This is a genomic window from Gracilibacillus sp. YIM 98692 (assembly GCF_010993965.1).
GTDB lineage: Bacteria > Bacillota > Bacilli > Bacillales > Amphibacillaceae > Gracilibacillus.
The window spans coordinates 403,699-461,369 of sequence record NZ_WIXM01000002.1; the positions used below are offsets into that span (position 1 = coordinate 403,699).

A 57,671-nucleotide genomic window follows, 5' to 3' on the forward strand; every position below is an offset into this window, starting at 1 on the left:
GATCATTGCTACACAACGTCCATCTGTTGATGTTATTACTGGTGTGATTAAAGCCAATATTCCATCTCGAATAGCATTTAGTGTTTCATCACAGACCGATTCTCGTACCATATTAGATTCTGGCGGTGCAGAGAAGCTGCTAGGCCGTGGTGATATGCTATTTATTCCAGTTGGATTATCTAAGCCAGTGCGTATACAAGGTGCGTTTTTGTCTGATGATGAGGTGGAAGGTGTAGTGGATCATTGTATCGAGCAACAAAAAGCTCAGTATCAAGATGAAATGATTCCTGAAGAAGAGTCCGAGGTTGTTGAAGAAGTCGATGATGATTTATATGATGAAGCCGTACAGCTTATACTAGAAATGCAAAGTGCTAGTGTATCTATGTTGCAACGCCGATTTCGAATTGGTTACACACGAGCTGCAAGGTTAATCGATGCAATGGAATCAAGAGGTATAGTCGGTCCATATGAAGGTTCCAAGCCGCGAACGGTCTTACAAAGTAAATCAGATGAGAATGCAACAGTTCACAGCAGTAGTTCATCCTAGTCAGCTAATCTACTTTGAAATCAAAGTTCTTCTTTATTAATGACCGTAAAAGTGTTATATTTGTTTGTAATAGTAAAAAAATCATTAGATATAGATTGGTTGGGGGAAGCTATGATATCTAATATAAATAATCATGCTACAATTACGGCAGTCGATCATCTTAAATCATTAATAGAAGAAGGGTATTACAAAGAGAAAGAAAAATTACCCACCGATTATGAGCTAGCCAAAGATTTTGGTGTGACTCGACAAGAAATAAAAGAAGCGATCGATTTATTAGAAGAAGAGAATATTTTGGTTCGAAGACCAGGTGTTGGAGTATTTGTCCATACTAAGCCTATTCTTTCATCTGGAATCGAACAGCTTGGCAGTGTGACCGAAATGATTGAACGATCAGGTAAAAAGCCAGGGGCTCAATATATTTCGGCTGAAATTACAAAGCCGACAGACGATGACAGAAAAAGATTTTCACCACTTAAAATTGATGATTTTGCACAATTAGAACGAGTGAGGACGGCAGATGGTGAACCAGTAGTTTATTGCATTGATAAATTTGATCAACGTTTATTACCATTAGATATAATTCACACCCAGTCCTCCATTTTCAATGCGTTGAAAACTTATGCGAATAAACATATTGACTATGGTGTTGCCTACATTGAACCAATAGGTTATCATGAAAAAATTTCGCCTATTTTAAACTGTGAACCAGATCAAGCTCTATTACTTTTAAAACAAATGCACTATACGAAAGATAATGAGCCTGTGTTATACTCTGCTAACTTTTTTCGAGCAGATGTTTTTAGCTTCTATGTATTAAGAAAACGACTTTAAAAAGATCTGGTGTTTCACCAGATCTTTTACTTAAGCATAAAATTTCAATTTATTTGATAAAATAATGATAAATGTTAAAAAAGGAGATTTGGCATGGAGCATATTACACGTGAAGATGGATATCATTTACATTTGTTACATACAAAGAAATTTAAAACGTTGCATATTTGTTTGAAGTTTGTGGCACCACTTGAGCGCAATTCGATTACAAAGCGAGCCTTGATTCCTTACATTTTACAGCAAGGAACAGCTGAATATCCAAATGCAATAGAACTGCGACAACAATTAGACCTTTTATATGGTGCAGTACTACATATTGATGGGAGTAAAAAAGGTGAGCACCATATCACGACTGTTCGATTAGAAATTGCTAATGAACAATATATTGCCAACCAATCTCATATTATTGATGATGCAGTTCAGTTATTAAAGGAAATTATTTATCATCCAAAAGTAGAGAATGGTGCATTTGATTCGAATGTTGTTGAAAGAGAAAAGCAAACGCTATTACAAAAAATTAGAGCATTAAAAGAAGATAAAATAAGTTTAGCCAATACAAGGTTGATTGAAGAGATGTGCGAAGGTGAGCCATACCATTTAAGAGTCCATGGTTATGAAGAAGATTTGGCGGATTTGAGTGCGGGAGAATTATATAATTACTATCAGCAAATGCTCGCAGAAGACCAACTAGATGTTTATGTTGTTGGAGATATAGAAAACATGAATATGAAAAACAAAATAGCTCAATTGATTTCAAAGGAAAGGCAATCTTCCATAGTGAAAACGGACCCAACCGTACCAGAGCGTCCGTCCGATACAATTGTTGAAAAAGACCAAGTGCAACAAGCAAAACTTCATTTTGGTTATCGTACAGGGATTACTTATGATGACCCAAATTATGCTGCATTACACGTTTTTAATGGAATTTTTGGTGGCTTTCCTAGCTCTAAACTTTTTACCAATGTGAGGGAAAAGCATAGTTTAGCGTACTATGCAGCTTCCAGGTTAGAAAGTCATAAAGGTTTATTATTTGTTTTTAGTGGTATTGCACCAGATCAATATGATCGTGCAAGAGATATTATTTTAGAGCAGATGGAGCAAATGCGAAAAGGAGAATTCAGCGAGGACGATATTGCGGAAACAAAAGAAATGGCAATTAATCAGTTGAAAGAAACACTTGATAACCCGCAAGGAATGATTGAGCTTCATTATCAAAAAGTGATAGGCCAGTCTGATAAAAATGTAGAACAGTTAATAAAAGAAATTCAACAGGTGACGAAGCAACATATCATCCAAGTAGCGGAAGCCATACAACTTGATAAGGTATATCTACTAACGAGCGAGGAGGCTGAATAATATGGAAGAGAAGCATTATGAACAAATAAAAGAAACAGTCTATTCCGATACATTAGAAAATGGCTTGCAAGTCTATATATTACCCAAACAAGATATGGCAAAATCATATGCTATTTTCACAACGAATTATGGGTCTATAGATCAATCGTTTGTACCAATTAATAAAGAGGAAGTCGTTACTGTTCCAGATGGGATTGCACACTTCTTAGAGCATAAATTATTTGAAAAAGAGGACCGTGATGTTTTCCAAGACTTCTCTAAAGCAGGAGCTTCAGCAAACGCATTTACATCTTTTACAAAAACAGCATATTTATTTTCAGCTACTTCTCGCATTAAAGATAATTTGATGACACTTTTAGATTTTGTACAGGATCCTTATTTTTCAGATCAATCCGTTGAAAAAGAAAAGGGAATAATTGCTCAAGAAATTCGAATGTATGATGACCAACCAGATTGGAGAGCTTTTTTTGGTACAATTAAGAGCCTTTATCATCATCATCCTGTTCAAATTGATATAGCAGGTACGGTAGATTCTATTAATAAAATTACAAAAGAAGATTTATATACGTGCTATCACACTTTTTACCATCCATCAAACATGGTTCTTTTTGTTGCAGGAAATGTTGATCCGCAGGAGACCATGCAGTGGATCAAAGATAACCAGCTAAAAAAGAGTTTTGAACCAGCTAATGCCATCAAGCGAGAATTTCCAGATGAACCAAACGATGTAGCCCAAACAAAGGTAGATATTAATATGCCAGTTAGTGTACCGAAAGCATTGGTTGGTATAAAAGAGCCCCAAATACCTGATGCGCCTGAGGAATTTGTAAAAAAAGAATGGATGCTCGATATCACACTGGATTACCTTTTTTCTAAAAGTGGTGTGGGATATGAACGATTATATCGTGAAGGTCTGATTGATCAATCGTTTGGTTATGAAGCACACTTGGAACGTAATTTTGGGTTTACAATTATTGGCGGTAATTCGCAAGAGCCTGAGAAATTAGCAGAAGTTTTGAAAGATGAATTAATGAATTTAAAGCAACATCAATTTGATCAAGATACATTTGAGAGAATTAAACGTAAAAAGTTAGGTCAAACGATTCGTTCGCTGAACTCACTCGAATTTATTGCTAGTCAATATAGTCATTACCAACTATTGGGTATAGATTTTTTTGAAAGCATTCATTCATTGGAGCTGTTAAGTTACGAAGAGTTGGATTCCTTCTTACGTACATGGATCGATGAAAATCATATATCTACATGTTTTGTGAAATCGGAGTAAGCCGATCAAATGTCCCGGAAAAGCTTAATCATTGGAGCAAGTGGAGATATTGGGTTTGCCATTTCAAAAAAACTTGGATGGATGGGTAACCAACTGATACTACATTATAATAAAAACAAACAAATGATTCGATCACTAGAAGAGGAGTTACCCAATGAGCAAATCATTCATGTGGTACAAGGGGATTTAACTTATAAAGAAGGACTTCAATCTTTCCTTGAGAAGTTACCCCATGATGTGGATCACGTTATTTTTGCTAGTGGAATAACCCATTTTGGATTATTTCAAGAAATGACGGATCAAGATATGGATGAAATGTTGTCTTTACATGTCAAATCGCCATGGAAAATCACACAAAAACTTTTGCCAAATATGATACGAAAAAAATATGGCAAAATTATTCTGATCACTTCGATTTGGGGAGATATCGGTGCCAGTTGCGAGGTTGCGTACTCCACAGTTAAAGGTGGCCAGAATACCTTTGTTCAAGCGCTAGCAAAAGAACTTGGTCCAAGTGGTATTATGGTGAATGGTGTTAGTCCAGGTTTTATTGAAACGAAAATGAATCAACATTTAAGTGAGGAAGAACAACAAATGATTATAGAGGAGATTCCCATGCAGCGAAAGGGAAAACCGGAAGAAGTAGCAAATGCCGTTGGCTTTTTATTAAGCGATCAATCCAGCTATATTAACGGAGAGATTATTCGAATAAACGGTGCTTGGTAATCGTTAAGAAGTAGAAACTCCTTTTGTCGTGCATATTTTTCACTCATATTCAAATGATATAAATGTATGCTGACAAAGGAGGAATGAAAATGTCTGTTATTGACAATTTTGAGTCATGGAAAGATTTCTTAGGTGATCGTTTGCATGATGCCCAAAATAACGGAATAAGTAACAAAGCGATTTCTGAACTTGCCTATGATATTGGGAATTATTTGTCTACAGAGGTGCAGGCAAAAAACGATCAAGAACAAATGCTGCGTGATTTATGGAATGCAGCAGATGAAAACGAACAGCATGCTATTGCCAACATTATGGTGAAGCTTGTACAAAATGAAGGAACAAAGTAAAATAAACAGCTAAATAAGATCCATACCCTATAAACACCATTAGTGTTTATAGGGTTTTTTAGCGCGTAGGAAAGTATAAAATTTTAACATAGATAGGCTTTCGCCATTAGGACTTAGCGATAAGCCAAGTTTTTCTTTATCAAAGGGACTTTTGAATTATTATCTTTATTTCCCATTTTTCTATTATTAAATCTCTTTTCATCTAAGATATTTTAAGATATGATAAATATAAGATAAATTGGGCTCATAAAATAAATTATAATTAATGATTATATTGCGTTTTACATATATGACATTTTGATATTAAGATTAATGGATGGTGTTATGAATGGGAATTGGAGAAAGGCTAAAAACTGAACGGGAAGAACAAAATATGTCCTTAGAAGAAATCCAAAGGCATACAAAGATACAAAAGCGTTATTTATATGCCATTGAAACAGAAAACTTTGATATTATGCCTGGTTCTTTTTATGTACGGGCATTTATTAAGGAATATGCAAATGCTGTTGGTTTAAATGCGGATGATTTGATGGAAGAATATCAAGCCGATTTACCGTTAGAACCAGAAGAAAAAGTAATGCCTTCTCGTGTGAATAGTAGTCGAAAAAATAAAGCATCACTGAAGACACCAGCTATATTTTCATTTTTACCAACCATTATTGTTATTTTGTTGATTACTGGTATCGTGCTTGTTGTTTGGCTATTTAAACAGGGAGGATTAAGCGATACTGAAACGGATCCAGCAAATAATGTAGTGGAGGAAGAGGAAGGCTCGACAGATGAGGTTGAATTACCGCCAACTGAAGAAGAAACGAATTCAAGTAATAGTGAAGGTAATCAAAATGGCACGGATGATGGACAGCAAGGAATGGTGGACAGCAATGAAGTTACCAATGAAGGTCCTGAAGAAAATATGGAAATACAATTAGATCGTTATGAAAATAATCAATCATATTACACTGTGGAAAATGCTCCAGAGACCATTCCATTAAGTGTGAGTTCAGAAAACAAAAATTGGTTGGAGATTGAGAACAGTGATGGTGAGAGATTGCATTACGCTAACCTTACAGCTGATCAGAGTCCTTTTGAAGTAGAACTAACAGAAGCAGAACAATTATATTTTCGTTTTGCAGAGCCACAAAACCTTACTATTTACTTGAACGATCAACTTATTGAATTATCAGAAGAGGTAGAACCAAACACTACACAAGAAGTATGGATAAAAATGAACCAATCATAGTATTGGTCTTTCTTTTTACATTGGAAAGGGAGTTGCAATAATGAACGCACCAAATAAGATTACTTTGTCCAGAATTATGCTTATCCCCTTGTTTATTATATTATTGTCTTACCCTTTTCATTGGGGAGATATAGAATTACTAGGCCAATCGCTGCCTTATGCTCATTTTATTGCGGTAATTATTTTTGCAATTGCTTCGGCAACCGATTGGTTAGATGGTTATTATGCAAGAAAATATAATTTAGTGACAAATCTAGGGAAATTTTTAGATCCGATGGCAGACAAACTGCTTGTGTCTGCTGCATTTATTTTGCTTGTAACACTAGATATGGTTCCTGCTTGGGTAGTTATTATAATTATTAGTAGAGAATTCGCTGTAACCGGTTTGCGATTAGTGGCAGCAGGTGAGGGTATTGTTTTAGCTGCAGGGCAAATGGGTAAATTAAAAACTGTTTTGCAAATTTTGGCGATCATTATCCTTTTGTTACATAACATTCCATTTCATGTTGCCAATATTCCTGTCGATACAATTTTATTGTATTCCGCTTTACTTGTAACCGTCCTATCTGGTGTAGAGTATTTCGTGAAAAATTGGCATGTAATGGAGGATTCGAAATGAAACATACCATCCGTTCAGAAATTATCTCCGTAGGCACGGAGTTATTACTAGGACAAATCGTCAATTCTAATGCTGCTTGGATGTCAGAAAAACTGGCAAACAAAGGGATTTCCGTTTTCTATCATACGGCAGTTGGTGATAACTTATCACGATTAGAAAATATTTTTGAGCAAGCATCTAAAAGGTCGGACATTATTTTTGTAACAGGTGGATTGGGGCCTACAGAGGATGACTTAACGAGAGAAGCGTTTCGATCCTTTTCTGGCTTAGAAATAACAGAGGATACTGGAACTATAGCTAAAATTCAACAATTATTCGAACGCATGAACAAGACAATGACACCTAATAATCGGAAACAAGCAGTAGTATTCGAAGGTTCCACTGTTTACCAAAATTCAGTGGGAATAGCGCCAGGAATTTTGGTAGAGCATCAAGGCTGTTATTGGGTGTTTATGCCAGGTGTTCCAAATGAAATGAAGGCTATTATGCAGGAGTCTATACTTCCATTTTTTGAAGATAAATATCAATTAAATCAAGTGATTGAGTCTAGAATGCTCCGATTTATTGGAATTGGGGAATCACAGTTAGAGCATGAGATTAAAGATCTTATAGCTAAACAGACTAATCCGACCATTGCCCCGTTAGCAACCGAAGGAGAAGTTGCTTTAAGAATAACTGCGATGGCTGACTCAAAAGAATTAGCAAATAAGTGGATTGATGAGACTGAAAAAAAGATTAGTCGAAAAGTAGGCTCTTTTATATACGGTTATGATGAGGAATCTATTGAAGACCGTGTGTTTCAGCTGCTACAGAAAGCCAAACTAACGATTTCAAGCGCAGAAAGTCTGACAGGAGGTGCTTTTTCATCTAGGGTTGTTGAGAGAAATGGCTCATCAGATATCCTGCAAGGAAGTGCTGTTGTTTATCAACCATCCATGAAAGTTAAGGTATTGGGTATCTCCAAAAAAATACTTGATCAATATGGCACCGTAAGTGAAGAATGTGCTGAAGCAATGTCTAATGGGGTTAAAACCTTGTATCATTCGGATATAGGCATTAGCTTTACAGGTGTAGCTGGTCCTAGTAAAACAGAAGGTAAAGAAGTAGGCACTGTTTATATTTCCATCTGTGATGGAAAAAATCAAGTCATAACAAAGAAGTTTCATTTTCATGGTGATCGTCTGGCAATCCGTAATCGTACAGTGAAAAAAGGTTTCGAGTTATTATATCAATTGCTAAGAAAAGATAAATAATCTAAAATGATGCATTTTTAACCCGTTTATGGTTTGAAAATGCATTTTTCTTTATGAGAAAATATATTTTTGCTGATTGAAAATTTGGAAATGGAGGGAACGTTTATTCGTTTTTTTCTTGTAGATATAGAAAAAACATTGTAAGATAGTATTAGTATGTTAAAGGAGGAATAAAATTGAGTGATAGAAAACAAGCATTAGATATGGCTTTAAAACAAATTGAAAAACAATTTGGTAAAGGCTCTATTATGAAACTAGGTGAACAAGCAGAACAAAAGGTAGCTACTGTATCAAGTGGCTCGATTGCAGTAGATACAGCTCTTGGTGTTGGTGGATATCCAAGAGGAAGAGTCGTTGAAATATATGGACCAGAATCTTCTGGTAAAACAACTGTTTCTTTGCATGCAATTGCAGAAGCGCAAAGGGCTGGGGGACAAGCTGCATTTATTGACGCTGAACATGGTATGACTTGTTGCTAGACAAGTAAAGTGGAAACACTTTATGAAAACTAGCGGATCGGTTTCTTTGCCGTTCTAACTACATTCCTGAATTGGCTGGGGAAGTTCCAGCCCTGTAACAAAGTTGGGTTACAAGCCATAATCCCCCGACGTGCGGTAATAGGACACCCTTATTACGGTGCGAAGTTCGGAGAGGACGGCGAAAAGCAGACCTGAGAAGCGGTTAGTGAAGTAGTCGGTGGTCCAAAAGGTTGCTAAGACTAATGGATGCAAAAAGCATTAGAGTGAATCCACGGAAGTACAACTCGTAAAGCGTGGCGGAGACGAATAAAGGAAGTGCCGCACCTCAATAGGAGAGGTTCAACCTTGGATAAAGTATTCGTGTTTACTTTATCTGAATTACACCTGTAACGGTGTCTTGTCCTGAGCTATCCAACTGTTTGCGAAAGGATGGTTGACGGGTTAGAGTGGGAGTCTAAGGCAACTGCTATAAAGGATAAGGAATGTGGTACAAGTGAACCTCGCTAGAGATTGACAAGGATGGTGTCATCCCATAATCTCTAAAAGGTAGGAAATGACCTTTGAAAGCGAGGGGCAGCAGCCCGTATTAGCTAAAATGAGTAGCCGTTAGTCACTATACACAGCAATGTGTAAAGGAGGATAAAACTACTCTATGCGAAGGGGCATAGTCGGTTTTGTTGCATAATAGAATGTGTTGATTGCTCTTATACATACTTTATCACGGTGAACAATCGTCCGTAAGACCCGCACTTAGAATAATGAAAAAAGTCTAAGTGGAGGGTAACGGACGCTAGCACCCTGATAAGTTTCGCTAACCATCATTAGAGATGAAGAACCTCCCCAATGATGGAAGTTTCTCTTTATGTTTTCTATTGTGCGGCCGATGGAACGCCGTGTGCGAGGAAACTTGCACGCACGGTGTGAAGTGGGGGAAAACAGCTCCTAACTGGTAATGCAGAGGATGACTGTTACCTATCACTATCATTAGACCCAGTCTATGCAAGAAAATTAGGTGTTGATGTGGATGAATTGCTTCTATCTCAGCCAGATACAGGTGAACAGGCGCTTGAAATTGCTGAAGCACTTGTAAGAAGTGGTGCAGTAGATATGCTAGTTATTGACTCTGTTGCAGCACTAGTACCAAAGGCAGAAATAGAAGGCGAAATGGGCGATTCCCATGTAGGTTTACAAGCTCGACTTATGTCTCAAGCCTTAAGGAAATTGTCTGGTGCGATTAATAAATCCAAAACAACTGCTATTTTTATTAACCAAATCCGTGAAAAAGTTGGAGTTATGTTTGGAAACCCTGAGACAACACCTGGCGGTAGAGCATTAAAGTTTTATTCTTCTGTTCGTTTAGAAGTTCGCCGAGCGGAAACGTTGAAGGTCGGTAATGATATGGTTGGTAATAAAACACGTATCAAAATCGTGAAGAATAAGGTAGCCCCACCGTTTAAGCAAGCAGAAGTAGACATCATGTATGGTGAAGGTATTTCAAAAGAAGGGGAATTGCTTGATATTGGATCTAACTTAGACATTGTTACAAAAAGCGGTGCCTGGTATTCATATAATGATGAAAGGTTAGGGCAAGGAAGGGAAAACGCGAAGCAGTTCCTAAAAGAAAATGAAGATGTTGCACATGAAATTCATCAGGCCATTCGAGCATATTACGGTTTGGATGAAGAAGATGGAACCGAAGAAAGTGAAGATCAACAAGAAGCATTAGATATAAAATAAAAATGAGAGAGCTCCTGTTTGAAAGAATACAGGAGCTCTTTTATCACGGTGAACAATTGTCCGTAAGACCCCTCTCTCATTATATCGATTTTTACAATCCTTGACATACGTGCTTTGGAGGATTAAAATTAAACTGTATAATTTTCCTTCTATTATACATTACCATTAATTAGAGTATTATGTTTTACATGCCGACTTAAAAAAGTTGCACAAGTTTATAGCAAGAGGAGGTGAAACTATGGAATTCATTTTAAACATTGTCATCTCCATTTTGCTTACATTTGTCGGTATTGTTGTTGGTTATCTGATTCGCAAGAAAATTGCTGAAAAAGAAATTTCCAGTGCAGAGGAATTAGCTAAACAAATTGTGGAAGAGGGCCATAGAAATGCAGAAGTGGCTAAAAAAGAAGCATTATTAGAAGCGAAAGATGAGAACCATAAAATTCGTCAAGAAGCAGAACAGGAACTTCGTGAGCGACGATTAGAGATTCAAAAGCTTGAAACTCGTCTCATGCAAAAGGAAGAGAATCTAAATCGTAAAGACGAAACTTTAGACAAACGTGAGCTATCGTTAGAGAAGAAAGAAGGTTCGCTTACAGACAAACAACAACAAATTGAGGAAATGGAAAGCAAAGTTGGAGCAATGTTAAGCGAGCAACAGGCAGAATTAGAACGGATATCAGGATATACTACCGAGCAGGCAAAACAAATTATTTTGCAACGTGTGGAGGAAGAAGTAACACATGATACAGCACTCATTATAAAGGAAGCTGAAAACCGTGCAAAGGAAGAAGCTGACAAAAAAGCAAAAAATATTTTGTCATTAGCTCTACAGCGTTGTGCTGCAGATCATGTGGCTGAAACGACTGTGTCCGTTGTTAATCTTCCAAACGATGAGATGAAAGGTCGAATCATAGGTCGAGAGGGTCGAAATATTCGTACATTAGAAACGTTAACAGGAATTGATCTGATTATTGATGATACACCGGAAGCTGTCATATTATCAGGATTTGATCCGATTAGGCGAGAAATAGCTAGAATTGCGTTAGAAAAGCTTGTACAAGATGGTCGTATTCACCCTGCTAGAATTGAAGAAATGGTGGATAAGTCCAGACGTGAAGTAGATGAATATATACGCGATTATGGAGAGCAGACAACCTTTGAAGTAGGTGTTCATGGCCTTCATCCAGATTTAGTGAAAATCTTAGGTCGATTAAAATATCGGACAAGTTATGGACAAAATGTGTTAAATCACTCTATGGAAGTAGCCTATTTATCCGGACTATTAGCTGCTGAGCTTGGAGAAGATCAGACACTTGCTAAAAGAGCAGGGCTACTACACGATATTGGAAAAGCAATTGACCATGAGGTAGAAGGTAGCCATGTGGAAATTGGGAAAGAATTAGCAAGTAAATATAAAGAAAATGATGTCGTTGTCAATGCAATTGCTTCCCACCATGGAGATGAGGAAGCAACATCAGTTATTGCAGTTATTGTAGCTGCTGCAGATGCATTATCTGCAGCTAGACCAGGCGCAAGAAGTGAAACACTTGAAAATTATATTAAACGATTAGAGAAATTAGAAGAGATTTCTGAATCCTTTACAGGTGTTGAAAAATCCTTTGCTATTCAAGCAGGTAGAGAAATTCGAATTATTGTAAAGCCTGATGAGATTGATGATGCTGAAGCTACAAAAATTGCGAGAGATATTCGAAAACAAATTGAGGATGAACTAGATTACCCAGGTCATATTAAAGTGACTGTCATTAGAGAGACTCGATCAGTTGAATATGCAAAATAAAGTGGCCATTTATGGTCGCTTTATTTTTTTTGCCTCTAAAAGTATAAAAAGACTCTATAAAGCAAATCATCAGTCATAGGAATTTGCAAGGTTTCTGTGATATGCAAGGACTGACTGTCTTTTCTAGTTCACTGCACCATTTGACATAGAATCCATTTTACCGATGGCTATTTTGACTTTTTGTTACGATTATGCAAAACTAGGATTACTATAAAAGAAAGGTAGAAGGACATGAAGATTTTATTTATTGGAGATATCGTTGGTTCACCAGGACGTGACATGGTACAAACTTATTTATCGAAACTTAAGAAAAAATATCAACCGCATGTAACGATTATAAATGGAGAAAACGCTGCGGCTGGTAAAGGCATAACGGAAAAAATTTATAAAAATTTATTAGACTGGGGAGCCCAAGCAATTACAATGGGAAACCATACTTGGGACAAAAAGGAAATTTTTCATTTTATTGATGATGCTACTTACATAGTTCGACCTGGGAATTTACCTCCTGATACACCTGGAAATGAAATCATCTATGTGAAATCAAATGGAAAAGAAATAGCAGTATTGAATCTATTAGGACGCACCTTTATGCAGCCTGTTGATGATCCATTCAGAAAAGTAGATCAACTTATACAAGAAGCTAAAAAGCGTACTAACATCATTTTTGTCGATTTCCATGCAGAAGCAACTAGTGAAAAACAGGCGTTTGGCTGGTACCTGGATGGGAAAGTAAGTGCTGTGGTAGGTACTCATACACATGTTCAAACAGCAGATAATCGAATTTTACCAAAAGGAACATCTTATATTAGTGATGTTGGCATGACAGGACCATATGATGGCATTCTTGGAATGGAGAGAGAATCCGTTATCAAAAAGTTTTTAACAGGGTTACCGGTACGATTTGAGGTTCCTAAACAAGGAAGGACACAGCTTAGTGGCGTGTTAATAGATATTGATCCAGCAAATGGAATGTCAAAATCAATCGAAAAAATTCAAATAAATGATGATCACCCATTTTTTTCATAAAAATGATAAACGGCTGAAACCCTGCTAAATACCGTTTAGTTTGAATTTTTAAGACATATGCTTCATAATAAAAAGGAATATCTTTCATATAGATGAATATAGTAAAAGTGGAATAACAATAGGAATTGAAGGAGGTACCAGGAATGGATATATTAAAAGTTTCAGCAAAATCAAATCCAAATTCTGTAGCAGGCGCACTTGCGAATGTATTACGTGAACGTGGTTCAGCGGAAATTCAAGCTATCGGTGCTGGTGCACTGAATCAAGCGGTTAAGGCAGTGGCTATTGCACGTGGTTTTGTGGCTCCAAGTGGTGTAGATCTCATTTGTATTCCAGCTTTTACTGATATTTTGATTGATAACGAAGAACGTACAGCGATTAAATTGATTGTAGAACCGAGATAAAAAAGAATAGAAGAAACTAACCTGTTTGTTAATGGCAAGCAGGTTTTTATTGTATTTTCAACATGGGGAATAGGAGGCGTTTCCACTGATTGATTGTCATTGTGACGCTCTGTATAAAATGTGGTCGCAACAAGCAGATTTTGACTCTGATTCTAGGTTAGCTGTTAATATGCAGCGATGGATACATAGTGATGTGAAAGTTCAGTGTTTTGCCATTTTTATACCTCCTGAAGTGCCCATTGAATCGAAATTTTCAGTCGGGCTGGAAATGATCGATTTGTTTTATGAGAAAATTATAGCTCCATATCCAAAAGTCCAATTAATTCAAAACGCTAATGATATCCGTCGTTTAAATGATGGTGAAAAGGGAGCTATGTTAACTTTAGAGGGGTTAGATTTGATCGGTAATGATTTATTTAAACTACGAACATTAATACGTTTAGGTGTACGCATGATAGGATTGTCATGGAATGATGCTAACTTTGTAACAGATGGTATATTGGAAAAACGAGGTGCAGGATTAACTTCATTTGGTGAACAAGTAATAGCACTTGCAAATCAGGAGAGAATTTGGATTGATCTTTCTCATATTTCTTATCAGGGTTTTTTTGATGCGGTTGCTCATGCCGAGTACCCGGTGGCCTCTCATTCGAATGTAAAGGCAATAATGAATCATCCAAGAAATTTAGACGATAAACAGATAAAAGCTATTGTTGATAAAAAAGGCCTTATTGGTATTAATTTTGTTCGCTATTTTTTAACAACAAAGGCTACTGCAACAACAGAGGATATTATCTATCATATCCAATATTTAATTCAGATAGGTGCTGAGAATTGCGTTGTATTTGGTTCAGATTTTGATGGCAGTGACGACCTTGTAGATATGCCTCGCACTATTGATCAATACAACAAGTTGATCACACGTTTAAGATATTATTTTTCTGATTCTATGGTTAACAAAATAGCTTTTGGTAATTTTTTTACCAATTTTTCTAGATTGTCAGATTAAATAAATATTTGACTTTGTAATTCGTGTCCATATGTCCTATAATAGATGAAGTAGTTTTGGCTAACACGTTCTGACCAAGCATGATAGACGCTTATCATCATGTGTAGAAAGGAGATTTAAAATGAATGAAAAACAACGACTTGAAAGCCAACAAATAAAGCAATCCAATTCGACGGACGTAAAATCCGATACGAATGATAATTTAGATCGTTTAAAAAATTTATCGAGCGATGATTTAATATCAAAATATTTCCAAACAACTTATGAGCCTCCTAATATGCGCAAAGCTAAAAAACGTTTAAAAAAAGATGTAGATATTCATTATGATTTTGATATCCCTCTTGAAATGCGTGAAATTGGAAAAGGTAAAAAGTTTATGATTCGCACTTATGGTTGTCAGATGAACGAACATGATACTGAAGTAATGGCAGGGATTCTGACGCAAATGGGATATATGTCAACAGACGATACAAATGAAGCGGATATCATTCTATTAAATACTTGTGCAATCCGTGAAAATGCGGAAAACAAAGTATTTGGTGAAATCGGCCACTTAAAATCATTAAAAACAGAAAACCCTGATTTGATATTAGGAGTTTGTGGCTGTATGTCACAAGAAGAATCAGTCGTCAATAGAATCTTGAAAAAACATCCATTCGTAGATTTGATTTTCGGTACACATAATATCCATCGTTTACCACAATTAATTCAAGAAGCGATGTTTGGTAAAGAAATGGTAGTCGAAGTGTGGTCTAAAGAAGGAGACATTATTGAAAATTTACCAAAAGCTCGTAAAGGAAAAATTAAAGCATGGGTCAATATTATGTATGGATGTGACAAATTCTGTACGTATTGTATAGTGCCGTACACTCGAGGTAAAGAGAGAAGTAGAATGCCTGAAGATATTATTCAAGAAGTGCGTCATTTAGCGGCTCAAGGTTATCAAGAAATTACTTTACTCGGTCAAAATGTGAATGCTTATGGGAAAGATTTAGAATTTGAATATGGTCTAGGCGATTTAATGGAAGAAATAAGCAAAATTGATATTCCAAGAGTACGCTTTACAACATCACACCCTAGAGACTTTGATGACAGGCTTATTGAAGTACTTGCAAAAGGCGGTAATCTACTGGACCATATTCACTTACCAGTTCAATCGGGAAGCTCTGACGTTTTACGTGTTATGGCTCGTAGATACACTAGGGAAAGTTATTTAGAGTTGGTTCGTAAAATAAGAGAAGCAATGCCAAATGCTACACTTACAACGGACATTATTGTTGGTTTCCCAAATGAAACAGATGAACAATTTGAAGAAACCATGTCGTTGGTTGAAGAAGTAGGGTTTGAAAGTGCATATACGTTTATTTACTCACCAAGAGAAGGTACCCCTTCAGCGAGATGGGAAGATAATATCCCTATGGAAGTGAAGAAAGAAAGATTACAGCGATTGAATGCATTAGTAAATAAACAATCTGCTGAAGCGATGAAAAAGTATCAAGGGGAAACTGTTAAAGTATTAGTAGAAGGGGAAAGTAAAAAGGATCCTGATGTGCTATCCGGTTACACAGAACGAAACAAATTAGTGAACTTTAAAGGGCCTAAATCTGTAATTGGTAAAATTGTAGAAGTGAAGATTACAAATACAAAGACATGGACTTTAGATGGCGAGATGGTCGAGTCTGCAGTTGAGGTGAACTAGATGGGGAAGTATACAAAAGCGGATGTAATAGAAGAAGCTCATAAATTAGCGGAAAAAATGGCTAATGTAGAAGAAATAGATCGATTTAAACAATTGGAAGCAAAATTAAATGACAATAATAAAATTCAAAGTTCTATAAAGAAAATAAAAGCTTTACAGAAGCAAGCTGTTAATTTTCAAGCTTATGGAAAACACGAAGCCTTAAAAAAAGTAGAAGCTGAAATTGATCGTTTACAAGCAGAAATTGATGAAATTCCAGTAGTTCAGGAATTTAAAGAATCGCAAGTTGTGATTAATGATTTATTACAACTTGTAACCAATACACTTGCCAGAGAAATTACTAATGAAGTAATCCGATCCACAGGTGGAGATATACTAGCTGGAGAAACAGGTTCCAGCAAAAACAATCATCACTGTTCTTAATATAAAAGCATTTTGGTTCGAGTTTGAACCAAAATGCTTTTTTAAACGTTTGAAAAGTATAAAACCCGCTCGTTACTCGTTTAACGATGAGTGCTTAATCATCGCTTCGGAAAGCGAAGTATATTTCTGGAGCGGTCTTTAGAGCTTTTTAAAGGCATCTGTCGCAGTTTTGTTCTACTACGAATATATGCTTATCAGAAAATTCTTTTAGGGGAGTTCAGGAGTTTTGACCGTTTTTTCTTATAAAATTTTTACTAATAAGTACAAATTCCTGGGCAAGTGCATAGGATGAAGTAGAATCTATAGGTGAAAAATCCAAAATAAAAAGCACTATAGGTGAATATCTCGCATATGATGAATTGAAATAAGAGGGAGGTATAAATGCTATGTCTTTTCTTGACCAAGAATACCGTGAGATTATAACCAAAGCGGTTATAGGAAAAGGTAGAAAATTCAAGCAAGACACCGATACGATAACGCCTGCACATCGACCGTCTAGTATTTTAGGATGTTGGATCATTAATCATCATTATCATGCAAAATTAGTAAAAAAAGATGTTGTGGAGATTAGGGGCAGCTATGATGTGAATGTTTGGTATGCATATAATGATAATACAAAAACAGAAGTCGTTACGGAACGGGTAGAATACACAGATCACATTAAATTAACGATTCGCGATAAACATCATTTTGGTGAGGATTGTGAAGTGTTAGCAAAAGTAATTCAACAACCAAACTGCTTAGAATGTAATATCGAAAAACATGGCCAAAAAATAAAAGTAGATGCTGAACGAGAATTTCTTGTAGAAGTACTTGGCGAAACAAAAGTAATTGTAAAAGTGGATCCTAGCGGCAAAGTGTATAATGATGATGATTGGGATCTAGAAATTACCGATGATGAATTAGACTCCATTGATCCGGACTTTTTAGCCGATGAAAAAGAAGAATAACCTTTACAGTGTGGGCTTACCTCACACTGTATTTTTTTGTTTATTTTATCTTTACTCAAAACTGCTTAAAATCAGCTTGTCATTTGGTATGTTTTCTTTATTATCCATTTGTTACTGTGCTATAATGAAGGTTGAATTTAAAAGAACGTTGGGGGATATAGAATGGGTTATACACCGATGATACAGCAATATTTGAATATAAAAGCTGAATATAAAGATTGCTTTTTATTTTTTCGTTTAGGAGATTTCTATGAAATGTTCTTTGATGATGCGAAAAAAGCAGCAATTGAGTTGGAAATAACATTAACCAGCCGTGATGGCGGTGGTGACGAAAGGATACCAATGTGCGGTGTGCCCTTTCATTCTTCAGAAAGCTACATTAAAGCATTGATTGATAAAGGTTATAAAGTAGCTATTTGTGAGCAAGTAGAAGACCCAAAAGCAGCAAAAGGTGTTGTAAGACGTGAAGTAGTTCAACTGATAACACCAGGTACCGTGATGGAAGGGAACATGTTAGATGATAAAGAAAATAATTATTTGGCGGTCATTGATCAAATAGATGAAACACACTTTTCCTTTGCTTATACTGATATGTCAACAGGGGAAACTTTTGTCATGGAGATATCACAAGGCTGGAATGCTGTGCTTAGTGAATTAATTAACCGACCAATTAAAGAGATTATTGTAGACGAGCATTTAAAAGAATCATTTGTAGTAGATTTGAAAAGTAAGATGCAAGTCACGGTTACATATAATAAAGGTTGGCAGTTACCAGACCATATGTATCATCTCTCAGAGAATATAACAGATAAGGCCCTTCAAAATAGCTGTATTAAATTGTACAGCTATTTATATCAAACACAAAAGCGAGCATTTGAACATTTGAAAAAAGCACAGCTTATTGAGTTGAAAGAATATATGTCTCTTGACATGTATTCTAAGAAGAATTTAGAAATTACTTCTTCTATGATGAGGAATGAAAAATTCGGAAGCTTATTATGGGTGATCGATAGAACTGTAACAGCAATGGGGGCTAGGAAGCTTAAAAAATGGTTAGAACGGCCGTTATTAACTAGATCCATTATTGAAACAAGATTAAATCTTGTAGAAGGTTTTTATGATCAGTTCATGGAGCGAGAAGAAATTCGTGAGGCTCTTCAATCTATCTATGATATTGAGCGTTTATCTGGAAGGGTTTCTTTTGGTAATGTTAATGCTCGGGATCTCATGCAGCTCAAAAGATCTTTAATGAAAGTGCCTGACATTATTACCTTATTAAAACAATTCGATAATGAAGCCTTACAATCTTTAGCTGACAAAATTAACCCATTACCTGAGTTGTATCACTTACTTGATAACAGTATTGCTGGAGACCCTCCTTTTTCTATTACAGAAGGTAATATTTTAAAAGACGGTTATAATCAACAATTGGATCAATATCGCGATGCATCACGAAACGGGAAACACTGGATCGCTGCACTAGAACAAAAAGAAAAAGAAGAAACCCATATAAAATCTCTGAAAATTGGTTTTAATAAAGTATTTGGCTATTATATAGAAGTAACACGGGCTAATTTACATCTTATCCCCGATGGCAGGTATGAACGGAAACAAACCTTAGCAAATGCTGAAAGATTTATCACGAATGAACTTAAAGAAAAAGAAAGTATGATTTTAGAAGCAGAAGAAAAAAGTGTCGAACTTGAATATCAATTATTTTTAGAAATTCGTGACCAAGTAAAAGCTTTTATTCCAGCATTGCAGAAACTAGCTGAGATAATTAGTGAATTAGATGTTTTACAAAGCTTTGCTTCTATTAGTGAAGAAAATGATTATGTCCGACCGCATTTCTCAGAAAAACAACAAATTAGTTTACTAGAAAGCCGTCATCCTGTTGTGGAAAAAGTGATGAAAACAGAATCATTTGTTCCAAATGATATAAATCTGGAAGAAGAAAAACATTTACTACTGATTACTGGTCCTAATATGTCTGGTAAAAGTACTTATATGCGTCAATTAGCTCTTACCATATTAATGGCACAAGTAGGCTGTTTTGTTCCTGCAAAATCTGCCCATTTGCCAATCTTTGATCAGATTTTCACGCGAATTGGAGCTGCCGATGATTTAGTTTCGGGTCAGAGTACTTTCATGGTGGAAATGTTAGAAGCGAACCATGCGATACAGCATGCAACCAATAAAAGTCTTATTCTTTTAGATGAGATTGGCAGAGGTACAAGTACTTACGATGGAATGGCCTTGGCACAAGCTATTATTGAATATCTTCATGATCATGTTCAGGCTAAGACTTTATTCTCTACTCATTATCATGAATTGACGAGTCTGGAAACTTCATTGCAAGCGATGAAAAACATTCATGTGAAGGCGGAAGAGATTGATGGGCGTGTTGTCTTTCTTCATCAAATTCATGAAGGTGCAGCAGATGAAAGCTACGGGATTCACGTTGCAAAATTAGCTGGTTTACCTGATCCCCTCATTAATAGAGCACAAGTTATCTTGGATAAGCTTGAGGAAAAAGGAGAAGAAAACACAGAAAAAGTTCAAGAAAGTGAAAAAGCCGATGTAATGGAGCAAATGACATTTTTTACAGAAAGAAAAGAGAAGAAACAAGAGCTGAATTCAAATGATACGGCAGCATTAAAATCTTTAAAAGGTTTGAATTTATTGGAAATGACACCAATGGAAGCGATGAATCAATTATATGATTTACAGAAAAAAGTGAAACGAGTAAAAGGATGAGTCAGATGAAAATCATCGAACTACCTGATTACTTAGCCAATAAGATAGCAGCAGGTGAAGTAGTAGAAAGACCTGCCTCCGTTGTAAAGGAATTGGTCGAGAATAGTGTAGATGCAAAGAGTAGTACTATTAAAATTGAAGTGGTTGAGGCTGGGCTGCAATCTATAAAGATAACAGATGACGGTATTGGAATACCAAGAGATCAATGTAAAAAGGCCTTTTTACGACATGCAACAAGTAAAATTTCAAATGAAAGTGATTTGTTTCATGTTCATACTCTAGGCTTCAGGGGAGAAGCTCTGGCGAGTATTGCTGCGGTAAGCCGGTTACAAGTCAAAACTTCAACAGGCGAGGAAGCTGGAACAATTCTAGAGTTAGAAGGTGGTACGATTATAGAAGAGTCTCGCGGTGATGCTAGGAAAGGAACTGAAATCATCGTGAATGACTTATTTTATAATACACCTGCTCGTTTAAAATATATGAAAACCGTCCATACTGAATTAGGACATATCACGGATATTGTCAATAGAATGGCATTCTCTCATCCGAATATTCGATTTGAGCTCTGGCATAATGAAAAAAGGATCTTTAAAACTTCTGGCAAAGGCGATTTATTGCAAATAGCAGCTTCTGTCTACGGTATGTCTGCAGCCAAAAAAATGATACCAGTTAAGACGCAAACACTTGATTATAAGATCGAAGGATATATTGCAAAACCTGAAATAAATCGAGCTACTAGAAATTATATGACTACGATTGTGAATGGTCGTTTTATTAAGAGTATCGCGTTAGCAAAAGCAATCACTAATGGTTTTCATACGTTACTTCCAATTGGACGTCAGCCAATTGTCGTTTTAAGGGTTGAGATGGATCCTATTTTAATTGATGTGAATGTTCATCCAACGAAACTAGAGGTACGGTTTAGTAAGGAGAGAGAGTTATATCAAGCAGTAGAGGAAATGATAAAAAAGGCATTGCAACAGGAAACACTCATTCCGTCTGGATCTCAAACAAATAAGAAAAAAGAAACAACTGTACAAAACGAGTTAGATTTAACACAAACAAGTATTGATATTTCTAGGTCTACCATTCCAAGAGAAATAGATCAAAACAAATCGGCATTAAAAGAATTAAAATTACCTGAATCAAATTATATAAAAGAAACAGAACCACAACATATTAAGAATAATCAAGAGAAAAAGCAAATGGAACAACAGCTTGATCACGAAGAGGGATTAGTTCCAACAGATGAGGAAACGACAACTGATATTCCACATCATAATCGTGTTCCGCCATTATACCCAATTGGTCAGCATCATGGTACTTATATCTTAGCGCAAAACGATGAAGGTTTATTTATTATTGATCAACATGCAGCACAAGAAAGAGTTAAATATGAATTTTTTCGAGAAAAGATAGGGAAAGTGGAAAGTCAAGTACAAGATTTACTTGTACCGCTCACCTTTGACTTTACTCATCAGGAAGCATTGATCATCGAGGAATACAAGGAAGAGTTACAGAAGGTAGGTCTTTTCTTAGAACCATTTGGAGCAAGTACGTATGTGGTTCGTTCCCATCCAAATTGGTTTCCAAAAGGAGAAGAAGAAGATGTTCTTCGTGATATCGTAAATCAATTAATTAAAGATAAACAGATTAATATTCATAAACTGCGTGAAGAAGTAGCGATTTTAATGTCTTGTAAGAGATCTATTAAAGCCAATCATTATTTAAATATAAAGGATATGGAAAAATTATTAACGGATTTAAGAGAGTGTGCAGATCCATTTACATGTCCGCACGGAAGACCGATTATTATACAATTCACAAAGTACGAGATGGAAAAGATGTTTAAACGTGTTATGTAGGGATGGAATAAAAAGGAATCAATGCGGATAGAAGGGATGTACATGAAAAATAAAGTTGTAGCTGTAGTAGGACCGACAGCAGTAGGAAAAACCGCGTTAAGTATTGAAATTGCGAAGAGGTTTAACGGTGAAGTAATTAGTGGAGACTCTATGCAAGTATTCAAAGGGTTGGATATTGGAACAGCTAAAGTTACAGAAACGGAAAAACAAGGGGTTCCTCATCATATGATCGATTTATTAGAACCTCATGAGTCATTTTCAGTAGCAGAATTCCAAAATATTGTCCGTCAAATTATGAAAGATATTCAACTAAGAGGAAAATTACCAGTTATAGCAGGTGGAACCGGACTATATATACAAGCCATTCTGTTTGATTATCAGTTTGCGGATGAAGGTAGCAGTGAAGTTTATCGGTCAAAAATTGAAGAAGAAATAGAACGAGCCGGCATTGAATCCGTTTATCAAAGATTGAAATCAATTGATCCAAACCAAGCAGAAAAAGTGCATCCTAACAATAAAAGAAGGCTGATTCGAGCTTTAGAAGTATATGAACGAACAGGAAAAACAATGACTGAGCATCAAGCACAGCAAAGTACAGCGTTGTATGATTCCTATATTGTTGGTCTAGAAATGGACAGAACGATTCTATATAGACGCATTAACGAACGTGTAGATCAGATGATAAATGAAGGGCTTATAGAGGAAGTAGAAAGGCTATTCCAACAAGGCTTAGCTAATCATCAATCGATGAGAGGAATTGGATACAAAGAGGTAATCGAGTATCTTCAAGGTAATCAAAGCTTAGCAGATTCAATTGAGTTACTTAAGCGTAATTCACGTCGTTTTGCCAAGAGACAGTATACATGGTTTCGAAACAAAATGCCGGTACACTGGTATCCCATTTTACCTGAAACGAAAGATAAGACTTTTAAAAATATTTTGACTGATTTAGAAGGATTCTTACAATAAAAATAGAATATTACTCTTATAGAGAAAAAAGAGGAGGATACACGATGTCTCAAAATGTCAATATTCAAGATCAGTATTTGAATCAATTAAGAAAAGAACGCATTCCTTCTACCATTTTTTTAACAAATGGTTTTCAATTAAGAGGTGTGGTAAAAGCATTTGATAATTTTACCGTTTTATTAGATTCGGACGGAAAACAACAATTAATTTTTAAACATGCCATTTCCACATTTGTACCATCTAAAAATGTTACATTGGATAAAGAATAGATGAGTTGGCGCTATTGATATAGCGCCATTTTTATGTGAATATAAAGTGAGACTTCCATCAGTGAGGGGTTTCTTAACACCCCACTGATGGTTAGCGAAACTTATCAGGGTGCTAGCGTCCGTTATCCCCCACTTATACTTTTGTCATTATTCTAAGTCTTGAAGTTGGGGTACGGAAGATTGTTCACTGTGATAAATTTGATACATGAAATGTTGCTGTCAGTTCATGCTATGAGAAGAAAACAAGAAAAGTAGGTGGGCACAATCGAGAATGTATTACTAATAGCAGTTCATACAAATACCGCTGATAAAAATAGGTTTAAGTATTCATTAGAGGAATTGCAAGCATTAGTAGAGACAGCAAATGGCCGAGTAGTGAAAACTGTCATTCAAAATAGGTCAAATCCCCATCAAGCATATTATTTAGGAGAGGGAAAGTTAAGTGAAATTGCAGAAATGATAAGAAAGGCAAATGTAGAATTAATTATTGCAAATGAAGAATTAACGGGAGGTCAAATTCGCAACCTGCAAGAATTTCTTGATATCCGTGTAATAGATAGAAGTCAGCTGATATTAGACATTTTTGCTGCTCGCGCCAGAACGAAAGAAGGTAAGCTGCAAGTAGAATTAGCACAATATGCTTATATGCTGCCTCGCTTGCATGGACAAGGCTCTGAATTATCCCGGTTAGGGGGAGGTATTGGAACTAGAGGTCCTGGTGAAACGAAACTGGAAACGGACCGGCGTCATATTCAACGACGGATGGATGACATTAAAAAAAGATTAACACAAGTGGTTAATCAACGAGAGCAATATCGAGAAAAAAGGCGCAGAAATACAATGTTTCAAATTGCCCTTGTCGGTTATACAAATGCAGGCAAATCAACCATTTTCAACAGCTTGGCTAAAAGCAATACATTAAATGAAGATAAATTGTTTGCAACATTAGATCCACTTACAAGGAAATTATATTTACCCTCAGGTTTAGAAGTTATTATTACAGACACTGTAGGGTTTATTCAAGATTTACCAACCGAATTAATTGCCGCATTTAGATCTACATTAGAAGAGGTGAAGGATGCTGATATCATTTTGCATGTCACAGATGTATCAGCACCGAATATGGAGGATCACGAACGAACCGTAAAAAACTTATTAAACGATTTAAATGCAAATCAAATTCCTGCGTTATTTTTATATAATAAAAAAGATTTAATTAATCAGGAACAGTTTGTACCAGATTCACACCCTTATCTATTGATGAGTGCAAAAAATGACCTGGACATCAATATAGTAAAAGAAAAGATAGAAAGCTTGATTAAAGAAATTTGGCAACCTTATCAATGCTTTTTACCTGAGTCATTAAGTCATGAATTGGTTTTTATGAAGCAGCATTCCTTAGTAACGCATTATACTTATAATGAATCACAGTTAGGATATAAGGTAGAAGGCTATGTGGATCCTGAGCATCCAGTAATGAAGCAAGTAAAGGAGTATAGTATGTAATGGAAATGACAGATATCATCGAAGAACAACTGAAACCAATTTTTAAACAGATTGATGAAATAGAATTCATGAACCAACAGAAAGTATTACATGCTTTTCAAAAGCATCAAGTAGCAGATAGTGATTTTCATCCGACAACTGGATACGGATACGATGATTTTGGTCGGGATAAACTAGAATCTGTGTATGCTGCTGTTTTTGGAACAGAAGATGCATTAGTTCGGCCACAATTAGTATCCGGTACTCATGCGATTTCCACAGCTTTGTTTGGTGTACTTAGGCCGAACGATGAATTGCTGTATATCACAGGGAAACCATACGATACATTGGAGCAAGTAATTGGAGCAAACAAAAATGTTCCAGGGTCATTAACAGACCTAGGTATTACATATCAACATGTTCCCTTAAAAGAAGGAAATGTGGACATGTCTGCTGTTAAACATATGCTTTCCAGTAAAACCAAGGTAATAGCTATTCAGCGCTCAAAAGGATATGATGATAGACCTTCTATCGATGTGATGTCAATAAAAGAAATCATTGAACGAATACGGTCTTGGGGTTATAACGGTATTATTTTTATTGATAATTGTTACGGAGAGTTTGTTGAAACAATAGAACCTACTGATATCGGGGCAGATCTCATGGCCGGTTCTTTGATTAAAAATCCTGGTGGTGGAATTGTAAGAATAGGTGGCTATATTGTAGGGAATGCTAATTTAATAAAGAAAGCTTCTTATCGCTTAACAGCACCTGGTATCGGAAAGGAAGTTGGGGCAAGTATAGGAATGCTGCAAGAAATGTATCAAGGGTTTTTTATGGCACCGCACATTGTAAGCCAAGCTTTGAAGGGGGCCATATTCACATCTGCTTATCTAACCAAACTTGGTTTTCAAACTACCCCTCACTATCAAAGTAAAAGAACAGATTTAATTCAGTCAGTTACTTTTGATACAGCAGAACAAATGGTGAGGTTCTGTCAAACCATTCAAAAGCAGTCACCAATTAATTCACATGTGACACCCTATCCTGCTCCAATGCCAGGATATACGAGTGATGTAATTATGGCTGCAGGCACCTTTATTCAAGGAGCTAGTTTAGAGTTAACAGCAGATGGGCCAATAAGAGAACCTTATACAGCATTTGTTCAAGGTGGGTTAACCTATTCACATGTCAAAAATGCAGTAATCGAGGCATCAAAGCAGTTAAAAGAACCTTCAAAACTCTAGAAATCTTTATGTGAGGAATTCTTACACAAGTTGACAACTAATATACTTCGTGTATAATGTATGTATGGAATGTAAGAGAGGGGTGAGTAGATGAGCGATTTTGAAAGACGTTCAATGCCCTTGTTTTCCATTGGAATCGTTAAATCTCTAACTGGTTTGACAGCAAGACAAATACGATACTATGAACAGCATGATCTTGTACACCCATCAAGAACAGAAGGCAACCAGCGCTTATTTTCTTTCAATGATGTGGACAGGCTTTTGGAAATCAAAGATTTGATTGAAAAAGGGCTTAACCTTGCAGGGATTAAACAAGTATTACATATGCAAGAATTGCCGAAGACAAATCAATCAAATGATGAACAGAAAAAGCCAGAGTTGACGGAGAAAGAATTGCGTAAAATCCTTCATAAGGAGCTTCTCGACGCAGGTAGGTTAGGCAAAACTTCGTTAAGGCAGGGAGAATTATCACGATTCTTCCATTAATAAAAAAAGGAGAGTTGATAATGGGATTAACAAAAGAAGAAATCAAACAGAGAATTCAAGAAGAGGACGTAAAATTCATCCGCTTACAATTCACAGATTTACTTGGTACAATTAAAAACGTAGAAATTCCATTAAGTCAGTTAGACAAAGCTTTAGACAATCAGATGGTATTTGATGGTTCTTCTATCGAAGGTTTTGTACGTATCGAAGAATCTGACATGAAGCTTTACCCAGACTTAGACACTTTTGTTGTATTCCCTTGGACTTCTGAAAAAGGTAAAGTAGCTCGTTTTATTTGTGATATATACAATACAGATGGCACACCGTTTGAAGGTTGCCCTCGTTATAACTTAAAACGCAATTTAAAAAGGGCTGAAGAGCTTGGTTTTACAGCGTTTAATATTGGTACAGAGCCTGAATTTTTCTTATTTAAACTAGACGAAAAAGGCGAGCCATCCTTAGAATTAAATGATAAAGGTGGTTATTTTGACCTTGCACCAACCGATTTAGGTGAGAATTGCCGCCGAGACATTGTGTTAGAATTAGAAGAGATGGGCTTTGAAATTGAAGCTTCTCACCACGAAGTTGCTCCAGGTCAGCATGAAATTGACTTTAAATACTCTGATGCTGTAAAACATGCAGATGATATTCAAACATTTAAATTAGTGGTTAAAACAATTGCACGTAAGCACGGTCTGCATGCAACATTTATGCCAAAACCATTATTTGGTGTAAACGGTTCTGGTATGCACTGTAATATGTCATTATTCAAAGGGAAAACAAATACTTTCCTAGATGAAAATGGCCCACTACAGTTAAGTGAAACTGCATATCAATTTATTGCAGGTACTATTAAACATGCGCTTTCATTTACTGCAGTAACAAATCCAACAGTTAATTCATTTAAACGTTTAGTTCCTGGTTATGAGGCACCTTGCTATGTGGCATGGTCTGGATCTAACCGTAGTCCATTGATCCGTGTACCCGCTTCCCGTGGATTAAGTACCCGTGTTGAAGTACGTAGTGTAGACCCAGCTGCAAACCCTTATCTAGCACTATCTGTACTATTAGCATCTGGATTAGATGGTATTGAAAACCAATTAGAGGCTCCAAAAGCAGTAGATCGTAACATCTACATTATGGACAAAGAAGAAAGAGAAGCTAATGGTGTCAAAGATTTACCAGCAACTCTTTCAGATGCATTAGAATACTTAAAAAATGATGAAGTAATTGTGGAAGCTTTAGGTGAGCACTTGTTCGAACATTTCATTGAATCAAAAGAAATTGAATGGGATATGTTCCGTACACAAGTTCATCCTTGGGAAAGAGAACAGTATATTCAAGCATATTAATAAAGAAAAGTCCCTTGATTGTTATGATCAAGGGACTTTTCTTTATATGAACCGATCAAAAAAAGTTTTTACTATGCTATGTTTAGGAGTTCCATAGAGTTATGTAGGATAGCTTATACCAAAAGTAAACTTAAACGTTTCGGTATAAACCGACAACTTTTCCTAAAATGCTGACATTATCATATATTAATGCATCCATTGTCGCATTTTCAGGTTGCAATCGAATATGGTCTTTTTCTTTAAAAAATCTTTTTACTGTTGCTTCATCATCCTCCGTCATAGCAACAACAATATCTCCATTTTGAGCCGTATTTTGTTGTTTTACAATGACTTTGTCTCCATGCAGAATTCCTGCTTCAATCATACTATCTCCATCAATAACTAAAACAAATAGCTGTTCATCAGAATGTACATCAGTGCTAGGAATTGGAATATATTCCTCAATATTCTCTACAGCCGTAATAGGTAAACCAGCTGTTACCTTACCTATCACAGGGGCATAGGCGGCTTCTGTTTTAGGAATTTCAATTTCACCATCTTGTGGAAGTACTTCAATTGCTCTTGGTTTTGTTGGATCTCGGCGAATATATCCTTTTTTTTCGAGCCTTGCTAAGTGTCCGTGCACAGTTGAACTTGATGCTAATCCAACTGCTTGTCCAATTTCTCTTACGGATGGCGGGTATCCTTTTAGCTCTACCTGTTCCTTAATATACTCCAAAATTTCTACTTGCCTTTTTGATAGATTTGTCATGATTTTATCTCCTTCAGCGTATGTTTTATTACAGGCATTATAGCACATATGGAAAGAATCTACAAACATTCGTTCGAATATAAGGTTGACAAGAACGAATGTTCGAGTATAATAAACAATAGAAATGGGAACAAAAGTTCTGTGGAGGTTTTAACATGTTGAAAAATCTATCAAAAGTAGATCTTTTTTATTTGTTTTCTTTTATTTCTGCTATTATATTTGTATATGTTTCAATGATTAGTATCATGTAGAAAGAGAGAAGGAATACGATGAAAGACGTGGTTATATATTGCCGAGTTAGTACCGAAAAAGAAGAACAAGAGACTTCTTTAAGCAGGCAACAGCAAGAACTTGAAAGTTTTGCGGCTCTTTACGACTTTAATGTAATAGAGGTAATTCAAGAAAAGCAAAGCGGATATGATATTGAGCGTAACGGTGTTTTCCAAATGCTAGAGGCTTTTGAAACACAGAAAGCAAACATTTTATTAATACAAGATGAAACACGACTAGGTCGCGGTAACACCAAAATTGCTTTGCTGCATCAATTATCTAAATTAGATGTTCAAATATATACTTTATCGCAAAATGGCCAGTTACAATTATCTGAAGGAGACTCTATGGTCTTACAAATTGTATCGATTGTAGAAGAGTATCAAAGAAAACTGCATAATGCCAAAATAAAAAGAGGAATGAAAAAAGCTGTAAAAGATGGGTATAATCCAGCGAATAATTTATCAAACCAGCATTTAGCAAGAGGAAGAGAAAGAAAAGATTTCCCTATTGAAGAAGTGAAAAGGTTACGAGATAATAAATTAACGTTTAAAGAAATTGCGTCCATTTTAAGAGGGATGGGCTATCAAGTATCAAAAGCAACGGTACATCGTCGATATAAAGAGAGCGAATCACTTGAATTGAATCAAAATGATGAGATAAAATAAAGTGAGGTATACAAATAGAATGTATGCCTCTTTTTTATTGATCTTAAAATAGAGGGGAGCGTTTCAATGCTTTCTAAGGAAAAGATAGCTCGTATCAACGAACTGGCTAACAAGTCAAAAAAAGAAGGATTAAGTAAGGAAGAGCAAAAAGAACAACAAGAACTGAGAGAAGCTTATCTAAAAAATGTAAGAAAATCTTTTAAAAACCACATGAAAGGCATGACCGTTGTTGATCCGAATGGGAACGACGTTACGCCTGAAAAATTAAAAAAACTGAAACAAAAAAAATAAACGATTGCCTTCAGAAGCAAATCCATCTTCTGAAGGTGCTTTAACTCCGTTCAAACATGCTTTATCCATAAAAATATTGAAAATATGCTCTTTTTTAATATGAGATACTTGTCTAATATTGAATTTCGTTATAGGATTATAAATGTGCGTACATATATTGTATATCGAAAGGAGAAAGAATAGAATTATGTCAAATCAAACAGAACAATTGTCTATAAACACGATTCGTACGTTGTCTATAGACGCAATTGAAAAAGCAAATTCTGGTCACCCGGGGTTACCGATGGGTGCTGCTCCAATGGCGTATACATTGTGGACAAAGTATATGGATCACAATCCAAAAAGCTCTAAGTGGTTTAACCGTGATCGTTTTGTTCTATCTGCTGGCCATGGATCTATGTTGTTATACAGCCTATTACACTTGTCTGGCTATAATGTAACCATTGATGACTTGAAAGAGTTTCGTCAATTAGATTCTAAAACACCTGGACACCCAGAAGTACACCATACTGATGGTGTGGAAGCAACGACTGGTCCATTAGGCCAAGGGATTGCAATGAGTGTTGGTAAAGCAATGGCTGAAAAACATCTATCTGCAAAATATAATAAAGATGACTTTAACGTTGTTGACCATTATACTTTTGCCATTGTAAGTGATGGAGATCTCATGGAAGGGATTTCTCATGAATCAGCTTCTCTTGCTGGTCACCTAAAATTGGGTAAGCTTATAGCATTGTATGATTCTAACGACATTTCATTAGATGGTGATTTAAACAAATCATTTTCTGAAGATGTAGAAGGTCGCTTTAAGGCTTATGGATGGCAAGTTATTCGTGTGGAAGATGGAAATGACACAGAAGCTATCTCAAAAGCTCTTGAGGAAGCAAAAGCAAACACAGAACAACCAACACTTATCGAAGTGAAAACAGTTATTGGTTACGGTTCACCTAATAAATCTGCATCTGCTGCATCACATGGTGCACCACTAGGTGAAGATGAAGTGACGTTAACGAAGGAATTTTATGAATGGGAACATGAGCCATTCCATGTACCAGAAGAAGTTTATCAGGACTTTGAAACAAAAATCGTAAAAGATGGACAAGAAAAGGAACAAAAATGGAATGAATTGTTTGAATCTTATAAAAATGCCTATCCAGAATTGGGTAATGAATTAGATAGTGCTATTAAAGGTGAACTGCCTGAAAAATGGGACGCAGACCTTCCAACATTTGAAGCAGGAAAAGATGAATTAGCAACACGTGCTTCTTCCGGAGAAGTACTAAATGCTCTTGCTAAATCTGTTCCAACATTATTTGGTGGAAGTGCAGACCTTGCTGGTTCTAATAAAACAAACTTAAAAGACTTCGGAGACTTCTCTAGCGAGTCACCAGAGCAACGCAACATTTGGTTCGGTGTACGTGAATTCGCAATGGCAGCTGCACTTAATGGTATGGCGCTTCACGGCGGACTTAAAGTATTTGGCGGAACATTCTTCGTATTCAGCGATTACTTGCGTCCTGCTGTAAGATTGTCTGCTATTCAAAATGCGCCTGTAACTTATGTATTAACACATGATTCCATTGCTGTAGGTGAAGATGGTCCAACACACGAACCAGTAGAACAATTGGCTGCATTTAGAGCAATGCCAAATCTTTCTGTAATTCGTCCGGCAGATGGAAATGAAGTACAAGCAGCTTGGCGTTTAGCAATAGAGTCTACATCTCAACCAACTGCACTTGTTTTAACACGTCAAGGCCTTCCAACTCTTGAAGGAACAGCTGAAAAAGCATACGAAGGTGTGAAAAAAGGCGGCTACGTAGTTAGTCCAGCTTCTAAAGAAACACCTGATGCGATTTTAATTGCTACAGGTTCTGAAGTTCAACTGGCTGTTAAAGCACAAGCGGAACTAAAAGAACAAGGTAAAGATGTAAGTGTTGTAAGTATTCCATCGTGGGATCGCTTTGATGCACAAGATGCATCATATAAAGAATCTGTACTGCCTAGAAGTGTAACCAAGCGCTTAGGTATTGAGATGGCTTCTTCCTTAGGCTGGGAGCGTTACGTAGGTATCGAAGGATCTGTTCTTGCTATCGATAGCTTTGGTGCTTCTGGAAATGGTGGAAAGATTGTAGAAGAGTATGGTTTCACAGTAGATAATGTAGTTAAACATGTGAACGAATTATTCTAAATTTTTATGTAGACATTTTTAAAGAAAATCCTTAGCCATGCTAAGGATTTTCTTTTATAAATAAAGGACAACTGCTTGTATTATAGAAGGACTTTTACTATACTATACGAGAGACAGAATGAAGGAGGAAGGGTTAGTATGGGTACACTATGGGTCATACTGATCGCGGTTGCTGCATTATTAATAGGTGTAGCACTTGGTTTTTTTATCGCGAGAAAGTATATGATGAATTATTTAAAGAAAAACCCACCAATTAATGAACAAATGTTAAGAACAATGATGATGCAGATGGGACAAAAGCCATCGCAGAAAAAAATCAAACAAATGATGCGTGCGATGAATAATCAAATGGATAATAAATAACACGTATTGTAACATAATTGTCGAAATAGAATCCTTGCTATCCAAAAGCAAGGGTTTTATCATATTATTAGAGAGATTACATTATGTTGGAGTGACCACCATGTCAGAATTGAACTTTTTTATAGCCTTCGGAGCCGGTTTCTTATCCTTTATCTCCCCATGTGTACTGCCGCTCTACCCAGCTTTTTTATCCTATATAACTGGAATGAGTGTAAGCGAAATTAAAGAAGAGCAAGGCATGTTTAATTATAAAAGTATTATACATACAACCTGTTTCTTAATCGGTTTCTCGAGTATATTTATATTATTAGGCTTTGCCACAAGCTTTATTGGAGAATTTTTATTTCGATGGGACGATCTGATCAGACAGGTGGGGGCTATACTGATCATTTTCTTTGGACTTGTCATTATCGGTGTGTTTAATTTTTCATTCTTACAAAAAGAAAAGAAAGTTCAATTAAAAAATCGTCCAGCAGGCTTTTTAGGGTCCTTTTTCATTGGAATGGCTTTTTCATTGGGCTGGACTCCTTGCACTGGACCTATATTAATGGCTGTCATTTCACTTGCTGCTACCGATACGGAAGCAGGCGTTTTATTAATGAGTGGCTATGCACTTGGCTTTTCGGTGCCTTTTATTATTTTAGCGTTCTTTATTGGGAAAATGAATTGGATTAAAAGAAATTCGCAGAAACTTGTGAAAATAGGCGGCTATGTCATGGTTTTTATGGGCTTTTTCTTATTTTTTGACCTCATGACAAAGCTAACCTCATACTTAGCCACCTTTTTCAATTTTAAGGGATTTTAAGTAAAAATGAGAAGAAACTATTGTTGAACATGGAGGGTAGTAATAAATGGTGAAAAGTAATGATTTAATTTTACGCACAATGACTGTTTTAATTGCGTTTATTTTGTTTGGATTTTCTGTCTACTTATTTCTAGCAGGACATAATGCTCCAGGTGGTGGTTTTATTGGTGGATTAATGACATCTGCTGCTATTTTACTGATGTATATGGCATATGGATATGAAGCAGTTAACAAAGTATTACCTATTAATTATCGAAGTCTAATCTCTATTGGGTTGCTTGTAGCTGTTTTGACAGGTGTTGGTTCATTTGTTTTTGGTCAACCTTTTTTAAGTCAGACATTTGATTATTTTTATCTTCCTATATTGGGGAAGACAGAGTTAGCAACAGCGTTGTTATTTGATGTAGGTGTTTACCTTACCGTTATTGGCGTTACACTAACTATAATACTCTCTATTTCAGAAGATAGATAAGTAAACATGCGCATCCTGGAAATGAGATGATATAATGTGGTGGATCGTATTAAGTACTTTATTCGCAATAATAATGGCTGTCTTTATGATCATTTTCCGGCTTAAACAATCAAAGAAGCCAACTAACTTAAAAAAAATAATTTTACCTCCCATTTTTATGAGTTCAGGAGCACTAATGTTTGCTTTTCCTATATTCCGTATACCTTGGCCCCAAGCATTTGAATCTTTATTATTAGGGGCCTTATTTTCACTGTTACTTCTTAAAGCAACAAGATTTGAAGTCAAAGATAAGTGCATTTATATCGTTCCAACTAAATTGTTTCTATTCATATTTATCAGTCTCCTTATTATTCGCATTTCGCTGAAAGTGGTGTTTGGAAGTATGATAAGCCTAGGAGAAACAGCAGGAGTGTTTTTTTTACTAGCATTTGGGATGATTCTAAACTGGAGAGTTATGCTTTTGATCAAATACTATAAAACAAAAAAGTCGTTACATATATAGAAAAATACGCTGCCAACACGTTTACTTTACTGTTTTGTGTTTTTGGCAGCGTATTTTTTATTACTGTACTCGCTAGGGGCGTATTGGAACAAATCTTCGTACAAAGAAATATCTATATTTTTTTCTTGTAATTTCTTTCGTAAAAATTTATGATCTCTTTTTGGAGTTGCTAATATATACCCTTGAATAAGCGTTTCCTGTGTGATGGAAGTTGCATTATTTTGTAGAGCGATTTTCCCAATTTTGCTTGCGATCTTTTGCCTAGCAACATCTCGAAACAGTTCTGGTACCGGAGACACTAGCTCTTCTAATAAATCTTTTTCTGGCTGTTTCCATAAATGTTTGGATTTACTGATATAATATTTTTCCCAATCAAGATCTGATTTTCCATCATTTTTCGGGAGACTTTTTAAAAATTTCCGAAACATAAAATAACCGCCGATCGCCATTAGACCAGCTAGGACAAAAGTCCATATGACAATAAATATTGCAAATTCAAACGACATAAGTTTCACCTACCATTTTGAAGATAAATGATTATTACTATTCAAGAACATTTTAATTTTCTGAAAAGTATAGTAATATAGCAATGAATCATTTTCTAGGCATCATATTACATTTTTCACATATAATTTACTAGATCGTTGATATTATAGCATGATTAGACGCTTTTTTAAAATTGAGAGTTAAATAAAGGCAGTAGGGGGGAAGGATTTGTTGAATCAAACGGAATCAAATAATAACATAACTTATGAAAATCTAAAAAAGGAAATGAACCTTTCTAATTTTCCTGACTATATGTTACATTTAATTGAGAATAATGGCTTTGATCTAATTACTATAATTGATTTATACGGTCGTATGGAATATATATCTAAATCTGTAGAGCGTATTCTTGGCTATGGCAAGGAACAATTAACAGGAAAATATGCATGGCGTTACATCTTACCAGAAGATCAAGATTATCTAAAAAACTATTTTAACTTGGAACAACGTAATGCACAGAAGTATTATTTACATATTCGAAATCAAATCGGGAAGTATATTATTTTTGAAACAGTTCTATTTACTGTTGAATGGCCGGATGGTAAAAAGCGGATTCTAGCGATTGCCAGAGATATTTCAGATAAGAAACAAGCAGAAGAAATGCTTATCCGATCTGAGAAAATGTCGATAGCTGGTCAATTGGCAGCAGGTATTGCACATGAGATAAGAAATCCTTTAACTTCTTTAAAAGGTTTTGTTCAATTGTTACAGGCTGGCATTAGCAGTAAAGAAGAATACTATAAGATTATGATTGATGAGATAGAAAAAATTAATACGATGACATCTGAGTTATTATTTATTTCGAAACCAATGACAGATGAGAAAAAAGAAGAAAATGTTCAAGAGATGTTGAATGACGTTATAACATTATTAAAAACACAAGCGAACTTATATAATATTGATTTAAATTTTCAAATGGATGATAACACGGAAGTATATTGTGATAAATCACAGGTAAAGCAAGTATTTATTAATCTTATTAAAAATGCAATTGAAGAAATGTCAGATGGTGGAGAAATTATTATTAAATTAGAAAGGAATCATTCCTGGTGTATCGTATCTATCATTGATCAAGGTCCTGGTATTCCGAAGCATGTAATCCATAAATTAAAAGAACCTTTTTTTACAACAAAGAAAAATGGGACAGGATTAGGATTAATGATTTCTAACCAAATCATCGAAAATCATCATGGGCATTTGAATATTCAATCAGAAGAAGGGGAGGGCAGTACATTTAGTATCTACCTTCCTATACATTCTTCATGACTATCAATCGACTGAAAGCAATGTAGGAAAAACTCGAAATTTTTCAGTTGAAACATTTTACTTATAAACCGATTTCATTTAAAATAGTACTGTATGTACTATTTACATAGTATTTTAATAGAAAAAAGATTCATTTTTTATCTTTGAAGGGGGTAACGAAGCAGGATGACAAATCAAAGCGCATTTAATGCAAAAAAGCAATTTGATCTGAATGGCAAAAAGTATAACTTTTACCAATTAAAAGCATTAGAAGATGCAGGACTAGGTAAAATTGACCGTCTACCTTTTTCGATTCGTGTGTTATTAGAATCGCTAATTCGTCAACATGATGGACATGTTATTAAGGATGAACATGTAAAAAGTTTAGTAAACTGGGGTAAAGAATCTGGAGAAGATGTACCATTTAAACCATCTCGTGTTATTTTACAGGACTTTACCGGGGTGCCAGCTGTAGTAGACCTTGCTTCACTAAGAAAAGCGATGGTAGATATGGGTGGTTCACCTGACAGTATTAACCCAGAGGTGCCAGTTGATTTAGTTATTGACCATTCTGTACAGGTTGATGAATACGGAACGAAAGATGCACTTCAAGCGAATATGGAACTGGAATTTGAGCGAAATGCAGAAAGATATGAATTTTTGCATTGGGCACAGAAAGCATTTGATAACTATCGAGCTGTGCCACCTGCAACTGGTATCGTACACCAAGTAAACCTTGAGTACATCGCAAATGTAGTACATGCAATTGACAATGAAAATGGGGAAGTTGATGCATTCCCAGATACGTTATTTGGAACAGATTCCCACACAACTATGATCAATGGTCTGGGTGTATTAGGTTGGGGTGTTGGAGGTATTGAAGCTGAAGCTGGTATGCTTGGTCAACCATCTTATTTGCCTCAACCTGAAGTAATCGGGGTGAAGTTTACTGGCAGTTTCCCGAATGGAACAACTGCAACAGACTTAGCATTAAAAGTAACACAAGTATTACGTGAGAAAAAAGTAGTTGGCAAATTTGTAGAATATTTTGGACCGGGTTTAAAAGATATGCCACTTGCTGATCGTGCAACCATCTCAAACATGGCGCCAGAATATGGTGCAACATGTGGTTTCTTCCCAGTAGATGACGAAGCATTAAATTACTTACGCCTTACTGGTAGAAATGAAGAGCATATTGCATTAGTAGAGAAATATTGTAAAGAAAATAACTTATGGTATTCTTCAGATCAGCCAGACCCGGAGTTTACGGACTTAGTGGAAATTAATTTATCAGAATTAGAACCAAATTTATCTGGGCCTAAACGTCCTCAGGATTTAATTCCATTATCTAAAATGAAAGAATCTTTCAATGAAGCAGTAACTGCTCCAGCAGGTACGCAAGGACTTGGTCTAGATAAATCCGAATTTAACAAAAAAGTAGAAGTAAACCATCCAAACGGTAAGAAGTCTGTTATGGAAACAGGTGCTTTAGCGATTGCTGCTATTACATCTTGTACCAATACATCTAACCCTTATGTTATGCTTGGTGCTGGTTTACTCGCGAAAAATGCTGTTGAGAAAGGATTAGAAGTGCCGGGTTATGTCAAAACATCACTAGCTCCTGGTTCTAAAGTAGTTACTAGCTATTTAGAGAACGCAGGCTTAATGGAATATTTAGGAGAGCTAGGCTTTAACCTTGTTGGTTACGGTTGTACGACATGTATCGGTAACTCCGGTCCACTTCGAGAAGAAATCGAAAAAGCTATTGCGGATAATGACTTAACAGTATCTTCTGTGTTATCCGGTAACCGTAACTTTGAAGGTCGTATTCACCCGTTAGTAAAAGCTAATTACTTGGCTTCACCTCCATTAGTTGTGGCATATGCATTAGCGGGTACAGTAGATATCGACCTTAAGAATGACCCTATTGGCCAGGATAAAGATGGTAACAATGTTTACTTTGATGATATTTGGCCAACAATGGACGAAGTTCGTGCATCAGTAGAAAAGGTTGTAACTCCTGAAATCTTCCGCAAAGAATACGAAAACGTATTTGAATCTAACGAAAAATGGAACGAAATTGAAACAACAGATGAGCCATTGTACAAGTGGGATAGTGAATCGACTTATATTCAAAATCCTCCATTCTTTGAAGGACTTTCAAAAGATGCCGGTGAAGTGGAAACACTAGCTGGTCTTCGTGCGATTGGTAAATTTGGTGATTCTGTTACAACAGACCACATTTCTCCAGCCGGTGCGATTGCAAAAGATATGCCTGCTGGTAAATACTTGCAAGACAAAAGCGTATCTCCTCGAAATTTTAACTCTTATGGTTCTCGTCGTGGTAACCATGAAGTCATGATGCGAGGTACATTTGCAAATATTCGTATTAAAAACCAGCTTGCACCAGGAACTGAAGGCGGATTTACAACTTACTGGCCAACTGGTGATGTAATGCCTATTTATGATGCTGCAATGAAATATCAGGAAGATGGTACTGGTTTAGTTGTGTTAGCAGGAAATGACTATGGGATGGGAAGCTCTCGTGACTGGGCAGCAAAAGGTACAAACCTTTTAGGCATTAAAACGGTCATTGCTCAAAGCTATGAGCGTATCCACCGTTCCAACCTTGTTATGATGGGAGTACTTCCGTTACAGTTTAAAGATGGAGATAGTGCAGATTCTCTTGGATTAACTGGTAAAGAATCATTTGAAGTAGAAATTGATGAATCGGTTAAACCACATGACTCAGTAAAAGTAACTGCTACTGATGAAGATGGTAATAAAACAGAGTTTGAAGTCACTGCACGTTTTGACAGTGATGTTGAAGTAGATTACTACCGTCATGGTGGTATTCTCCAAATGGTATTACGTAACAAATTAGCGTAAGCTTTCAATTAAAGGGTAGCCTTATTACAGGCTACCTTTTTTAACGCCTTTACATAATAGAGACCGAATAGTTAGACGCTAGGTTTGAAATTTATTATAATAAATGTAATTGTAAAGCAAGGGAGATCAGCAAAATGAAAAAAAATATTCTTGGTATTAGTATAATCGCTGTGCTTGTAGCGATTTTTTTGATAGATCAATTCTATACTCCTAAACAAGAGGATACGGGGCCAAATGAAGTGGATGTTACAGGAGATCCATCTATTTCTGGTGAAGCCTTGACAGCACCTAACCAAAAATTATTGCAAGAGGGTGATAAAGCACCCCCGTTTCAATTAGTTAATCTACAAGGGGATAAAGCAACTTGGGATGATTTCGATACAAGTGTTGTCGTGTTAAATTTTTGGGCGACATGGTGTAAGCCATGTATGGAGGAAATGCCTGATTTAGCAACTTTACATAATGAATATGGAGAAGAAGCTCAAGTTGTCGCTGTTAATGTTACGGATACAGAAACAAGTGAGGAGAAAGTTCATCAGTTTGTACAGGATGGATCATTCCCTTTTGCCATTTTATTAGATAAAGAAGCATCTATGTATGATAGCTATTCTATTATTAATATTCCAACAACTTTTTTTATTCGTTCAGAAGATCAAGAAATCATAAAAAGAGTAAATGGATTTATGACATATGAACAAATGGAAGAATACACACAAAGTGCATTAGATGACATGAATGAATAGAATGATAATGGAGAATATGTGACGGTTTAGCGAAAGGAGCAATCAACATGGAACAGAATGTAATGGAAGACATTAAAGAAAATTTATACAGCTGGCGCTCATTAGAAGACCGTCCGCCATATACAGAAATTGATCTTTTAAGAATAATTGATCAATGGAAAAAAGACAATATAGAAGTAGATCAAGAAATCGAAGCCGTTTTATATAGTATGCTTGCTTTTTATCGACTGAAGAGAAATGTAACGGATGACCATCTTAATAAACATCTATCTAGTTTAGAAGGAAATGGGATTCATCCCATGGTTTATGAAGTACAAGCATTAAAACATTATGTTCATTTATACAATTATATGAAGGATATAAACTTAAGTTATTATCCTTTACGGGAAACAGATTTTGACCCAGTAAAATTGAAAAAAGCAAAAGCACTTCTAAAAGAGTTAAAAGCGTTTAAAAAACAAAAAATGCGAGATTATTCAAATGGTGGTTCACTAAAGCATGCTTATGATGATATTTTCAAACAAGCAGAAGAATTGGAGGATATAACAGAAAGGATCGTCTTTGCACTAGAAAGAAGAAAGTCACAACAAGAAATTTCCCCTTACAACGACCAGATTGATATGTTAATAAGAAAAGTGGAATTGTTTCATCATGAATTACCCTACTTTTTAAGAGAAGACCAAACAGACGATCCATTAGAAGAGTTAAACCAAATGATCGGTTTAGATGAAGTAAAGGATTATATTAGTCATTATTACCATTATCTAAAATACCATAAGAAACGAAAAGAAGTAGGTTTCCACATGGTAGACGACCAAGGCATGAATATGGTAATTACCGGAAACCCAGGAACAGGGAAAACAACCATAGCTCGATTGCTTGCCGATATCTATTATCGATTAGGGTTATTAGAATCCAATAAAGTCATTGAGGTTAATAGATCCCATTTAGTAGGCTCTTTTATGGGGCAGAGTGAAGAAAATACACGTAATTATGTCAAGCAAGCTTTAGGCGGTGTTTTATTCATTGATGAAGCTTACAACTTAAAGCGTGAAGATCATACAGGTAATGATTATGGACAAGCTGTTATTGATACCCTTGTATCAAGTATGACAAGTCAAGAGTATGCGAATAAATTCGCTGTTATTTTTGCTGGCTATTCAGAGGAAATGAATCAATTTTTATGGGCAAACCAAGGGTTAAGAAGTCGTTTTCCAGAAGGTAATTTTATTAAGCTCCCCGACTTTACAGATGAAGAATTGCTGCAGATAGCAGAAGAAACAGCCTTGCAAAATGATTATTTCTTTACCAAGAAAGCTCGAAACAGATTCCGTTCATTAATTGAAAAAGCTCGTGTTGATGAGTCTTTCGGTAATGCTAGAACAGTGAAAGATTTAGTTTTAAAAGTTATTTTTCATATTGGTGCACAACAAGAAATGCCTTCCCATGAAAATTGGATAAAACATATGAGGATTTCAGAAGCCGACATTGCTTTATTGGATAAAGGTGCTGAGTCATCGAATCCGATGCAGCAATTAGAGCAATTAATTGGTTTAGCTGATGTGAAAGAAGAAGTGAAGAAATTGAGTGCTTTTGTGAGAGTACAACAGAAAAGAAAAGCAAAAGATCTTCCCACAGTGCCGATACAATTGCATTCGGTTTTTTCAGGTAATCCTGGGACAGGAAAAACTACGGTTGCCCAAATATTTGCTAAAATTTTAAAGGAATGCGGACTATTAAAACGAGGGCATCTTGTTGTAGCTTCGCGAAGTGACTTGGTGGCTGGCTATGTTGGACAAACAGCAATGAAAACAAAATCCAAAATAAGAGAAGCATTAGGTGGTGTGCTTTTTATTGATGAAGCATATGCCTTATTCCGTGGGGACAAAGATTTTGGAAAAGAAGCGATTGATACATTAGTCGATGAAATGACCAAACGTAATGAAAACCTTGTAGTTGTTTTAGCTGGTTATAAAAACGAAATGGAGCGCTTTATTTCTAGTAACCCTGGCTTAGAGTCCAGATTCAAAAAATACTTTCACTTTCAAGATTATACGGATGAAGAGCTATTAGAAATGGTTGAATTTCATGTACAACAATATCAATACAACATCACTGACAAAGTCAAAACATATTTATTAGATAAGTTTAATCAAGCACAAATAAGTGGTAATGGCCGATTTGTTACAAACTTGATTAATGAAGCTATTCAATATCAAGCACTTAGAATAAATGGAGAGCAGGATTCAATTGATGGCCTTCAAACGTTAGAACAAAAAGACTTTGAGATGGCTTGGAATACCGTTAGGGGGATAGAACGGAAATGAAGGTAACAACACCAATTAAGGTTAGATATCAGGAAACAGATCAAATGGGAGTTGTATATCATGCAAATTATCTAATCTGGTTTGAAATTGGAAGAACTGCTTTTATTGAAAAGTTAGGATTTCAATATCATGAGATGGAAAAAGACGGCATTGTATCTCCCGTTATAAATGCCAATATTCAATTTCAACAACCAGTTCGTTACGGTGAAGAGGCATTTGTACAGACATGGCTTGAATCTTATAATGGGATTCGAACAACATATGGTTATAAAATCTTAAATCACAAAAAAGAAGTTGCTGTTTCTGGAGAAACACAGCATGTTATAGTCAAAAAAGACAATTTCAAGCCATTATCGTTAAAGAAGAAACTTCCTAATTGGCATCAAGCGTATATGAATGCATTGGGAGAAGAGTCGTAATGGCATTTGGAGTCGATCGTCAAGAATTGAGAACTTGGAAACAAGAAGTGAAAGCAGGGAAGGTAGCTTTTTTGACCCATTACTGGGTAGATGATCGTTTTCCAGGCTGCACTTCTGTGACCAAGGTTGGATGTAGTGATTTTTTAAAATTAATTCGTTGGGGACAAAAATATGGATTAAAAAAAGAGTGGATTCATCGGGATCCTGATTATCCACATTTTGATTTGCTTGGTGAGAAACAAAGGCGCATTTTAACATCAGAAGAGCAGTGGGATCAAATGAAAAAGTTTAATTTATAGGGAAAGCTCCATTCAAATAGGAGCTTTCTATCTAAGTTGCTTTCTTTTTTTGCCCAGTTGCTTTCTTTTTAGATGTAGCTTTTTTCTTACTACTAGCTGCTTTCTTTTTGCTTTTTTTCGATTTATCTAAAGACTTTTCTAGCGCATCCATTAAATTCGTGACATTATCAGGTTTCTCAGGTTCTTTAGCTGTGGAAATGTCTTCGCCTTCTTTCTTCTTCTCTATCAATTCTATTAATGCCGTGCGATATTCGTCTATATATTTTTCTGGCTCAAAGTCAGTGGTTAGCTGATCGATCAGCATTTTTGCTGTTTCTAATTCTTTTTCTACCACATTATCTTCCTCTGGAACATTTGGAACTTCTTGGAAATCCCGTACTTCATCAGGGTAATGGATGGTTTCCATCACTATTGTATTGTGGTAAATTCTTACAACAGCAAGGTGTTCTTTGGAGCGAATCGTAATTTTGGCTAACCCAATTTTTTTGGTATCTTTTAATGCTTGACGTAATAACGAGTAAGCTTTACTCCCACCTTCATTTGGAGATAAATAATAACTTCTGTCAAAGTAGATAGGGTCAATCTCTTCAAGATTTACGAAGTCCACAATTTCGACAGACTTGTCTTCCTTTTCATCTTTAATAGCTTCCAAATCCTCTTCTTCTAAAATCACAAATTTATTTTTAGTGTATTCATAGCCTTTTACGATATCATCCTTTTCCACTTCTTTATCACACACCGGACATACTTTTTCATATTTAACAGGCGATTGGCATTCTTTATGCAAATTTCGTAAGGGAATATCCTTGTTTTCTGTTGCGGAGTGAAGCTTTACAGGAATATTAACTAAACCAAAGCTAATGGTACCTTTCCACATTGTATGCATTTGATCACCTCTTTTTTATAGTTAGTTTTTGCGTATTGGTCATAATAATACAGAGATTTGAAAAGAAGTTATTAAAGGAGCGAAAGTATCATGTGGAAGCCAATGCTGCCAACATTTGTGGAAGAACTTTCAAAAGATACAGAGAAATGGTTGTTTGAAGTGAAATATGATGGTTTTCGATGCGGATTAGAATGGACTAAAGACAAAATAACCTTGTGGAGTCGTAATGGCCACGATCTAACTCCTAATTTCCCTGAGATTGTTTTATGGTGTCAAAATAATCAATCCTATATAAATCATTTGCTTCCATTATTTTTAGATGGGGAATTAGTCGTCTTAAAAACACCATATCATTCCATTTTTTCTCTGGTGCAGCAACGTGGAAGGCTTCAATCAAAAGAGAAGATCCTTTCATTTAGTCAGAAAAGACCTGCAACTTTCATGGTATTTGACATGTTGAAATCAGAGGGTAAATCTTTACAAAATAAAATACTAGCAGAAAGACGAAAATATGTAGAAGAATTATTTAGTCGATTTGGATCTTTCAAAGGAAGATTGCAAATTGTAAAAGTCTATCGTTCATTGCGTGATTTGGAACAAATTGTTTTCTTACATCAGGCTGAGGGTATCGTTGCTAAACAGAGAGATTCTAAATATGCGGAAGCGAAAAGAACTAATAAATGGCTTAAATGGAAGAACTTCCGATCTGTACAGGGCTTTATAACAAGTTGGAATGCCAATAATGATTATTTCCAGGTAGAGATAATGTCTGATCATCCCACTTCATCATTGCCAATAGGTAAGGTAAAAAATGGGTTGAAGGAGAATGAAAAAGTAACGTTAAAGCGCTTTTTCAAAGAGAAAGGTTACAAATTAAATGGCTTTAGCTGGAGTTTACCTCCTAGCATTTGCGTTGATATTCATTGTTTAAATGTAAAGAAGGAAGAATTACGTGAACCACTATTTCGTCAATTTCGATTTGATTTATCTCCAGAGGAATGTACGTGGGAAAAAGTAAGGATTGGTTTAGCGCAGTTGCCAGACGAAATAGATATTACAAAGCCAGATAAAAATCTATTTCCATCTGTCAATAAGCGTAACTATGTCTTATTTTTGAGGGAAGTGGCCCCATTTTTATTACATAAGTTACAAAATAAAAGGTTGACTATTATTCGTTATCCAGATGGTGTAAACGAATCATTTTTTTATCAAAAACATCTTCCTGAATATGCACCAAGCTATATAGAAAGCGTCATTGGAGAAGATGGGGAAAAAGATTTGTTATGTAATAATTTGCGTAGTTTGTTATGGTTTGGCAATCATGGGGCATTGGAATTTCATGCTCCGTTTCAACAAGTTGATTCAAGCTATCCTGATGAAATGGTGTTTGATTTAGACCCACCATCGTTAAACGAGTTTTCATTAGCTGTTTCTGCTGCACATTATATTAGAGAAATGGTTGAATCACGAGGCTATCAAACTTTTGCTAAAACATCTGGAAAAACTGGATTACAAGTACATATACCACTAGAGCAGAGCAGCATGTCATTTCAAGAAACACGAGAATTTATGGAGGCAGTAGCTAAAGTCTTAGTTGATAAGTTTCCAAGTTCCTTTACTATTGAACGATTAAAAAAGAATAGAGGAAAGAGATTATATATTGATTATGTGCAACATGCTCAAGGAAAGACCATAATTGCACCCTATTCACCTAGAGCTACTAAAGAAGCTACGGTAGCTACACCATTATATTGGGAGGAAGTAAATGAAAATCTGAATCCAAAGAATTACACCATCCACAATATATCACAAAGACTAACAGAGAAAGGATGTCCCATGCAGCAAATAGATATAGCGGATTAAAAAACTTGCTTTTGACAGCCACAGAGATAAAGAGAGACTTCCATAAGTGGGGGCTTTATCCCTCACTTATGGTTAACGATAAAAAAGATGATCTGTTGTAAAGACAGATCATCTTAAAAATTTTCTATTTTGATTTTTTGGCTCGGGAACAGGATCAAATCCACCTGAATGGAATGGGTGGCATTTGGATAGCCGTTTAATCGTGTAATAAAAAGCACGGAACACGTTAAAGGATCTAAAGCATTCTAAACTGTATTGTGAACAAGTAGGTTGAAATCGACAACTAGGTAAAAACATAGGGCTTATAAACTTTTGATAAAAACGAATAATGCCAATGAATAGGTATTGCAAAACGTATCCTCCTACATGTCAAGTGCCTTATCGTAAGTAATCGATGCAATGGCATCATGTAAATGTATAGACTCTTCATTTTGACATGTGACAGTGAATTTTTGCACAAAAGGCATTTCATATAAGTCAGCTGCCACCAACCTTACCATATCTTCCACAAAGCGAGGGTTCTCATAAGCTTGTTCGGTTACCATTTTTTCATCTGGTCTCTTTAATACTGGGTGAATTCTTGCACTAGCATTACTTTCAGCAGCTTCTAATAGTGCCTCTTTCCAATCAGTATTGTTTTCTTTGAATTCACCAGTTAAAGTTGCTTTCATCTTAACGATTCCTCGTTGGTTATGAGCACTATATTCACTAATTTCTTTAGAACAAGGACATAGAGTCGTTATTGTTCCTTCCAGCCCAACAGATATATCAAATCCTGCATGGCAATGATATTGGACAGAAATAGTTGCATTGGCATGATTCATACCAGCTTGGTCTGAAGCCGGACCACTACGTTCAAAAAACCAAGGAAATTCGATCGTGATTTGATTGTCCTCTTGCTCTAATCTTTCTGTTAGCTCTTTAGTAAATTCTTTAAGTTGTTGTATAGAGACCTCAAAAGCTCCAGTTTGACTATACTGATTCATTAATTCAGTAAACCTGCTCATATTGGTGCCTTTGTGATTTTTTTTAATAGAAGAAGTCATATCAAATGTACCAATGGTTGTCTGTTCATATGGTTTAACCGTACTTTTCACTTTTATTGGATGTTTTACGTTTGTGATGCCGACATGATCTATATCAAATAAAAAGTCTTTTCTAGTATTTTGTAAATCAGGCATTTCTTCTTTCTCTGTAGGCTTCGTTTTTTCTCCTGGTTCTACAGAGCCAAATAATTTATGTCTATCTAATTTATTTGGTAATGATCTTGCTCTATCTGATTTCATGATTGAACCCCTTTCCGTCTTTACAACTAATTCAAAGTATACTCAATTCCTTCTCATTATTCAATTTATTAACCTTTTTTTGTATATCTTATAAAGAATAGAAATAGGCTCTTTTCTAATTCTTGGTTGTATAGTACATAGTTAAACAAAAATGTAACGTAGTGGAAATTCTATAATTTTAATACTTTCTACCTTTTTACATAAGGTATTGTGGAAATACGCTCCGCCAAGATATTCCGCTTTCCGCTGCGCTGCACTAGCGCTCACCCAAGAAAGAATGGTTAAAATCACGTCGCAGTTTATGCATTTTGTGTGCGTTTTATTATCAGTGGCCAATGTACTAGAAAAAAGATCTAACGTAGGGTTAGACCTTCTGAAAAAGCAGTTTAAGTATTTACATCCATTTTATTTTCGGCTCTGTTTTATTGATGATTCGTTTGATATTCGTATGGTGTCGATAGATCACAAATATCGTTAACAAACTTGTTGCGAGCATAAGTCCAATATCTTTTTGTACAACTGTGACAATAATCGTTATAATACCTGTTAACATAGAAGCCAATGACACATATTTTGTCAAATACAAAATCAGAAAGAAACTTAATATCATAATGACAAATAATAACGGGTTAACACCAAGAATTACACCAGATGATGTGGCAACAGCTTTACCGCCTTTAAATTTCGCAAATAGTGGATAAACATGGCCGATAACGGCAAAAATCCCAATTAATAAGGGATAAACATTGTCTGCTTGTAAAATGATCGGTAAAATAGCTGCAAGCGTCCCTTTTAAAATATCTACAATAATAACAATAATACCAGCTTTTATTCCAAGTACTCGGAAAGTGTTAGTAGCACCTAAATTACCACTTCCGTGTTCACGTATATCCATCTTATATCCAAGTTTTCCGACAATTAATCCAGTCGGTATAGAGCCAAGTAAATATGCAAGAATGATAAAAATAATATATTCCATACGATTTCTCCTTCAAAACTAGAAAATTTATTGAGTGATGCCTTCATGAGTCTTCATACATTTTATCATGTATTACTTGAAATGAGTATATTCATTGTTTAAATTTTTATCAAGGTATGATATTTATAGAGAAGAATGGAATAATGAAGCAAATAGAATCTCATGTAATAACGCAACGTTGAAAGTGGACTTGCGTATAAAATAAGAACGTGGTTTAATCAATAAAAATGAGGTGTTTTGATTATGGGCATGCAAACAGAGCAAGAATTAATGAAAAAAATGCTGACTAATTCCAAAACTATTGCAGTTATAGGGTTATCTGATAAAGCACACAGAACCTCTTTTCAGATTGCAAAAGCGATGCAAAATGCAGGATATCGAATTATTCCGGTAAACCCTCATATTGAATCAGTATTAGGGGAAAAAGCATATGATTCTATTTTAGAAGTAGAAACAGAAGTTGATTTGATCAATATTTTTCGAAGACCTATCTACCTTATGGACATTGCGCAAGATTTGATAAAAACGAATATTCATTATGTTTGGATGCAGCAAGGTGTTATAGATCAACAAGCATACGAGTTGTTGCGAGAACATGGAAAAGAAGTGGTTATGGACAAATGCATTAAAGTGGCACATTCTATACTAATGAATAGATGATTATTTTACATAACAGAACATCTGTTCTATACTAAAAAATAGTATGTGTTGACAAGAAATATAGTAATCGATAGGTAACGGGATGGAAGGAGTAATAAACAAAGCTTATGAATAATCAAACTTATACAGATGAATCAATTCAAGTATTAGAAGGATTAGAAGCCGTTCGGAAAAGACCAGGTATGTATATTGGGAGTACGGATGCTAGAGGACTTCATCACCTTGTTTTTGAAATAGTAGATAACTCTGTGGATGAAGCATTATCAGGTCATGGCGAGAAAATACAAGTAACGATACATAAAGATCAGAGTATTACTGTACAGGACTGGGGGCGAGGAATGCCTACAGGGATGCACCATACAGGCAGACCAACCCCAGAAGTTATATTAACAGTTCTGCATGCAGGAGGAAAGTTTGGCCAAGGCGGTTATAAAACAAGTGGAGGATTGCATGGTGTCGGTGCTTCTGTTGTGAATGCCTTGTCTGAATGGTTGGAGGTCACGATTCAACGTGATGGTGAAATGTTTTACCAACGTTTTGAAGGGGGAGGTAAGCCAGTAACAACCCTAGAAAAGAAAGGGAAAACAAAAAAGACGGGGACTCAAATTACATTTAAACCAGATCGCTCTGTTTTCTCCACTGATACTTTTCAGTTTGACATATTAGCGGAAAGATTAAGAGAAGCAGCTTTTCTTTTAAAGGGAATAACCATAGAGTTAGTCGATGAACGGCAGAATCATTTAAAAGAGACCTATCAATATCCAGAGGGATTAAAAGAGTTTGTCACTTATCTAAACGAAGAGAAAGATTCACTCCACCAAGTAGTAGCATTTGAAGGAGAACAACAAGAAATGGAACTCGATTTCGCCTTTCAATTTAACGATGGTTATGCGGAAAACATTTTATCGTTCGTTAATAATGTTCGAACAAAAGATGGCGGAACGCATGAATCTGGTGCTAAAACTGCGATTACAAGAGTGTTTAATGACTATGCAAGAAAAGTAAACCTTTTAAAAGAAAAGGATAAGAACTTAGATGGCAATGATATTCGAGAAGGTTTCACGGCCGTCATCTCTATTAAGATTCCAGAAGGTAAATTACAGTTTGAAGGACAGACAAAAGGAAAACTCGGAACGGCAGAGGCTCGTTCTGCAGTGGATGCTATTGTTGCAGAGCATTTACTATATTTCTTAGAAGAAAATCCTAATGTCGCCTCCATGCTGATTAAAAAAGCGATTCGTGCTAAAGAAGCAAGGCTTGCTGCAAGAAAAGCTCGGGAAGAAGCAAGAACGGGGAAAAAGAAGAAAAGAAAAGATGCATTATTAAGTGGTAAATTAACACCAGCACAATCTCGCAATGCCAATAAGAATGAGCTGTACCTTGTCGAGGGTGACTCAGCAGGAGGGTCTGCTAAACAAGGAAGGGACCGAAAATTCCAAGCTGTATTACCATTACGAGGTAAAGTCATTAACACAGAAAAAGCAAAATTGGTAGATATATTCAAAAATGAGGAAATTTCAACCATTATTCATACCATTGGAGCAGGTGTAGGTACTGAATTTTCTTTAGATGATGTACAGTATAATAAAATTGTTATTATGACAGATGCCGATACGGATGGAGCACATATACAAGTATTACTTCTCACATTTTTCTATCGATATATGCGCCCATTGATTGAGGCAGGCAAAGTCTTCATTGCTTTACCTCCACTGTACCAAATTTCAAAAGGTAAAGGGGCAAAAGCAAAGGTTGATTATGCGTGGAATGAAGAAGAGCTTAAAAGTATTACTAAAAAATATAAAAATGGTTATGCCATTCAGCGTTACAAAGGTTTAGGGGAGATGAATGCGGAACAATTATGGGAAACGACGATGAGCCCGGAATCCCGAACTTTAATACGAGTAACGATTGATGACCTAGCCAGAGCGGAACGAAGGGTGACAACACTAATGGGGGATAAAGTAGAACCGAGAAGGAAATGGATTGAATCTCACGTCCAATTTAGTTTAGAAGAAGACGAAAATATTATAGATAATGAAAACATTCAAATTTAATTGACTTAGGAGGAGTATCGTTGGCAGAAACAGAAAAGTTTTTAGATTTACCATTAGAAGAAGTAATGGGTGATCGGTTCGGACGTTATAGTAAATATATTATTCAAGATCGCGCCTTACCTGATGCTAGAGATGGGCTAAAACCTGTACAACGTCGTATTTTATATGCTATGCATGAGGAGCGAAATACGCATGATAAACCGTACCGAAAATCAGCGAAAACAGTCGGAACAGTGATTGGTAATTACCATCCCCATGGTGATTCATCGGTTTATGATGCAATGGTTCGGTTAAGCCAGTCTTGGAAAGTAAGGAATTTATTAGTAGAGATGCATGGGAATAATGGGAGCGTGGATGGAGATCCTCCAGCAGCTATGCGTTATACAGAGGCAAGGCTTTCTTCGATTTCTTCTGAATTAATTAGAGATATTGATAAACAGACAGTAGATTTTATTCCAAACTTCGACGACACTATTGACGAGCCAGTAGTGTTACCGGCTCGTATTCCAAATTTACTAGTTAATGGATCTACTGGTATTTCAGCAGGTTATGCGACGGAAATTCCGCCACATAATTTAGGAGAAGTCATCGATGCAATCATCAAACGACTTGAAAAACCAAATACTACCATTGAACAATTGTTAGAAATCATTAAGGGGCCGGATTTTCCAACAGGTGGTACTATACAAGGGTATGAAGGGTTAAAAAAAGCATACCAAACAGGAAAAGGAAAAGTAGTAGTACGTGGAAATGCAACCATAGAACCTTTAAAGGCAAATAGAGAACAAATTGTCATTAACGAAATCCCATACGAAGTAAACAAAGCCATGTTGGTAAAACGAATGGATGAATTAAGAATTGATCGTAAGGTAGAAGGAGTTGCAGAAGTTCGTGATGACACGGATCGAACGGGACTTCGAATTGTAGTCGAACTAAAAAAAGATGCCGATAGCCAAGGAGTATTAAACTATTTATATAAAAACACGGATTTACAAATTACATATCATTTTAATATGGTTGCGATTAAAGATAAGACACCACAGCTGTTAAATCTAACTGAAATAATTGATGCTTATATCGCACATCAGAAAGAAGTAATGTTAAGACAAACTCGTTATGATTTAAATAGAGCAAAAAAACGAGCACATATTGTAGAAGGGCTCATTAAAGCAGTTTCCGTTTTAGATGAATTAATCCAAACGATCAGGTCGTCCAATGATAAACAAGATGCTAAGCTTCGTATTCAAGACCAATTTGGATTTACGGACGAGCAAGCAGAGGCAATCGTTACCCTTCAACTTTATCGCTTAACCAATACAGATATTACAGCGTTGGAAAAAGAAGCTAGGGAATTAGAAGATGCTATTAAAGAATATACCCATATCTTAGAGGACGAGAAAAAGCTTTTATCTGTAATTAAAAAAGATTTACGTCTGATGAAGAAAAAGTATGCAGATTCTCGTAAAACAAATATTGAAGAAAAAATAGAAGAATTAAAGATTAATGTTGAAGTGACAGTAGCAAGTGAAGATGTTATTGTTTCTGTTACTAAACAAGGATATGTAAAAAGAACGAGCATCCGCTCTTACACGGCATCAAGTAATGATGATTTTACTATGAAAGATGAAGATTACTTGATTGGATTATATGAGATTAATACGACAGATTATTTGCTTCTTTTTACAAACAAAGGAAGGTTTATGCCTATCCCTGTTCACCAGCTGCCGGACATACGTTGGAAGGATTTAGGTCAACACCTTTCTAATTTAAGCTCGCTTGAAAATGATGAATCGATCGTAACAGCTATTCCTGTAAGAGAATTCGATTCTTCTCGATACTTCATCTTCTTTACGAAAAATGGAATGGTGAAGAAAAGCGGTCTCGATCTATATCAGTCTCAACGTTATACAAGGCCATTAATTGCTTTAAATCTTAAGAAGGATGACCAATTAGTGAATGCTCAACTAACGGATGGAGATTCAGATATTTTTATTGCTTCAAATAAAGGATATGGTTTATGGTACCATGAATCAGAGGTGAGCCCTGTAGGTCAACGAGCTGCTGGTGTCAAAGCCATGCAACTAAAAGAAGACGAACACGTGATTAATGGTACTATATTTAACTCAAACCATACCAAGCAACTATTATTCATTGCCACCCAACGAGGTGCTTGTAAAAGAATGTCTATTAATCGTTTTGATAAAGCATCACGAGCAAAAAAAGGTTTAATCATGTTAAAAGAGCTAAAAAGAAAACCTCATAGAATTGTGGGATTTGATATATTAGAAGAAGAAGAGGAAATGGTGTTGCATACGAGCAAAGGAGAAAGGAAACAGGTTATGCCAAAAGAACTGCCACAAAGCGATAGGTACAGCAATGGATCCTATGTGGTAGATACAGATACTGTAGGAGAAGTAGAGTCTGCTTGTAAATTCATTTCATTAGTAAAACCGTTTGAAGCTAGTGAATAAGTATTTTTAAGATATCCAATGATTTATTGGATATCTTTTTCTTTATAGTCTAGCGAATAAAGCAAAAAAAACGTATAATATTAAATAACAAAATGCAAGAGGAGTCTTTTTCATGGTGACAACTACAATGAAAACGTATAATAAGGATCAAATTGCTACGTTATATGATTTTTTCGAAAAGAAATCTGATCAGGAAAATCAAAGAAAGATGCTTGATTTTTTAGGAAAAAAGGACCAAGGGACACTCAATATTTGTTTTAGTGGACATTTTTCAGCCGGAAAATCAACGTTTATCAATAAATTAATGAGCAAACCACTATTGCCGCAAAGTCCTATACCAACCAGCGCGAATATTGTCGAGATTAAGCGTGGTACAGAAAAAGTTATCGTCCATTTTACGGAAAGCAAGCCTGTTCAAATAGACAGTTCCATTCCAGTAAATGATTTGCATGCACTATGTCGTGATGGGGAGAAAATAAAAAAGCTTGAAATTTATAAAGATTTGAAAGCTTTGCCAGAGAATGTAACGATAATGGATACACCCGGAATAGATGCTGCAGATGATGCGGACAGGTTGATGACAGAATCTGCTTTACATACAGTAGATGTATTGTTTTATGTTATGGACTATAACCATGTTCAATCTGAAGTAAACGCTATGTTTTTAAAGCATTTAGAAAGTAAAAAGAAACCATATTATGTTGTCGTTAACCAAATTGATAAACATGATGAACAGGAAATACCGTTCGAACAATTTCGACAAAGTTTGGTTTCCGTTTTTGAACAATGGGACATTTCTCCAAACGGGGTTTATTATACTTCTTTGACTGAACCGGAATTGTCAATGAACCAATGGCAGCAAGTAATAACAGAGCTAGAAAATTGGATGACTCCCGGGTCTTCAGCTCAAGTGGATAAAACGATAAAAGATGGATTAGAAGAAATTACTGATCAGTATATTTCTAATTTAGAAAAGCAAAAGAATGATGTAATCAACCACTTAGAACAAGAACTTTATGAAACAACTCCAGCTGGTTCATTATCCTATCAAGAGGCTTTAGATAAAAAAAACAAGTTGGAGAATCATAAGAAAACGGTAAAAGAAAAGTATCATAAGTTATTGGATGATACGATTAAAAATGCACCCTTAATGCCCTATGAATTAAGAGAACTAGCCACTGATATGCTAAAGGCTTTTGAGCCAAACTTTAAAACGGGGTTATTTCGAAACAAGAAAAAAATAAAAAAAGAAAGAGAGACCCGGTTAGAGAGATTCTATAAGCAGCTGACAGAACAAGTCGAAGTCAATATAGAATGGAAGCTTAGAGATAAGTTAACGGAATTCCTAAAAGATTTTGTTACGGTTTCGTTTCCAGATTCTATTTTTAAAGACGATTTTGATAAGCATGACTGTACAGACTTCATGAGTGAAGGAACAAAAGTGAATGGTGATTATGTACTTGTCTATACGGACAAGATTAGTCAGCATGTTAAGAAAATGTATAGACAATATTATAAAGATCAATGGTTTCAGTTTGAAAACCAAATATTTCAAAAACTGGATGAGCAAATAGATGAATTATCTTTTATTATTAACATGGAAAAAGAAAGGGAAATAAAGCAAAAACAAATCCAATTGGAACAACAAAACGTTGTCGATGAAAAAAAACACTTAGATATCATTTTGAAAGAGAAAGAAACGGTGAATGAAGAAACCTTTCAATATGTAATGAATTTGATGAAAAAACGCTCTATAGCTAAAGTGGTTGATTTTAATCAGGTGAAAAGGAATCAGAAGCCTTCAACAGAACTTAAGCCATCTATCGAAAAAAAATCAGAGAAAAATAGAAGTCGATTTATATTTGAACAAACATTACAGGATGCAATCGATGTATCAGATCATTTGGAGTCTATATCAGCCTTGGAATCCGTGAGAAAAGATCTTATTTCAAAAGCCGAAAGGTTAAAAAATAGAAATTTTACAATTGCTTTGTTCGGAGCATTTAGTGCTGGGAAATCATCTTTCGCCAACGCCTTAATAGGGAAAGATGTCCTACCAGTTTCACCAAATCCAACAACAGCGGCAATCAATAAGATCAGCCCATCTAATTCCAACTATCGTCACGGTGATGTATTGGTAACGCTAAAGAGTGAACAAGAATTAATAGCAGATATCAAAACTATTTTAGCAGATAAAGATTTTTCAGACCTTTTATCTATTTACAAATGGTTGAATAAAATGAATATAAATAAGTTGAAGATTGATCATCAACATAAATCATTTTTATCTGCTTTTGTCAGTGGATTTACCGATATGAAGTCAAGAGTGGGTACCTCTTATTTGATTGAGTTACAAGCATTTCATCGCTATGTGCAAGATGAAACACTTGCTTGTTTTGTTAAAGAAATGGAATTGTTTTATGATTGTCCCTTAACCCAAAATAATATTACGCTTGTTGATACCCCAGGGGCCGACTCTGTCAACGCAAGGCATACAGATTTATCTTTTTCTTACATTAAGAGTGCTGACGCTATTTTGTTTGTAACTTATTACAATCATCCATTCGCTAAACCCGATCAAGAGTTCTTAACAAGGTTGGGGAGAGTAAAAGATGCATTTCAGCTAGACAAGATGTTTTTTATTATCAATGCAATGGATTTAGCGAAAGATCAGCAAGAAGTAGAAATGGTAACACAATATATAAAAGAACAATTACAAGAATTTGACATTTATCAACCTAGAATGTACCCGTTATCAAGTAAATTAGCTCTAAATGAAAAATTGTCGAACCAAGAAGGGACAGAATCAGGTTTTTCTATATTGGAAGATGACTTTTATTTGTTTATAAAAGAAGAATTAACCCAGATGAGTATGCAGGCCATATATACCGATATAGTACGAGCACATGCGTTAATTGAAAAATGGCTAGAGTGGGGACAAAGTGACGAAACGCGTAAAGAAGAACTGCTACACAATAATAAGGCTAATAAAGAAAAAATGATGAACCTTATTAAGGGGAAAGACTCTTCCTATCATACGAAAGCAATAAAGCAAAAATTAAATAAACAATGCTTCTATGTCCAACAACGATTATCTATTCAATTTACAGATTTATTTCGTGCAGAAGTGCATCCCGGTGCCATTCAATCGAGTGGAAGAAGAGGAAAAGAACAACTTAAGTTAGCAATAGAGGCCTTTTTACAAGGAATTAACAAAAGAATTAGGCATGAGTTGGAAGCTATTTTTGTCCGAATGGAGACAACTTGGAATAAAGAGATGTATGGGATGTGGAAGGAAATAAATGAAGATATGAAAAAGATAGATGCATCTTTTTCATTGTCAAGTTTCGAAACGATAGCTATTGAGACTCCTGGATTGGAGCTTGAGCCAATTGGTTTGCAAGATAAGGAGATCCAATCATTCGTTGCAAATTATAAAGATACCAAAGGATTTTTTGCACTGGATGGCAGACAGGAATTGGAAGCTGCTCTTAAAGAAAAAGTGCTGAACTTATGGAATAATTATATGACAAAAGCAGAAGACCAGTTATATTCGTTCTATGAAGATATCTGGAAAGAAAAAGAACATCAAATTCGGACAGACTACCAAGATGAGCTTACTTCCTATTATGAGCATATGAATCATGGGTTAATGCAAACAGCGCAAGATTTAGATCAATTACAAAAATTGGAACCTTTATTAAAACAAAAACTAAAATAACATTCATGAAAGAGCGTTTTTCCACTGTGTGTTGATTTTACTACACAGTTGAACCAAACTGTGTAATAGTATGGTGTGAGTGTATAAATACCGCTACAGAAATATACTTCGCTTTCCGCGGGCACGGCTTCAGCTTCCTCGGCAGAACCCCGCTGCCTGCGGGATTTTCAGCTCGTGCTTTTCCCGCAGGATCTACGTATATTTCTTCCGCTGTTGTGTAGTAAGAATGTTGTTTTTTCTCATTTAAAACGAACACATTTTGCTCGTGAGGAGGCTGAAGCCTTCCCCACGGCAAAGAAGACACTGCGAAAGTGACCAAAGGGAGCTTGAGTAGATGTCGCACTTGTACCCTTGGGTGAAAGCGAGTGTTTTTCCGCAGCGGTGATTAAGCACTAATCGTGAGACGAGTGGGAGGAAGCTATTCAAAGTTACTGCGCAGTTTATGGCTTTTGTGTCACAAGGGTTTATTCTAAAAGTAATAATTTTTAGAAAATTGCTTATGTAAACAGCTAGCGATTATGTGCTAGCTGTTTATGATTTTTTTGTACTGTTTGGTTTTGAGTAGGGAATATGGGATGGAAGTTGATCAAAGCCTCGTCCGATATGCTTAGCCGTGTGACTGTCTGAACCAGAGATAAGAGGGATATCTAATTGATCAGCGAAACGTATGATATCAACTGGCGGATAAATATCTCCGCAGTCTTCTTTATATAAGCCTGCTGTATTAATGTCCAACTCCATTTTTTTCTCTCTGATCAGATCTAATAAATGATAAATTTCTTTTTGATATGATTTTTTGGTT

At 35.8% G+C, this 57,671-nt stretch carries 49 protein-coding genes and 2 pseudogenes (2 of these 51 only partly in view); 44 read left to right on the plus strand and 7 right to left on the minus strand.

What is annotated here, in order from left to right; translation table 11 throughout:
- From GHD00_RS04205 to glnA, 26 genes and pseudogenes are all read left to right on the plus strand, one after another.
- Positions 1-547, plus strand: the 3' end of a protein-coding gene (locus tag GHD00_RS04205) for a DNA translocase FtsK (protein WP_163536849.1). Its footprint begins 1,784 nt before the window's first position; 547 of the gene's 2,331 nt are visible here — the last part of the coding sequence; the start codon falls outside the window, past its left edge; the stop codon is at positions 545-547.
- A gap of 111 nt (positions 548-658) precedes the next feature.
- Positions 659-1,381 (plus strand): GntR family transcriptional regulator, encoded by a 723-nt coding sequence (locus tag GHD00_RS04210; RefSeq protein WP_163536850.1) that lies wholly within the window; start codon positions 659-661, stop codon positions 1,379-1,381.
- Positions 1,382-1,474: 93 nt separating this feature from the next.
- Entirely contained in the window at positions 1,475-2,737 is a 1,263-nt protein-coding gene (gene yfmF / locus GHD00_RS04215) for an EF-P 5-aminopentanol modification-associated protein YfmF (protein ID WP_163536851.1), read from the plus strand.
- A 1-nt stretch (position 2,738) separates the two neighbouring features.
- Positions 2,739-4,022 carry an EF-P 5-aminopentanol modification-associated protein YfmH gene (gene yfmH / locus GHD00_RS04220; protein WP_163536852.1) on the plus strand — a complete coding sequence of 428 codons (1,284 nt, stop codon included), beginning with the start codon at positions 2,739-2,741 and terminating at the stop codon, positions 4,020-4,022.
- A 9-nt stretch (positions 4,023-4,031) separates the two neighbouring features.
- A complete protein-coding gene (ymfI, locus tag GHD00_RS04225) occupies positions 4,032-4,748 on the plus strand; it encodes an elongation factor P 5-aminopentanone reductase (RefSeq protein WP_163536853.1) in 717 nt (238 codons plus the stop codon).
- An 89-nt stretch (positions 4,749-4,837) separates the two neighbouring features.
- Positions 4,838-5,095 carry a DUF3243 domain-containing protein gene (locus GHD00_RS04230; protein ID WP_163536854.1) on the plus strand — a complete coding sequence of 86 codons (258 nt, stop codon included), beginning with the start codon at positions 4,838-4,840 and terminating at the stop codon, positions 5,093-5,095.
- 328 nt (positions 5,096-5,423) lie between these two features.
- On the plus strand, positions 5,424-6,335 hold the full coding sequence (locus GHD00_RS04235; protein ID WP_163536855.1) for a helix-turn-helix domain-containing protein: 912 nt from the start codon (positions 5,424-5,426) through the stop codon (positions 6,333-6,335).
- A gap of 40 nt (positions 6,336-6,375) precedes the next feature.
- Positions 6,376-6,954 (plus strand): CDP-diacylglycerol--glycerol-3-phosphate 3-phosphatidyltransferase, encoded by a 579-nt coding sequence (gene pgsA / locus GHD00_RS04240; protein ID WP_163536856.1) that lies wholly within the window; start codon positions 6,376-6,378, stop codon positions 6,952-6,954.
- Positions 6,951-8,207 (plus strand): competence/damage-inducible protein A, encoded by a 1,257-nt coding sequence (locus GHD00_RS04245; protein WP_163536857.1) that lies wholly within the window; start codon positions 6,951-6,953, stop codon positions 8,205-8,207. The genes pgsA and GHD00_RS04245 overlap by 4 nt, the downstream gene beginning before the upstream one ends.
- A 176-nt stretch (positions 8,208-8,383) precedes the next feature.
- A pseudogene (locus GHD00_RS04250) lies at positions 8,384-8,674 on the plus strand (recombinase RecA); the annotation flags it as partial.
- 993 nt (positions 8,675-9,667) lie between these two features.
- Positions 9,668-10,423 (plus strand): annotated as a pseudogene (gene recA / locus GHD00_RS04255) (recombinase RecA); the annotation flags it as partial.
- Positions 10,424-10,661: 238 nt separating this feature from the next.
- Positions 10,662-12,224, plus strand: coding sequence for a ribonuclease Y (gene rny, locus GHD00_RS04260; RefSeq protein WP_163536859.1), 1,563 nt, complete (start codon positions 10,662-10,664; stop codon positions 12,222-12,224).
- A 231-nt stretch (positions 12,225-12,455) separates the two neighbouring features.
- Positions 12,456-13,253, plus strand: a complete 798-nt coding sequence (locus GHD00_RS04265) for a TIGR00282 family metallophosphoesterase (RefSeq protein ID WP_163536860.1) — start codon at positions 12,456-12,458, stop codon at positions 13,251-13,253.
- Positions 13,254-13,396: 143 nt separating this feature from the next.
- The gene (locus GHD00_RS04270; RefSeq protein ID WP_163536861.1) at positions 13,397-13,657 is read left to right on the plus strand and encodes a stage V sporulation protein S; all 261 of its coding nucleotides are present in this window, start codon (positions 13,397-13,399) and stop codon (positions 13,655-13,657) included.
- An 88-nt stretch (positions 13,658-13,745) separates the two neighbouring features.
- Positions 13,746-14,666 carry a dipeptidase gene (locus tag GHD00_RS04275; protein ID WP_276208251.1) on the plus strand — a complete coding sequence of 307 codons (921 nt, stop codon included), beginning with the start codon at positions 13,746-13,748 and terminating at the stop codon, positions 14,664-14,666.
- A 121-nt stretch (positions 14,667-14,787) separates the two neighbouring features.
- A complete protein-coding gene (gene miaB, locus GHD00_RS04280) occupies positions 14,788-16,365 on the plus strand; it encodes a tRNA (N6-isopentenyl adenosine(37)-C2)-methylthiotransferase MiaB (RefSeq protein WP_163536863.1) in 1,578 nt (525 codons plus the stop codon).
- Entirely contained in the window at positions 16,366-16,788 is a 423-nt protein-coding gene (locus GHD00_RS04285; protein WP_163536864.1) for a YlbF/YmcA family competence regulator, read from the plus strand.
- Between the two features lie 386 nt (positions 16,789-17,174).
- Entirely contained in the window at positions 17,175-17,738 is a 564-nt protein-coding gene (cotE, locus tag GHD00_RS04290) for an outer spore coat protein CotE (protein ID WP_163536865.1), read from the plus strand.
- A gap of 162 nt (positions 17,739-17,900) precedes the next feature.
- A complete protein-coding gene (mutS, locus tag GHD00_RS04295; RefSeq protein WP_163536866.1) occupies positions 17,901-20,495 on the plus strand; it encodes a DNA mismatch repair protein MutS in 2,595 nt (864 codons plus the stop codon).
- A gap of 5 nt (positions 20,496-20,500) precedes the next feature.
- Positions 20,501-22,360 carry a DNA mismatch repair endonuclease MutL gene (gene mutL / locus GHD00_RS04300; protein WP_163536867.1) on the plus strand — a complete coding sequence of 620 codons (1,860 nt, stop codon included), beginning with the start codon at positions 20,501-20,503 and terminating at the stop codon, positions 22,358-22,360.
- A gap of 42 nt (positions 22,361-22,402) precedes the next feature.
- Positions 22,403-23,329, plus strand: coding sequence for a tRNA (adenosine(37)-N6)-dimethylallyltransferase MiaA (miaA, locus tag GHD00_RS04305; RefSeq protein ID WP_163536868.1), 927 nt, complete (start codon positions 22,403-22,405; stop codon positions 23,327-23,329).
- Positions 23,330-23,373: 44 nt separating this feature from the next.
- A complete protein-coding gene (hfq, locus tag GHD00_RS04310) occupies positions 23,374-23,598 on the plus strand; it encodes an RNA chaperone Hfq (protein WP_163536869.1) in 225 nt (74 codons plus the stop codon).
- A gap of 255 nt (positions 23,599-23,853) precedes the next feature.
- Complete coding sequence (hflX, locus tag GHD00_RS04315) at positions 23,854-25,104, plus strand: GTPase HflX (RefSeq protein WP_163536870.1); 1,251 nt, start codon at positions 23,854-23,856, stop codon at positions 25,102-25,104.
- Complete coding sequence (locus GHD00_RS04320; RefSeq protein WP_163536871.1) at positions 25,104-26,330, plus strand: methionine gamma-lyase family protein; 1,227 nt, start codon at positions 25,104-25,106, stop codon at positions 26,328-26,330. Before hflX ends, GHD00_RS04320 begins: the two co-directional genes overlap by 1 nt.
- A 90-nt stretch (positions 26,331-26,420) precedes the next feature.
- Positions 26,421-26,816 (plus strand): MerR family transcriptional regulator, encoded by a 396-nt coding sequence (locus tag GHD00_RS04325; protein ID WP_163536872.1) that lies wholly within the window; start codon positions 26,421-26,423, stop codon positions 26,814-26,816.
- Positions 26,817-26,836: 20 nt separating this feature from the next.
- Complete coding sequence (glnA, locus tag GHD00_RS04330; RefSeq protein ID WP_163536873.1) at positions 26,837-28,168, plus strand: type I glutamate--ammonia ligase; 1,332 nt, start codon at positions 26,837-26,839, stop codon at positions 28,166-28,168.
- 130 nt (positions 28,169-28,298) lie between these two features.
- Here glnA and lexA read toward each other — a convergent pair whose 3' ends face one another.
- The gene (gene lexA, locus GHD00_RS04335; protein WP_163536874.1) at positions 28,299-28,919 is read right to left on the minus strand and encodes a transcriptional repressor LexA; all 621 of its coding nucleotides are present in this window, start codon (positions 28,917-28,919) and stop codon (positions 28,299-28,301) included.
- 269 nt (positions 28,920-29,188) lie between these two features.
- Here lexA and GHD00_RS04340 point away from each other — a divergent pair, with 269 nt between their 5' ends.
- From GHD00_RS04340 to GHD00_RS04370, 7 genes are all read left to right on the plus strand, one after another.
- Positions 29,189-29,857: a YneB family resolvase-like protein gene (locus GHD00_RS04340; protein WP_163536875.1), complete on the plus strand. Its 669-nt coding sequence runs from the start codon at positions 29,189-29,191 to the stop codon at positions 29,855-29,857.
- 66 nt (positions 29,858-29,923) lie between these two features.
- The gene (locus tag GHD00_RS04345) at positions 29,924-30,148 is read left to right on the plus strand and encodes a DUF896 domain-containing protein (RefSeq protein WP_163536876.1); all 225 of its coding nucleotides are present in this window, start codon (positions 29,924-29,926) and stop codon (positions 30,146-30,148) included.
- Between the two features lie 187 nt (positions 30,149-30,335).
- A complete protein-coding gene (tkt, locus tag GHD00_RS04350) occupies positions 30,336-32,336 on the plus strand; it encodes a transketolase (protein ID WP_163536877.1) in 2,001 nt (666 codons plus the stop codon).
- 138 nt (positions 32,337-32,474) lie between these two features.
- The gene (locus tag GHD00_RS04355) at positions 32,475-32,699 is read left to right on the plus strand and encodes a YneF family protein (protein WP_163536878.1); all 225 of its coding nucleotides are present in this window, start codon (positions 32,475-32,477) and stop codon (positions 32,697-32,699) included.
- A 100-nt stretch (positions 32,700-32,799) separates the two neighbouring features.
- Complete coding sequence (locus tag GHD00_RS04360; protein WP_163536879.1) at positions 32,800-33,504, plus strand: cytochrome c biogenesis CcdA family protein; 705 nt, start codon at positions 32,800-32,802, stop codon at positions 33,502-33,504.
- A gap of 46 nt (positions 33,505-33,550) precedes the next feature.
- A complete protein-coding gene (locus GHD00_RS04365) occupies positions 33,551-33,976 on the plus strand; it encodes a Na(+)/H(+) antiporter subunit B (RefSeq protein ID WP_163536880.1) in 426 nt (141 codons plus the stop codon).
- Between the two features lie 34 nt (positions 33,977-34,010).
- Positions 34,011-34,478 (plus strand): CcdC family protein, encoded by a 468-nt coding sequence (locus GHD00_RS04370; protein WP_163536881.1) that lies wholly within the window; start codon positions 34,011-34,013, stop codon positions 34,476-34,478.
- 26 nt (positions 34,479-34,504) lie between these two features.
- On the opposite strand, the gene GHD00_RS04375 is transcribed toward GHD00_RS04370, so the two are convergent.
- Positions 34,505-34,984, minus strand: coding sequence for a DUF2621 family protein (locus GHD00_RS04375; RefSeq protein ID WP_163536882.1), 480 nt, complete (start codon positions 34,982-34,984; stop codon positions 34,505-34,507).
- A 208-nt stretch (positions 34,985-35,192) separates the two neighbouring features.
- Here GHD00_RS04375 and GHD00_RS04380 point away from each other — a divergent pair, with 208 nt between their 5' ends.
- The 6 genes from GHD00_RS04380 (at position 35,193) to GHD00_RS04405 (ending at position 42,946) form a co-directional block, all read left to right on the plus strand.
- Positions 35,193-36,290 (plus strand): ATP-binding protein, encoded by a 1,098-nt coding sequence (locus GHD00_RS04380; protein WP_240468586.1) that lies wholly within the window; start codon positions 35,193-35,195, stop codon positions 36,288-36,290.
- Positions 36,291-36,455: 165 nt separating this feature from the next.
- Positions 36,456-39,158 carry an aconitate hydratase AcnA gene (acnA, locus tag GHD00_RS04385; RefSeq protein WP_163536883.1) on the plus strand — a complete coding sequence of 901 codons (2,703 nt, stop codon included), beginning with the start codon at positions 36,456-36,458 and terminating at the stop codon, positions 39,156-39,158.
- Positions 39,159-39,292: 134 nt separating this feature from the next.
- On the plus strand, positions 39,293-39,901 hold the full coding sequence (locus GHD00_RS04390) for a redoxin domain-containing protein (RefSeq protein ID WP_163536884.1): 609 nt from the start codon (positions 39,293-39,295) through the stop codon (positions 39,899-39,901).
- Positions 39,902-39,948: 47 nt separating this feature from the next.
- A complete protein-coding gene (locus tag GHD00_RS04395; protein ID WP_163536885.1) occupies positions 39,949-42,228 on the plus strand; it encodes an AAA family ATPase in 2,280 nt (759 codons plus the stop codon).
- Positions 42,225-42,647: an acyl-CoA thioesterase gene (locus GHD00_RS04400; protein ID WP_163536886.1), complete on the plus strand. Its 423-nt coding sequence runs from the start codon at positions 42,225-42,227 to the stop codon at positions 42,645-42,647. Before GHD00_RS04395 ends, GHD00_RS04400 begins: the two co-directional genes overlap by 4 nt.
- Positions 42,647-42,946 (plus strand): hypothetical protein, encoded by a 300-nt coding sequence (locus GHD00_RS04405; RefSeq protein WP_163536887.1) that lies wholly within the window; start codon positions 42,647-42,649, stop codon positions 42,944-42,946. Before GHD00_RS04400 ends, GHD00_RS04405 begins: the two co-directional genes overlap by 1 nt.
- A 31-nt stretch (positions 42,947-42,977) precedes the next feature.
- Here GHD00_RS04405 and ku read toward each other — a convergent pair whose 3' ends face one another.
- A complete protein-coding gene (gene ku / locus GHD00_RS04410) occupies positions 42,978-43,832 on the minus strand; it encodes a non-homologous end joining protein Ku (protein WP_163536888.1) in 855 nt (284 codons plus the stop codon).
- A 90-nt stretch (positions 43,833-43,922) separates the two neighbouring features.
- Between ku and ligD the strand changes: the two genes are divergently transcribed.
- A complete protein-coding gene (gene ligD, locus GHD00_RS04415; protein ID WP_163536889.1) occupies positions 43,923-45,695 on the plus strand; it encodes a DNA ligase D in 1,773 nt (590 codons plus the stop codon).
- Positions 45,696-45,803: 108 nt separating this feature from the next.
- Here the strand turns inward: ligD and yidD are convergent, their stop codons facing one another.
- The 3 genes from yidD to plsY all read right to left on the minus strand — a co-directional run bounded on the left by yidD (position 45,804) and on the right by plsY (position 47,960).
- Positions 45,804-46,046 (minus strand): membrane protein insertion efficiency factor YidD, encoded by a 243-nt coding sequence (yidD, locus tag GHD00_RS04420; RefSeq protein WP_163536890.1) that lies wholly within the window; start codon positions 46,044-46,046, stop codon positions 45,804-45,806.
- A gap of 11 nt (positions 46,047-46,057) precedes the next feature.
- On the minus strand, positions 46,058-46,981 hold the full coding sequence (gene folE2 / locus GHD00_RS04425; RefSeq protein WP_163536891.1) for a GTP cyclohydrolase FolE2: 924 nt from the start codon (positions 46,979-46,981) through the stop codon (positions 46,058-46,060).
- Positions 46,982-47,375: 394 nt separating this feature from the next.
- On the minus strand, positions 47,376-47,960 hold the full coding sequence (plsY, locus tag GHD00_RS04430; RefSeq protein WP_163536892.1) for a glycerol-3-phosphate 1-O-acyltransferase PlsY: 585 nt from the start codon (positions 47,958-47,960) through the stop codon (positions 47,376-47,378).
- Between the two features lie 243 nt (positions 47,961-48,203).
- On the opposite strand from plsY, the gene GHD00_RS04435 reads away from it, so the two are divergent.
- From GHD00_RS04435 to GHD00_RS04450, 4 genes are all read left to right on the plus strand, one after another.
- On the plus strand, positions 48,204-48,620 hold the full coding sequence (locus GHD00_RS04435; RefSeq protein ID WP_163536893.1) for a CoA-binding protein: 417 nt from the start codon (positions 48,204-48,206) through the stop codon (positions 48,618-48,620).
- Between the two features lie 107 nt (positions 48,621-48,727).
- On the plus strand, positions 48,728-50,677 hold the full coding sequence (gene parE / locus GHD00_RS04440; protein WP_163536894.1) for a DNA topoisomerase IV subunit B: 1,950 nt from the start codon (positions 48,728-48,730) through the stop codon (positions 50,675-50,677).
- A 20-nt stretch (positions 50,678-50,697) separates the two neighbouring features.
- Positions 50,698-53,148, plus strand: coding sequence for a DNA topoisomerase IV subunit A (gene parC, locus GHD00_RS04445; RefSeq protein WP_163536895.1), 2,451 nt, complete (start codon positions 50,698-50,700; stop codon positions 53,146-53,148).
- Positions 53,149-53,260: 112 nt separating this feature from the next.
- Positions 53,261-56,869 (plus strand): dynamin family protein, encoded by a 3,609-nt coding sequence (locus tag GHD00_RS04450; RefSeq protein WP_163536896.1) that lies wholly within the window; start codon positions 53,261-53,263, stop codon positions 56,867-56,869.
- Positions 56,870-57,400: 531 nt separating this feature from the next.
- Here GHD00_RS04450 and hisJ read toward each other — a convergent pair.
- A protein-coding gene (gene hisJ / locus GHD00_RS04455; RefSeq protein WP_163536897.1) for a histidinol-phosphatase HisJ crosses the window boundary here: on the minus strand, positions 57,401-57,671 show its 3' end. Its footprint extends 569 nt past the window's final position; only the last 271 of its 840 coding nucleotides appear in the window; its start codon lies beyond the right edge, outside the window; it ends in the stop codon at positions 57,401-57,403.

Coding starts and splice junctions, on each gene's coding strand:
- pgsA (WP_163536856.1), top strand. CDS start 6,376: ATGAACGCACCAAATAAGATTACTTTGTCCAGAATTATGCTTATCCCC.
- GHD00_RS04210 (WP_163536850.1), top strand. CDS start 659: ATGATATCTAATATAAATAATCATGCTACAATTACGGCAGTCGATCAT.
- miaB (WP_163536863.1), top strand. CDS start 14,788: ATGAATGAAAAACAACGACTTGAAAGCCAACAAATAAAGCAATCCAAT.
- GHD00_RS04365 (WP_163536880.1), top strand. CDS start 33,551: ATGGTGAAAAGTAATGATTTAATTTTACGCACAATGACTGTTTTAATT.
- tkt (WP_163536877.1), top strand. CDS start 30,336: ATGTCAAATCAAACAGAACAATTGTCTATAAACACGATTCGTACGTTG.
- mutS (WP_163536866.1), top strand. CDS start 17,901: ATGGGTTATACACCGATGATACAGCAATATTTGAATATAAAAGCTGAA.
- glnA (WP_163536873.1), top strand. CDS start 26,837: ATGGGATTAACAAAAGAAGAAATCAAACAGAGAATTCAAGAAGAGGAC.
- GHD00_RS04400 (WP_163536886.1), top strand. CDS start 42,225: ATGAAGGTAACAACACCAATTAAGGTTAGATATCAGGAAACAGATCAA.
- acnA (WP_163536883.1), top strand. CDS start 36,456: ATGACAAATCAAAGCGCATTTAATGCAAAAAAGCAATTTGATCTGAAT.
- parE (WP_163536894.1), top strand. CDS start 48,728: ATGAATAATCAAACTTATACAGATGAATCAATTCAAGTATTAGAAGGA.
- GHD00_RS04285 (WP_163536864.1), top strand. CDS start 16,366: ATGGGGAAGTATACAAAAGCGGATGTAATAGAAGAAGCTCATAAATTA.
- GHD00_RS04230 (WP_163536854.1), top strand. CDS start 4,838: ATGTCTGTTATTGACAATTTTGAGTCATGGAAAGATTTCTTAGGTGAT.
- GHD00_RS04340 (WP_163536875.1), top strand. CDS start 29,189: ATGAAAGACGTGGTTATATATTGCCGAGTTAGTACCGAAAAAGAAGAA.
- ymfI (WP_163536853.1), top strand. CDS start 4,032: ATGTCCCGGAAAAGCTTAATCATTGGAGCAAGTGGAGATATTGGGTTT.
- GHD00_RS04450 (WP_163536896.1), top strand. CDS start 53,261: ATGGTGACAACTACAATGAAAACGTATAATAAGGATCAAATTGCTACG.
- GHD00_RS04370 (WP_163536881.1), top strand. CDS start 34,011: ATGTGGTGGATCGTATTAAGTACTTTATTCGCAATAATAATGGCTGTC.
- GHD00_RS04325 (WP_163536872.1), top strand. CDS start 26,421: ATGAGCGATTTTGAAAGACGTTCAATGCCCTTGTTTTCCATTGGAATC.
- GHD00_RS04435 (WP_163536893.1), top strand. CDS start 48,204: ATGGGCATGCAAACAGAGCAAGAATTAATGAAAAAAATGCTGACTAAT.
- mutL (WP_163536867.1), top strand. CDS start 20,501: ATGAAAATCATCGAACTACCTGATTACTTAGCCAATAAGATAGCAGCA.
- lexA (WP_163536874.1), bottom strand. CDS start 28,919: ATGACAAATCTATCAAAAAGGCAAGTAGAAATTTTGGAGTATATTAAG.
- GHD00_RS04390 (WP_163536884.1), top strand. CDS start 39,293: ATGAAAAAAAATATTCTTGGTATTAGTATAATCGCTGTGCTTGTAGCG.
- folE2 (WP_163536891.1), bottom strand. CDS start 46,981: ATGAAATCAGATAGAGCAAGATCATTACCAAATAAATTAGATAGACAT.
- GHD00_RS04405 (WP_163536887.1), top strand. CDS start 42,647: ATGGCATTTGGAGTCGATCGTCAAGAATTGAGAACTTGGAAACAAGAA.
- ligD (WP_163536889.1), top strand. CDS start 43,923: ATGTGGAAGCCAATGCTGCCAACATTTGTGGAAGAACTTTCAAAAGAT.
- GHD00_RS04270 (WP_163536861.1), top strand. CDS start 13,397: ATGGATATATTAAAAGTTTCAGCAAAATCAAATCCAAATTCTGTAGCA.
- GHD00_RS04395 (WP_163536885.1), top strand. CDS start 39,949: ATGGAACAGAATGTAATGGAAGACATTAAAGAAAATTTATACAGCTGG.
- GHD00_RS04235 (WP_163536855.1), top strand. CDS start 5,424: ATGGGAATTGGAGAAAGGCTAAAAACTGAACGGGAAGAACAAAATATG.
- rny (WP_163536859.1), top strand. CDS start 10,662: ATGGAATTCATTTTAAACATTGTCATCTCCATTTTGCTTACATTTGTC.
- GHD00_RS04245 (WP_163536857.1), top strand. CDS start 6,951: ATGAAACATACCATCCGTTCAGAAATTATCTCCGTAGGCACGGAGTTA.
- GHD00_RS04360 (WP_163536879.1), top strand. CDS start 32,800: ATGTCAGAATTGAACTTTTTTATAGCCTTCGGAGCCGGTTTCTTATCC.
- hfq (WP_163536869.1), top strand. CDS start 23,374: ATGTCTCAAAATGTCAATATTCAAGATCAGTATTTGAATCAATTAAGA.
- yfmH (WP_163536852.1), top strand. CDS start 2,739: ATGGAAGAGAAGCATTATGAACAAATAAAAGAAACAGTCTATTCCGAT.
- GHD00_RS04265 (WP_163536860.1), top strand. CDS start 12,456: ATGAAGATTTTATTTATTGGAGATATCGTTGGTTCACCAGGACGTGAC.
- yfmF (WP_163536851.1), top strand. CDS start 1,475: ATGGAGCATATTACACGTGAAGATGGATATCATTTACATTTGTTACAT.
- GHD00_RS04320 (WP_163536871.1), top strand. CDS start 25,104: ATGGAAATGACAGATATCATCGAAGAACAACTGAAACCAATTTTTAAA.
- miaA (WP_163536868.1), top strand. CDS start 22,403: ATGAAAAATAAAGTTGTAGCTGTAGTAGGACCGACAGCAGTAGGAAAA.
- cotE (WP_163536865.1), top strand. CDS start 17,175: ATGTCTTTTCTTGACCAAGAATACCGTGAGATTATAACCAAAGCGGTT.
- GHD00_RS04375 (WP_163536882.1), bottom strand. CDS start 34,984: ATGTCGTTTGAATTTGCAATATTTATTGTCATATGGACTTTTGTCCTA.
- GHD00_RS04345 (WP_163536876.1), top strand. CDS start 29,924: ATGCTTTCTAAGGAAAAGATAGCTCGTATCAACGAACTGGCTAACAAG.
- ku (WP_163536888.1), bottom strand. CDS start 43,832: ATGCATACAATGTGGAAAGGTACCATTAGCTTTGGTTTAGTTAATATT.
- plsY (WP_163536892.1), bottom strand. CDS start 47,960: ATGGAATATATTATTTTTATCATTCTTGCATATTTACTTGGCTCTATA.
- GHD00_RS04355 (WP_163536878.1), top strand. CDS start 32,475: ATGGGTACACTATGGGTCATACTGATCGCGGTTGCTGCATTATTAATA.